Here is a 57,671-nt window from a genome sequence, read left to right on the forward strand (position 1 = left end):
TCGAGGATGTGGATTTCCTTGCCCTCGGCGGCGATCAGTTCGTTTTGCTGGAAGCGCGTGAACACCCTGGACACGGTTTCCACCGCCAGGCCCAGGTAATTGCCGATTTCGTTGCGCGACATGCTCAGGCGGAACTGATTGGCCGAGAAACCCCGCGCGCGAAAGCGTGCCGAGAGGTTGACCAGGAATGTAGCGATGCGCTCGTCGGCGGTTTTCTTCGACAGCAGCAACATCATTTGTTGATCGTCACGAATCTCGCGGCTCATCACTCGCATCAACTGACGGCGCAGTTGCGGCAGTTGCAGGGCCAGTTCGTCGAGGCGTTCGAAAGGGATTTCGCACACCGACGTGGTTTCCAGGGCTTGCGCCGAAACCGGATGCTTCTCAGTGTCCATGCCCGACAGCCCGACCAGTTCGCTTGGCAGGTGGAAACCGGTGAGCTGTTCTTCACCGCCATCGCTCAGGCTGAAGGTCTTGAGGGCGCCGGAGCGTACTGCATAAACGGAATCGAAAGTGTCGCCCTGGCGGAACAGGAACTCGCCTTTTTTCAGCGGGCGACCCCGTTTGACGATTTCGTCCAACGCTTCCATGTCTTCCAGATTCAGAGAAAGTGGCAAGCAGAGGGGGGCCAGGCTGCAATCCTTGCAATGGACCTGGCTTTGAGCGCGCAGTTTTACTGGCTCGGACATTTCTTCAATCCTTGTGGGAAAACACACATAAGCCGTAAGGGTAACTCACGGGAGGACATTCAGGCACGCGGCGATTTTGCCGCAGGGTCGTAAAGCCAGCATTTTGCTAACCGGCAAGTGAGCTGATGACTAGATCACTCGCGAAAACCGCTGGTGATTGTGCTGTTGCAAATAGGCATCGAACACCATGCACACCGAGCGCACCAGCAAGCGACCGGCGGGCAGTACGCTGATCCGCTCGTTGTCGAGGCTGATCAAACCGTCATCGGCCATGGTCTGTAGCTGAGGCCACAGTTCACCGAAGTAACCGCGAAAATCGATGTTGAAGGCCTGTTCGATGTCCGCGAACTCCAGGTTGAACGTGCAGATCAACTGTTGAATCACCGCCCGTCGCACGCGGTCATCGGCGTTGCACAGCAAACCACGGCTGGTGGCCAGTTGGGCGGAGGCCAGCGTGTTCTGATACTGATTCAGATCGCTGTTGTTCTGGCAGTAGAGGTCGCCGATCTGACTGATGGCCGACACCCCCAGCCCGATCAAATCGCAATGGCCGTGAGTGGTGTAGCCCTGAAAGTTACGTTGCAGGGTCGATTCTTCCTGGGCAATCGCCAGCTCATCGTCGGGCAAGGCGAAGTGGTCCATGCCGATGTAGCGGTAACCGGCAGTGGTCAGTTGTTCAATGGTGCGCTGGAGCATTTCCAGCTTCTGCGCCGGCGTCGGCAACTCGTTGCTGTTGATCCGCCGCTGCGGCATGAAGCGTTCCGGCAGGTGCGCGTAGTTGAACACTGAAAGCCGATCCGGTTGCAGTGCGATGACTTCGTCGACCGTGCGGGCGAAGTTGTCTGGAGTCTGCTTCGGCAAGCCGTAGATCAGGTCGATGTTGATCGAACGAAATTGCAGGGTCCGGGCGGCGTCGATCACGGCGCGGGTTTCTTCCAGGCTTTGCAGGCGATTGACCGCCCGTTGCACCGCCGGGTCGAGGTCTTGCAGGCCAATGCTGACCCGATTGAAGCCCAGTTCGCGGAGCAGGCCCATGGTCGACCAATCGGCTTCACGCGGGTCGATCTCGATGCCGTAGTCGCCGGAATCGTCGTCCAGCAGGTTGAAGTGCTTGCGCAGATGAGCCATCAACTGGCGCAGTTCGTCGTGGCTGAGAAAAGTCGGGGTGCCGCCGCCGAAGTGCAGTTGCTCGACTTTCTGAGCCGGGTCGAGGTGGCAGGCGATCAGCTGGATTTCCTGCTCAAGGCGCTGCAAATAGGGCAGGGCGCGGCCACGGTCCTTGGTGATGACTTTGTTGCAGGCGCAGTAGTAGCAAATGTTCGCGCAGAACGGCACGTGCACGTACAGCGACAACGGGCGCAGTGCCTTGCGGCTGTCGCGCAGGGCGTGAAACAGGTCGAAGGTGCCGACCTGTCCGTCGAATTGCACGGCGGTGGGGTAAGAGGTGTAGCGCGGCCCCGCCAGGTCGTAACGGCGGATAAGATCAGTGTCCCAACGAATGGCGTCGAGCATCATGCGGGCATTCCCCCGGATAGGCTGGCAGTGTCAGCGAGTCTATGGGGTGGGGCGGCGGGGCATCTTGATTTGCATCAACGGTCAGGATTTGTGTTGTTGATCAGGAACTCTTCGCGGGCAAGCCTTGCTCCTACAGGTAGGAGCGAGGCTTGCCCGCGAAGGGCGCACCACCGATCTAATGCCCCATGAGCCAATGCTGATGCGGCCCCGGCAAGGTCCAGATGCCGAACACCATCACCAGCAACCCACCCGTCATCCGCACACTGCGTTTGCGCAACAACGCCGTGACCCGCTCCGCCGCGAGCCCCGTGGCCAGCAGCACCGGCCAGGTGCCGAGCCCGAACGCGAGCATCAGCAGCCCACTGTCCAGCGCATTGCCCTGGCTCGCCGCCCACAGCAACGTGCTGTAAACCAACCCGCACGGCAGCCAGCCCCACAGTGCGCCCAGCAGCAACGCGCGGGGCAGGCTCGATACCGGCAGCAGTTTGTTGGCAACCGGCTGGATATGCCGCCACAGGCCTCGTCCGAGGCTTTCGATGCGGGTCAGGCCGCTCCACCAGCCGGCGAGGTAAAGCCCCATCGCGATGAGCAGCAATCCGGCAATCACGCGCATGAACATGGCCGCCGGACTGTTGGCGACCGCCCAGCCCGCCAGGCCGATCAGAAGACCGGCCGTCGCATAGCTGAGAATTCGCCCCAGGTTGTACGCCAGCAACAGTCGAAAACGTCGGCTGCGTTGCTCCTTGGGAATCGCCAGGGTCAACGCGCCCATCAGGCCGCCGCACATGCCCAGGCAATGGCCTCCGCCGAGCAGGCCGAGAATCACCGCAGACACCAACAGTGGCGCCAACTCAAGCATGAGGCGGCGCCTTGTCGTCCGGTTTGGCCGGATGGCCGCTGGCTTCGTCGACCGCGGCCTTGTGGTTCGGGTCCTGGTCGTCGAACAGAATGCTGTGGGCCGGGCCGTCGAGGTCGTCGTACTGACCGCTGTCGACCGCCCAGAAGAAGATAAAGATAGCGATGGCCACGATCAGCAGCGCGGCCGGGATCATCACGTAGAGAGCTGGCATCTGGACTCCATGCCCGCGCGGCTCAGGCCGGCAGCGGGCGGGTTTCTGGCGTGGTGTGGGCGGCAGGCGCGCTCGGCAGGCGAGTCAGGCGCAGGGCGTTCAGCACCACGGTCAACGAACTGATGGACATGCCGACCGCAGCCCACACCGGAGTGATCCAGCCGAGGGCGGCGAACGGCAACATGAGGCCATTGTACAGCCCGGCCCACAGCAGGTTCTCGATGATTACCCGGCGGGTGCGCCGCGCCAGGCTGAAGGCTTGCACCAGCGCATCGAGACGGTTGGACAGCAACACCGCATCGGCACTGGTTTTCGCCAGATCGGTGGCCGAACCCATCGCCACGCTGATGTCGGCAGCGGCCAGCACCGGCACGTCATTGACCCCGTCACCGAGCATCAACACCTTGCGGCCTTCCTTGTGCAGCTGTTGCAGGACCTGCAATTTGTCATCGGGGCGCAAACCGCCCCGGGCTTCGTCGATGCCCAGTTCGACGGCGACGCTGGCGACCATTGGCGAGGTATCGCCCGACAGCAGCAATGTGCGCCAGCCACGGGCCTTGCACGCTTCCACTAGCGCCGGCGCATCGGCACGCAAGCGGTCATCGAGGACAAACCACGCCAGTGGCCCTTGGCTGTCGCCGAGCAGCAGCCACTGACCCGCTTCGTCGGGCATCACCGGCACGGCGGCGCCACTGAGTTCGCAGACGAAACCCGGCTGGCCAATGCGCAGGCGCTGCGTGCCGACCAAACCTTCGAGGCCCAGCCCCGGCGTGCTGAGGACTTCTTCGGCCGCCAGCGGCGCCCGGCCAAATGCGCGGGCGATCGGGTGTTCGGAACGGTTTTCCAGCGCGGCGGCGAGACTCAGGCATTGATCGCTGTCGAGTGCGCCGAGCGGGCGGATCGAACGCAAGGCCAATCGACCTTCGGTCAACGTGCCGGTCTTGTCGAAAATCACCGTGTCGATCTGGTTCAGACCTTCCAGCACATGACCGCGGGTCAGCAGTAAACCGAGTTTGTGCAGCGTGCCGGTGGCGGCGGTGAGGGCGGTCGGCGTGGCCAGCGACAAGGCGCACGGGCACGTCGCAACCAGCATCGCCAGAACAATCCAGAAGGCTCGTGACGAATCCAGTTCCCACCACAACAGGCCAATCGCTGCGGCAGCGATCAATGACAGCAACAGGAACCATTGCGCGGCGCGGTCGGCGATTTCCGCCAGTCGCGGCTTCTCGGCCTGAGCGCGGTCCAGCAGACGGACGATGGCTGACAGCCGCGTGTCCTGACCCAGCGCCAAGACTTCCACGGTCAACGCGCCTTCGACGTTCAAGGTGCCGGCGGTGACCGCATCGCCCTGGGTGCGCGGTTGCGGCAGGTATTCGCCGGTCAGCAGCGATTCGTCGATGCTCGACTGGCCATCGAGGATCTTGCCGTCGGCCGGCAGGATAGCGCCCGGGTGCACCAGCACTTGATCGCCGACACGCAACTCGCTAAGCAGGATCCGCTCGCTCTGGCCGTCGGAGCTCAGGCGCAGGCACGAAGCAGGTAACAGGTTTACAAGCTGTGCGGTAGCGGCGGCGGTGCGTTCGCGGGCGCGACGTTCCAGATAACGCCCGGCCAGCAAGAACAGCGCGAACATCCCTACGGCATCGAAATACAGCTCGCCGACGCCGGTGATCGAGGTCCAGATCCCGGCGATGTAGGCACTGCCGATCGCCAGTGACACCGACACATCCATGGTCAGGTGGCGGGTGCGCAAATCACGCATCGCCCCTTTGAAAAACGGCGCACAGCTGTAGAACACGATCGGTGTGGTGAGGAACAGCGCGACCCAGCGCAGGATGGTGTGCAGCTCGGGGCTGAGGTCGATATTGAATTCCGGCCAGGTGGCCATGGTCGCCATCATCGCCTGGAACCACAGCAGTCCGGCGACACCGAGTTGGCGCAAGGCCAGGCGGTTTTCGCTGGCCAGTTGTTCGCTGGCGCGGTCGGCTTGATACGGGTGCGCGGCGTAGCCGATGTGGCGCAATTCGCTGAGCACTTGGCTCAACGGCAATTGCGCGTCGGCCCAGCGTACGTGAAGGCGATGGTTGGACAGGTTCAATCGCGCTTCGGCCACCACGGGCAAGGCGCGCAGGTGTTTTTCGATCAACCAGCCGCAGGCGGCGCAGCTGATGCCTTCCATCAACAGGGTGGTTTCGGCGAGTTCGCCGTCGTGACGCACGAAAGGCTTTTGCACGTCGGCGCGGTCGTAGAGCGCCAACTCATCCACCAACTGCACCGGCAAGGCTTCGGGGTTGGCCGACGACTCGCTGCGATGCTGGTAATAGCTTTCCAGCCCACCGGCCACAATCGCCTCAGCCACGGCCTGGCAACCCGGGCAGCAGAACTCGCGGGTTTCACCGAGGACCGCAGCGGTGAAGCGGCTGCCGGCCGGGACGGGCAGGGCGCAGTGGTAGCAGGGCAGTTGGGTGGTCATCTAAGTGGCCATGAAAACAATATTGTTAAAACCGGGGCAGGTTCTGTGGCGAGGGGATTTATCCCCGTTCGGCTGCGAAGCAGTCGTGAAACCTGTTAGCGGAAATATGACTGGAAGAATGCAGGGGGCCGCTTCGCAGCCCAACGGGGATAAATCCCCTCGCCACATTGCGAGTTTACTTCTTCAGGTCTTCCGCGCCTTGCAGCGGCTCGTCACCCAAGAGCAGATCCTTGTCATGGCTGACCAGCTCTTCTTCGAACATGCGCCAGATGTGGTCGTCCTGAGTGCCCAGCAATTCGACGAAACGACGGCCTTCAACCTTGTCACTCAACTGGCCAATATAGCGGCCCTGTTCGGTTTCGCTGCGGGCCAGGGTGATCTTGCGATCCTTCTCCGGCTGGGTCGGCGAGATCAGGTTCAGCTCAAGGGTTTTCGGTTGGCTGTTGCCGCTCAGGCGCAAATCGACTTCGCCGGTCACATCGTCCAGATGAACGCTGGCGCGCAGCAACAGGGTCTGGGCCAGCAGTTCGCGGTCGAGGGAGCGGTTGATGCCTTTGCCGGCCTCGTAGTAGTTGTCGTTGACCAGGTTGTCCGGGTTGTTCACCGCGATGGTCACCATGGACAAGGTCAGGGTCACGGAACAGGCCAGGATGGCGATGATGATCCATGGCCAAAGATGCTTGTACCAAGGGCTTGCGGCGTTTGCTGCGGGCATGATCACTTCTCTCAACGAATTTGTGGGCCGATGAATCGGCTCTTGGCTTCAACGTGGACGCTGTCGTCATCGGCATCCTTGAGGATGAATTTCACCTCGTTGGTGCTCGACGGCAGTTTTTCCGGTGCGATCGACAGTTCGACCGGCTGGCTGAAAATCTCCCCGGCGGCGACTTTGATCTCGCGCTTGCCTTGCAGCTTCAGGTCCGGCAAACCGGAGGCTTCCAGTACGTAGGTATGGTCGCGCTGGTCTTTGTTCATGATCTTCAGGCTGTAGACGTTTTCGATCCGGCCTTCGGCGTTCTCGCGGTACAGCACGCGGTCCTTGCTGACGTCGAAACCCACCAGCGAACGCATGAAGAACGCGCCCGCCAGCAAGCCCATCATGGCCAGCAGCACCAGGGCATAGCCGATCAGGCGCGGGCGCAGTTTATGGGTTTTTTGCCCGGACAGGTTGTGTTCGGTGGTGTAGCTGATCAACCCGCGGGGGTAGTCCATCTTGTCCATGATGCTGTCGCAGGCATCGATGCACGCCGCGCAGCCGATGCATTCAATCTGCAGACCGTCCCGAATGTCGATCCCGGTCGGGCAGACCTGGACGCACATGGTGCAGTCGATGCAGTCGCCCAGGCCCTGGGCCTTGTAGTCGATGCCTTTCTTGCGCGGGCCGCGACTTTCACCACGGCGCGGATCGTAGGAGACGATCAGGGTGTCCTTGTCGAACATCACGCTCTGGAAACGCGCATACGGGCACATGTAAATGCACACCTGCTCACGCAACCAGCCGGCGTTGCCGTAGGTGGCGAGGGTGAAGAAACCGACCCAGAAATACGACCAGCCATCGGCTTCGCCGGTGAAGAAGTCGATCGTCAGTTCGCGAATGGGCGAGAAGTAACCGACGAAGGTCATGCCGGTGACGAAGCCGATCAGCAGCCACATCGAGTGCTTGCTGAATTTGCGCAGGAATTTGTTGGCACTCATCGGCGCCTTGTCGAGTTTGATGCGCTGGTTGCGGTCGCCTTCGGTGACCTTTTCGCACCACATGAAAATCCACGTCCAGACGCTCTGCGGGCAGGTATAGCCGCACCAGACCCGACCGGCGTACACGGTAATGAAGAACAGGCCGAAGGCGCTGACGATCAGGATCCCGGAAAGCAGGATGAAATCTTGAGGCCAGAAGGTCGCCCCGAAGATGAAAAACTTGCGCTCCGGCAGGTTCCACCAGACGGCTTGATGGCCGCCCCAGTTCAGCCAGACCGTGCCGAAATACAGCAGAAACAACCCGGCACCGCCCATCATCCGCAGGTTGCGGAACAGGCCGGTGAAGGCTCGCGTGTAGATTTTTTCCCGAGAGGCGTAGAGGTCGACGCTGGTGTTCGCGTCTTTGGCTGGCGGTGTGACGTCGTGTACCGGAATCTGATTGCTCATCATTGCATCCCACGGCAGTGGAAAAATGCCTCGGTCAGTACATGCCGACCGCGGTCAAAAAGAGGTGTTGCAGTGGCGCAATGATACGCCTGTCGCTCTAGCTCAAGGGTGCGACCTTTGGTCACGTTGGTGGAAATCAACTGACAGTGTAATGACTTGAATCAATTGACTTGTGAATTATGGACGGTTTTGCAGGGCGCGCGGGTCAATCAGCACGGGTTGATCAATCGCACAGGGCTGGAAGGAGCGTCCGCCATGTTGCGAGTCATTGCCTCAGCCTGGGGGGGCGCAAATCAGCAATCACGTTCGTATCGAGCAGGAACATCAGGACAGATCCACGGTTCGATGAGGGTGATTCCACGCTCGATTTAGAGGTGTCACCAACAAGTAAGTAATGGTTGAATTTATGTTCGTTAGTTGGGAGTTCTCAAATGTTTGGTGGTTTTTGAAATATAGGTTGTTAATTGCGGGCTTTGCATGGATTTAAAACATGGCATAAATTGTTGGTAGGTTTGTAAGTTGCACACCTGTTAACTAATCTTGTTATGGAAATGGAATTCTATGTTTTTGACTAAATGCACCAGGCCACTTGCTGGCGTGTTGTTATGTATTGCCGCGTCGGCTGCCCATGCGAACCCCACCGACTTCTCGCCTCGCCATTTGATATTTACTTCGGATCCGCAATTCCCCTGGACCGAAAGTTCTGATTACGGTTGGGAGGAGTCGGATTCGGACCGAGACAAGCGTTCTCGTTGGTTGATTGAAACCCAGTATTCGGATGTCGCCAGTTTTCGGAACAACCACAGCCGGGACCCTGGCCATATTCCGGTCATGATCAATGGGGATATGACGGCTTTCGGCCACGGCAGCGAACGCTCCACGACCCAGTCGATTCTGGAGAAGTACCTGGGCGGTGTTTATGACTACGGTCTGGGTAATCACGACTACGAAAACAATATTAATGACTGCAGTTTTCCCGAGAACAATTGCGCCGCTGGTAGCATTGTGGAGTTGCGGGAAAAATATTGGGGGAAGGTCAATACATTTGATTTTGCAGCTCGGAGCGAGGGGGGTGCCAAAGTCTATTACGGAAGTCTTGCTTATTCAAAGTCTGTGGGTGATGTTCACCTGATACAACTCAATAACGAGCCTACTTACACGGTGAATTTTTCCTCGGGGTTTCCTTTGAATAAGGTTAACTTTGAAATCTCGGATGCGCTGGATTGGCTGGAGCGCGATCTGCAGCAGGCGCGCAATCAGGGTCAGATCATTTTAATTAATATGCACAAACCTGATCGCTGGAAGGGAAGCCCGGAACAGATTGAACGCTTCAAGGCCATGATTGCACGCTACGAGGTCACCGCGGTGTTCGCAGGGCATTTACATAATGAACCGGGGCGTTTTACCGGATGGAACAGGACGGATTACTTTGGTGACGTTCCGGTGTTCCTGAGTGGCGGCGCTTCCAATCAGACCTACCTGATCGCCAGTTTTGCGCTGGATCGCAAGACGCTGACGGTGTATCAGGTCAACGGTAACAACTGGCCAAGCCGCAAGGAGGTCGAAACCATCGCGGTTCAATAGTCCCCACATTCCGGCCCCAAACGAAAACGGCCCCGTCAAATGACGGGGCCGTTTTTTTGTTGCAGCAAGCGTGTGCCTTTACTGAGCGTCTTCCGCCGGCGCTTTCTCACCGTGAGAGAGGCTGTAGACGTAAGCGGCCAGCAGGTGAACCTTGTCGTTGCCTTGCAGCTGTTCTTGCGCAGGCATCTGGCCCTGACGGCCGTAACGGATGGTCTGCTGCAGTTGAGCGAAGCTCGAACCGTAGATGAACGCTGCCGGGTGAGTCAGGTCAGGTGCGCCCATCGCTGGGGTGCCTTTGCCTTCCGGACCGTGGCATACCGCGCAATTGGCGGCGAACAGCTTCTGACCGGCGACCGGATCAGCCTTGGTGCCTTCCGGCAGCTTGCGGCCATCGAGGTTGGTCAGCACGAACGAAGCAACGTCCGCAACGCCTTGCTCGCCGATCACGTCAGCCCACGCTGGCATGACCGCGTGACGGCCACCCATGATGGTGGTCTTGATGGTTTCCGCTTCACCACCCCAGCGCCAGTCGGCGTCGGTCAGGTTCGGGAAGCCATAAGCGCCTTTTGCGTCGGAGCCGTGGCAGACCGAGCAGTTGGAGGCGAACAGGCGGCCACCCATCTTCAGGGCTTGCGGGTCCTTGGCGACTTCTTCAATCGGCATGGAAGCGAACTTGGCGAAGATCGGACCGAACTTGGCGTCCGACTTGGCCATTTCCTTTTCCCACTCGTGAACGCCGGTCCAGCCGGTCTGGCCGTTGGCGAACGCGGTCTGCTTCTCGTTATCCAGGTAGTTGTAACCTGGCAGCAGGCCTTTCCAGTTGCCCAGGCCCGGGTACAGCACCAGGTAGCCCAAGGCGAAGATGATGGTGCCCACGAACAGCATGAACCACCATTTCGGCAGTGGGTTGTCGTACTCCTCGATCCCGTCGAAGGAGTGGCCAACCGTTTCCTCTGTCTGCTCGGCTCGCTGGCCCTTGCGGGTGGACAGCAGCAGCCAGGTCAGGGCGAAGATGGTGCCGAGACTGAGGACTGTGACGTACAGACTCCAGAACGTAGTCATTCTTTGTTACTCCTAGAAGCTTGCTCGACGTGCTTGATGGCTTCGGGATCGTCCGCGAAAGGCAGCAAGGTCGCGTCTTCAAACTCCGACTTGCGCTTTGGGCTGAATACCCACAACGCCAGACCGATGAAGGCCACCATCACAACAACGGTGCCCAGGCCACGAATCATCCCGATATCCATCTAAATCACCGTTTGCTTTTGATGATGGTGCCCAGGCCTTGCAGATAGGCCACCAGCGCGTCCATTTCGGTTTTGCCCTTCACAGCATCCTTGGCACCGGCGATGTCTTCGTCGGTGTAAGGGACGCCGAGCGTGCGCAAGACTTCCATTTTCTTGGCAGTGTCTTTGCCGTCGAGCTTGTTTTCCACGAGGAACGGGTAGGCCGGCATTTTCGACTCAGGCACCACGTTGCGCGGGTTGTACAAGTGCGCACGCTGCCAGTCATCGGAGTAACGACCGCCGACACGGGCCAAGTCCGGACCGGTACGCTTGGAACCCCACAGGAACGGGTGGTCCCAGACGCTTTCACCGGCAACGGAGTAGTGGCCGTAACGTTCGGTTTCAGCACGGAACGGGCGGATCATCTGCGAGTGGCAGCCGACACAACCGTTGGCGATGTAAACGTCGCGGCCTTCCAGTTCAAGGGCGGTGCGAGGCTTCATGCCTTCGACCGGCTTGTTGGTGACGTCCTGGAAAAACAGCGGAACGATCTGGGTCAGGCCGCCGATGCTGACGGCGATAACCATGAAGAAGGCCAGCAGGCCAATGTTCTTCTCGACTGCTTCATGCTTCATCAGTGAGCTCCAACTACAGCAATCTGAGCGGCGGCTTCGGCTTCAGCCGGGTTCGAGGCACGTACGGTCCGCCATACGTTGTAGGCCATGAACAGCATGCCGCTGGCAAAGAACGCACCGCCCAGGGCGCGAACGATGAAACCAGGGTGGCTGGCTTGCAGGGCTTCGACGAACGAGTAGGTGAGGGTGCCGTCGTCGTTGATTGCACGCCACATCAGGCCCTGGGTGATGCCGTTGACCCACATCGAAGCGATGTACAGAACGGTGCCAATGGTCGCGAGCCAGAAGTGCGCGTTGATCAGGCCGATGCTGTGCATCTGCGCGCGACCGAACAGTTTCGGGATCATGTGATAGATGGCGCCGATCGAGATCATCGCAACCCAGCCCAAGGCGCCGGCGTGTACGTGGCCGATGGTCCAGTCGGTGTAGTGCGACAGCGAGTTCACGGTCTTGATGGCCATCATCGGGCCTTCAAAGGTCGACATGCCGTAGAAGGCCAGCGACACAACCAGGAAGCGCAGGATCGGGTCGGTGCGCAGCTTATGCCAGGCGCCCGACAGGGTCATCATGCCGTTGATCATGCCGCCCCAGCTTGGAGCCAGCAGGATGATCGACATCGCCATGCCCAGGGACTGAGCCCAGTCCGGCAGCGCGGTGTAGTGCAGGTGGTGCGGACCGGCCCAGATGTACAGGGTGATCAGCGCCCAGAAGTGCACGATCGACAGGCGATAGGAGTAGATCGGACGCTCGGCCTGCTTCGGAACGAAGTAGTACATCATCCCCAGGAAGCCGGTGGTCAGGAAGAAACCCACCGCGTTGTGGCCGTACCACCACTGGATCATCGCATCAGTCGCACCGGCGTAGGCCGAGTAGGACTTGAAGAAGCTGACCGGCAGGGACGCGTGGTTGACGATGTGCAGCATCGCCGTCACGACGATGAAGGCACCGTAGAACCAGTTACCCACATAGATATGCTTGGTGTTGCGCTTGGTGATGGTGCCGAAAAACACCAGACCGTAGGACACCCAGACGATGGCCAGCAGAATAGCCAGGGGCCATTCCAGTTCCGCGTATTCCTTGGTGGTGGTGTAACCCAACGGCAAGGTAATGATCGCGCCGACAATGACCGCTTGCCAACCCCAGAAGGTGAAGGCTGCGAGGCTGTCGGAAATCAGTCGCGTTTGGCAGGTTCGCTGCACGACGTAATAAGAAGTGGCAAACAGAGCACAACCACCGAAGGCGAAAATCACCAGGTTGGTGTGCAACGGGCGTAAGCGTCCAAAAGTCGTCCACGGCAGACCGAAGTTCAATTCCGGCCATACAAGCTGTGAGGCGATGAAGACACCAAGCCCCATGCCAAGGATCCCCCAGACCACCGTCATGATGGCGAACTGGCGGACTACCTTATAGTTATAAGCAGTCGGACTGATTGCTGTGCTCATTCTAAGGTTCCACGGTTTGGGTGTTTTATTAGGAGTAAAAATCGGCCGCAAGTATGTAGAAAGCGGGGGGTCATTGCAACGCGCCATGACCTGGGTCAATGCTTTCAAAAGCTGATTCTGCGGCCTTTCCATGCGCCGCGTAAGGACAAAATCGGCCTCGGACAAAATGTCGCAGTGAACGAAAAAGGTGAGGGGGTCAGGTCAGTTGTTACGGGGTGTGTTCAAACACAACGATCGGGTGACCGATGGCAATTGGCACGACAGCCGGTATCTACCAGCCTTTGCGGCCTGTCATCGAGCAGATTCGTCGAACACATCGGGTTGAGTCGACCTGGAACCGGCTCATGCCAGTTCGCATCGGAGCAAGCTTAGACCCGAATCAGGTGAACCGAAAGGAGGACCAACGGAGGGGTGCGACACTTGGTCGCAAAGAGGCAGGGAACTGCCGCATCCGGGGAGAATGCGGCAGTAGAGCGGTCGAGATTTATTCGCGTTTGTCTTCGGCTTGCAGACGCTCGGTATTCAGACCGTGAGACAGGCTGTAAACGTAGGCGGCCAGCAATTGCACCTTGTCGTTGCCGAGCAGTTCGTTCTGCGCCGGCATATGGCCCTGGCGGCCATGGCGGATGGTCTGTTGCAGTTGCGCCAGGCTGGTACCGTAGATGAATCCGGCCGGTTGCGTCAGGTTCGGCGCGCCCATGGCTTCAGTGCCCTTGCCGGTTGCCCCATGACAGGCTACGCACGTGGTGCTGAACGCTTGCTGTCCAGCGTGCAGATCGGCAGTGTCGTCAGCGGGCAGTGGCAGGCCCGCCAGTTCGTGACGCACATACGCGGCCACGTTCTTCACGCCGGCCTCACCGAGGATTTCACCCCAGGCCGGCATGGCCGCCATGCGACCGCCCATGATTGTGGTCTTGATCATCTCGGCGTCGCCGCCCCAACGCCAGTTGCTGTCGGCCAGGTTCGGGAAGCCGAAAGCGCCCTTGGCATCCGAGCCGTGGCACACCGAACAGTTGGACGCAAACAGGCGACCACCCATTTTCAGCGCTTGCGGGTCATTGGCCACTTCTTGCACCGGCATGGCGGCGAATTTGGCGAAGATCGGCCCAAACTTGGCGTCTGCCTTGTTCATCTCCTTTTCCCATTCGTGGACGCCGGTCCAGCCGTCCTCGTAACCGGGCAGGATGCCTTTCCAGTTGCCCAGGCCCGGATAAAGAATCAGGTAGCCCACGGCGAATACCAGCGTGCCGGCGAACAGCATGAACCACCACTGCGGCAGCGGATTGTCGTACTCCTCGATGCCGTCGAAGCTGTGGCCCATGGTCTGGTCGACGCTGCCCTTGGTTTCGCCCTTGCGGGTGCCGATCAGCAGCCAGGTCAGGCCGATCAGGCTGCCGATGGTCAGTACGCAGATCCACGTACTCCAGAAGGTGGTCATGGCCGGGTACTCCTTGTTTCAGGTTCTTGGGTGCTATCGGGTTGTGGCTCATCGGCAAACGGCAACAGGCGCGCTTCGGCGAATTCCGGGTTGCGCTTGCTGTTGAACACCCATAGCGTCAGGCCGACGAAGGCCACGAACACGACGACCGTACCGAGACCGCGGATCATTCCACTGCTTATCACGGTCACTATTTCGAAGGGTATGGTCATGGCTCACCTCTTGCTCTTGATGGCAGTGCCGAGCACTTGCAGGTAAGAAACGAGTGCGTCCATTTCGGTCTTGCCCTTGAGGCTGGCGACCGCGCCGCTGATGTCGTCATCGCTGTACGGCACACCGAGGGTGCGCATCGTGCGGATCTTGGTTTCGGTGTGGCTGCTGTCGACCGCTTGCGTGACCAGCCATGGGTAGGCCGGCATCTTCGACTCGGGTACGACGTTGCGCGGGTTGTACAAGTGCGCACGGTGCCAGTCATCCGAGTAACGTGCGCCGACCCGGGCCAGGTCCGGCCCGGTGCGCTTGGAGCCCCAGAGGAACGGGTGATCCCAGACGCTTTCACCGGCCACCGAGTAGTGGCCGTAACGTTCGGTCTCGGCGCGAAACGGCCGGATCATCTGCGAGTGGCAACCGACGCAGCCTTCGCGGATGTAGATGTCGCGACCTTCCAGTTGCAGTGCGGTGTAGGGCTTCATGCCTTCCACCGGTTTATTGGTCACGTCCTGGAAGAACAGCGGGACGATCTGGGTCAGACCGCCGATGCTCACGGCCAGGACCATCAGCAGCATCAGCAGGCCGACGTTTTTCTCGATTGTTTCGTGTTTCATGGCGGACTCCTCAGGCGATCTGCGCGGCAGCGGCGACTTCGGCAGGCTGCGAGGCCCGCACGGTGCGCCAGGTGTTGTAAGCCATCAGGAACATGCCGCTGAGGAAGATCGCACCGCCCACCAGTCGCACGACGAAGCCTGGGTGGCTGGCCACCAGGGTTTCGACGAAGGAGTAGGTCAGCGTGCCGTCTTCGTTGACTGCGCGCCACATGAGGCCCTGGGCGATGCCGTTGACCCACATCGAGGCGATGTACAGCACGGTGCCGATGGTGGCGAGCCAGAAGTGCGCGTTGATCAGGCCGATGCTGTGCATCTGCGTGCGGCCGAAGATTTTCGGGATCATGTGGTACAGCGCGCCGATTGAAATCATCGCTACCCAACCGAGTGCCCCGGCGTGAACGTGGCCGATGGTCCAGTCGGTGTAGTGGGAGAGGGCGTTGACCGTCTTGATCGCCATCATCGGCCCTTCGAAGGTCGACATGCCGTAGAAGGCCAGCGAGACCACGAGGAATCGCAGGATCGGGTCGCTGCGCAACTTATGCCAGGCGCCCGACAGGGTCATCATCCCGTTGATCATGCCGCCCCAGCTTGGCGCCAGCAGGATCAGCGACATCACCATGCCCAGCGACTGCGCCCAGTCCGGCAGCGCGGTGTAGTGCAAGTGGTGCGGACCGGCCCAGATGTACAGGGTGATCAGGGCCCAGAAGTGCACGATCGACAAGCGATAGGAATACACCGGACGCTCGGCCTGTTTCGGCACGAAGTAATACATCATCCCGAGGAAACCGGCGGTGAGGAAAAAGCCTACGGCGTTGTGGCCGTACCACCACTGAACCATGGCATCGGTCGCACCGGCGTACACCGAGTACGACTTGGTGAAACTCACCGGCAATTCAACGTTGTTGACGATGTGCAGAATCGCCACGGTGATGATGAACGCACCGAAGAACCAGTTGCCGACGTAGATGTGCTTGGTCTTGCGTTTGGCCAATGTGCCGAAGAACACGATGGCGTAGGCGACCCAGACAATGGTGATCAGGATGTCGATCGGCCATTCCAGCTCGGCGTACTCCTTGGAACTGGTGTAGCCCAGGGGCAGGCTGATCGCCGCCAGCAGGATCACCAATTGCCAGCCCCAGAAGCAGAACGCGGCGATTTTCGGTGCAAACAGCTGGGTCTGGCAGGTGCGTTGCACCGAATAGAATGAACTGGCGAACAGGGCGCAACCGCCGAAGGCGAAGATCACCGCGTTGGTGTGCAGCGGGCGCAACCGGCCGAAACTGGTCCACGGCAAATCGAAGTTGAGTTCAGGCCAGACCAATTGGGCCGCGAGAAAAACCCCGAGCCCCATGCCGACGATGCCCCACACCACCGTCATAATGGCGAATTGGCGGACCACCTTGTAGTTGTAGGCGGTACTGATAGAAGTGTTCATGGTTCCCCATCCACGGTTCAGCCGAAGTGAGCACGCTTGCAACAAAAAGGCAGCGCGTCCTTCGCCTGGAGTTATAGGCAGACTAAAAGCGAGGTAAGCATGGACAAAGAGCACAAGGCCAGTATTGACGGGGATCAATGGGCGCAGTGTGTGCGGGATCATGGATGGTTGTGGAATGCCGCCTCAGGACCTGCATCGGTAACCCTGATCCTCGCCCACGGCGCCGGTGCGCCAATGGACAGCGGCTGGATGAACGACATGGCTGCACGCCTTGCTGCATCTGGGATCAACGTGCTGCGTTTCGAGTTTCCATACATGGCACAACGGCGTATTGACGGGGGTAAGCGTCCACCGAATCCGGCGCCGAAACTGTTGGAATGCTGGCGTGAGGTGTACGCCGAGGTGCGACGCCATGTCACTGGGCGTCTGGCCATTGGCGGCAAGTCCATGGGCGGGCGGATGGCCAGTCTTTTGGCGGATGAGCTGGAGGCGGATGCGCTGGTGTGCCTCGGTTATCCGTTTTATGCGGTGGGTAAACCGGAGAAACCTCGGGTCGAACATTTGTCTTCGTTGAAGACGCCGACATTGATCGTGCAGGGTGAGCGGGATGCGCTGGGCAATCGCGAGGCGGTCGAAGGTTATGAGTTGGCGCCGAGCATCCAGGTGTTCTGGCTGGTGGCGGGGGATCATGATTTGAAGCCGTTGAAGGCCTCGGGGTTTACGCATGAGCAGCATTTGGTTGCAGCGGCGCAGAAGGTAACTGGATTTCTTGCGTAATGTTGAAAGGTCCCCCGGCTACAAATCATCCAGATCTGGATAGTGAATCTTGCCAACTACCCAAGGTTCGACAATTTCACAATGCACCGTGCGCAGAAATGAACCCCATTCACTGCGGTTATGTGCATCCGGGCCAGTGATCGTCAGCAAAAGATACTCATCCCGGAAAGCGTCATGGGCATAGATCAGCCAGAAGTCATTGCCGGGGGTCGTCAACCAGAGCCGTTCGATAATACTGACGGTCGATTTTTGCCCAACGTGCTTGAGTTTCCTGAGTGCTGGCCAAATGGATGTGGTGCATATCAATCAGGTCGAGTCGTTCGTCTCGCCCGAAAATGGCTGGCAGTTCATCGCACACTTTGTAGTTGTAGAAGTGTGCGGCGAAGTTCTGCCAGTTGTTGATCTGTTCAAAAAGCGCAGAAATTTTGACGGCTGGCATCCAATGCTACTTTGTAATAGGTAGCTTGCCAGTGATCACAAATTTATCGAACGCTTTCTGCCCATCACGCGCGGCCTGCCGGACATCAAGAAAAGTCAGTTCATCGCGAACAAGCTTTTTGTCGGGTTTGCCGATCTTTCTGGTGGTGGCCATCGGAGGCTCCGAAGGAAATGTATTCATGCTGACCAGCTTAAGTGATTGAGTTTTTGCCAGCAAACAATAGAGTCCGGCCTTGAGGCGAACAAGTCGGCGGATTCCGGTGCGGCTGTAGGCAGTGGCGCATAGTTGTGTAGCCTGCGATGGTGGGCTTTTGGCATTTGAGCTTTTAAACCGATAATAAAAAACCCGGAAGCTCTCGCCATCCGGGTTTTCTGACTTCACCAAGCCAATCAGCGATTGAACCGCTCCACCAACGAATACTGTGTATTCGCCGTCTTCGTCAGCTCTTCACTTAACAACGCCGAGTGCTGCGCCTGTTCCGACGTCTGATCCGCCAGTTGCGAGATGTTGCTGATGTTGCGGCTGATCTCTTCAGCCACCGCACTTTGCTCTTCAGTCGCCGCAGCAATCTGGGTGGTCATGTCGGTGATGTTGGCTACCGCTTCGCTGATCCCCACCAGCGCCTGATCCGCTTCCAGTACCCGCGCCACGCCTTCTTCCGCCTGGCGATGCCCGGCTTCCATGGTTTGCACCGCGGTGCTGGCGGTTTGCTGCAGCTTGGCGATCAGGGCGTGAATCTGCCCGGTAGATTCGCTGGTGCGCTGCGCCAGTTGACGGACTTCGTCAGCCACCACCGCAAAACCACGGCCCATCTCGCCGGCACGGGCTGCTTCAATAGCCGCATTCAGCGCCAGCAGGTTGGTCTGGTCGGCGATGCCTTTGATCACGTCGACCACACCGCCGATTTCGTCGCTGTCCTTGGCCAGTTGGGTCACGGTCGCGCCGGTTTCACCGACCACCACCGACAGGCGCTGGATGGCTTCGCGGGTTTCCCCGGCGATGTCGCGGCCGCGACCGGTCAGGCGATTGGCTTCCTGAGTCGCGTCGGCGGTGCGCTGTACGTGGCTGGCGACTTCCTGCGTGGTGGCGGCCATCTGATTGACGGCGGTGGCCACTTGCTCGGTTTCGACGCGTTGACGTTCCAGGCCAGTGGAGCTGCTGTGAGCCAGGGTGTCGGACTGTTTTGCCTGGTCGCTCAAATGCTCGGCAGTGTCCTGCAAGCGGGTCAGGCAGGTTTTCAGACGCGCTTCCTGGCTGAGGATCGACATCTCCAACCGTGCCTGGGCGCCACGGCTGTCAGTGTACATCTGCGCAATCAGCGGGTCGGAGGTGGTCTGCTCGGCCAAGCGCAGCAAGCGCTTGAGACCACGCTGTTGCCAGCTCAAGCCCAACAGGCCCAACGGCACCGAAAGACCGGCGGCGAGGGCGAAGCCCCACTGGGAGTTGAGCGACGCACCGATCATGAAGCTCAGTTGGCTGACCAGAATGAACGGCAGCCAGTCCTGAAGCACCGGCAACCATTTGTCTGTCGAAGGAATAGCCGACTTGCCCTGGTTGATGCGTTGGTAGAGCGCTTCGGCACGGCGGATCTGCTCGGCGGTGGGTTTGACCCGCACGGACTCGTAGCCGACCACCTGACTGCCTTCGAACACCGGCGTGACATAGGCGTTAACCCAGTAGTGGTCACCGGTCTTGCAGCGATTCTTGACAATGCCCATCCATGGCAAGCCTTGTTTCAGTGTGCCCCACATGTGCGCGAACACCGCGGCCGGGACGTCGGGGTGACGGACCAGGTTATGCGGCGCACGGATCAGCTCCTCACGAGAAAACCCGCTGATTTCGACGAAGGCGTCGTTGCAGTAGGTGATCACGCCCTTGGCATCGGTGGTGGAAATCAACCGTTGCTGAGCCGGGAAGGTCCGTTCGCGTTGTGTGGTGGGCTGGTTGTTACGCATGGCTTTTTCAATCCGCAAGGCTTTGAGAGGATGTCGGCGCCGTCAGGAATTTATTGAAAATTATTTTTCAATAATCAGCGGCGCGTCGCAAAACGGCCATTGCCTCAGCCGGCGAGCATCGGGTAGGTGAACAGGGCGAAATGCAGCAGGTTCAAGCCGAAATGGGTGGCGATGGCCGCCCCCAAACCGCCAAAACGGTAGGCTAGACCATAGCCGACACCTGCCAGGCCCGCCAGCAGCACCCAATGCCAACCCGCCCCCACATGCGCCAGGCCGAACAACAGTGAGGCGAGCAGCAACGCCAGGTTTTCGCCGTAGGGCAGGTGTTTGAAGCACCGGCTGAGGCCGCCCTGGATGTAGCCGCGGAACAACGCTTCCTCCACCAGCGTCACCAGCAGCAGATTGTTCAGTACCCACAGCCCGGCTTGATCCGGCCACTTCGGCGCCCAACTGATCACCCCCAGCAAGAGCGCACCGCCCAATGCCAGCACGGCACTTAACGTGAGCGCCAATGCGGTGGCATAGAGGGAAAGACGCAGTGAACGCCGGCCGATAATCCATGGGCACACCAGCAACAGCCAGAAGCCGATCAGGGGTTTGTCCTGATTCAGGTACATGGAAAACGGCACGGCATCGACGGTGAAGCGTTGCGGGGCGATGCCGCGACCGTTGTAGAAGCCGGGCAGCCAGTGCATCGCCAGCGCCACGGCGAGGATGATGAACACGCCATGACCGAGGTAGCGTGCAACGGGAATCTTTTGCTGGCGGACAGCGAAACCGGCGACCAGCAGCAACGCGACGGAGATACCGGCCAGCCAGCCGATTTGGCCGTAGGTCAGGGCGAGGGTGTAGCCGAGGGAGAGAAGGGCCAGGTAAGTCCATGGCAGGGCGAGCATTTTAAGTCCTTGTGTCCGAAGTGTTGCGGGTTGGCTCGGTCCATGTGGGAGCGGGCTTGCTCGCGAAGAGGCCATGACATTCACCATCATCGTTGACAGCTAATCCGCTTTCGCGAGCAAGCCCGCTCCCACATTTAGATCAGTGTTGTCTGCACGTTGGGTGCAGGATTATAGAGGCGTAGGCGACTCAAACAAAAACACCGCCCGAAGGCGGTGTCTGTGTCAGCAGGCGGTTACGACGCAATCAGCTGCCGCAACACGTAATGCAAAATCCCCCCTGACTTGAAGTATTCCACTTCATTGAGCGTATCGATCCGGCACAACACCTCGATTTTCTCGCGGCTGCCGTCTTCGCGGGTAATGATCAGTGTCAGGTTCATCCGCGGCGTCAACTCGACGCCGGTCAAACCGAGGATATCCAGCGTTTCTTTGCCGGTGAGGTTGAGGCTCTTGCGGTTCTGATCCAGTTTGAACTGCAACGGCAGCACACCCATGCCCACCAGGTTGGAACGGTGAATCCGCTCGAAGCTTTCAGCGATGACCGCTTTTACACCCAGCAGGTTGGTGCCCTTGGCCGCCCAGTCTCGGCTTGAGCCGGTGCCGTATTCTTGCCCTGCGATCACCACTAGCGGCGTGCCCGACGCTTGATAACGCATGGCCGCGTCGTAGATCGGCATCCTTTCCCCGGTCGGGATGTAGATCGTGTTGCCGCCTTCTTCGCCGCCGAGCATCTCGTTGCGGATGCGGATATTGGCGAAGGTGCCGCGCATCATCACTTCGTGGTTGCCGCGACGGGAGCCGTAAGAGTTGAAGTCCCGCGGCTCCACGCCTTTCTCGCGCAGGTAATGCCCGGCCGGGCTGTCGGCCTTGATGTTGCCGGCGGGGGAGATGTGGTCGGTGGTCACCGAATCGCCGAGCAGCGCAAGGACCCTGGCACCCGCGACGTCCTTGACCACCGGCGGCGGGCCGCCGATGTCATCGAAGAACGGTGGATGCTGGATGTAAGTCGAATCGTCCTGCCACACATAGGTCGCCGCTTGCGGCACTTCAATCGCTTGCCACTGCTCGTCGCCGGCAAACACTTCGGCGTATTCCTTGTGGAACATGGCGGTGTTGACCTGACTCACGGCGTCGGCAATCTCTTGGGTGCTCGGCCAGATGTCCCGCAGGTAAACCGGATTGCCGTCCTTGTCGTTGCCCAATGGCTCGCTGCTAATGTCGGTGCGCACCGTACCGGCCAGCGCATAGGCCACGACCAGTGGCGGGGACGCCAGCCAGTTGGTTTTCACCAGTGGATGCACGCGACCTTCAAAGTTACGATTGCCCGACAGCACCGAGGCGACGGTCAGGTCGGCGGCCTGGATGGCTTTTTCGATCGGCTCCGGCAACGGGCCGGAATTGCCGATGCAGGTGGTGCAGCCGTAGCCGACCAAGTCAAAACCCAGTTCATCCAGGTATTGCGTCAGGCCGGCAGCCTTGTAGTAGTCGGTGACCACTTTCGAACCCGGGGCCAGCGAACTCTTGACCCACGGTTTGCGCTTGAGGCCTTTCTCCACCGCTTTTTTCGCCACAAGACCAGCGGCCATCATCACGCTCGGGTTGGAGGTGTTGGTGCAAGAGGTGATCGCGGCGATCACCACCGCGCCGTTTTTCAACCGATAGGTCTGACCGTCGTATTCATAATCGGCTTCGCCCGTCAGATCGGCATTGCCCACCGCCACGCCACCACCGCCTTCACTTTCAAGGCGACCGACTTCCTTGCTGGTGGGTTTGAATTGCAGGTCGATAAAGTCACTGAACGCTTGCGCGACATTCGGCAGCGAAACCCGGTCCTGTGGGCGTTTCGGCCCGGCCAGGCTGGCTTCGACGCTGGCCATGTCCAGCGCCAGGGTGTCGGTGAACACCGGTTCCTGGCCCGGCAGGCGCCATAGGCCCTGGGCTTTGCTGTAGGCCTCGACCAGTTTCACGGTTTCAAGCGGGCGACCGGACAGGCGCAGGTACTCCAGCGTGATGTCGTCCACCGGGAAGAAGCCGCAGGTGGCGCCGTATTCGGGGGCCATGTTGGCGATGGTCGCGCGGTCGGCCAGCGGCAGATCGGCGAGGCCATCGCCGTAGAACTCAACGAATTTGCCGACCACGCCTTTCTTGCGCAGCATCTGCGTGACGGTCAGCACCAGGTCGGTGGCGGTGATGCCTTCCTTGAGCTTGCCGGTGAGTTTGAAACCGATCACTTCCGGAATCAGCATCGACACCGGTTGGCCGAGCATCGCCGCTTCCGCTTCGATCCCGCCGACGCCCCAGCCAAGTACGCCGAGGCCGTTGATCATGGTGGTGTGGGAATCGGTGCCGACCAGGGTGTCGGGGAAGGCGTAGGTGCGGCCGTCCTCGTCCTTGGTCCAGACCGTGCGGCCGAGGTATTCCAGATTGACCTGGTGGCAAATGCCAGTGCCCGGCGGCACCACGCTGAAGTTGTCGAAGGCGCTCTGGCCCCAGCGCAGGAACGCGTAACGCTCACCGTTGCGCTGCATTTCGATGTCGACGTTCTGTTCGAAGGCGCTGGAGCTGCCGAACTTGTCGACCATCACCGAGTGGTCGATCACCAAATCCACGGGGGAGAGCGGATTGATGCGCTGCGGGTCGCCTCCGGCCTTGGCCATGGCGGCGCGCATGGCCGCCAGGTCGACCACAGCAGGCACGCCGGTGAAGTCTTGCATCAAGACGCGGGCAGGGCGGTACTGGATTTCGCGGTCGGAGCGCCGCTCCTTGAGCCAGGCGGCAATCGCCCGAAGGTCGGCGCCGGTGACAGTTTTTTCATCTTCCCAGCGCAGCAGGTTTTCCAGCAGCACTTTCAACGACATGGGCAGTTTGTCGAGATCACCGAGGCTTTTGGCGGCGTCGGGCAGGCTGAAATAATGGTAGGTCTTGTCGTCGACTTGTAGGGTTTTAAGGGTGTTCAGGCTATCGAGGGACGGCATTGCAATCACTCCTTTGAGTCCGCACGGCTACGGACTGAGGGGACGGACAGAGCATTAAAACTAGCCCTGTTTTACGTAGCTGGCTAATAACTGGACTCTATCGACAAGTCCGAGGTTCCGAACTCGGCTATCATGCGCCGGTTTTCGTGACAGGCTTTGCTTCAACGCAAGCCTGGGCATCGCGCAGTGGCTGAATTCTTCGCCAACTGCCCAGGAGTAAGAATGAACACCCTCTTTATGCATTGCCGGCCGGGCTTCGAAGGCGAAGTCTGTTCCGAGATTTCCGAACACGCCGCACGGCTGAATGTGGCGGGTTATGCCAAGGCCAAGACCGCCAGCGCCTGCGCGGAATTCATCTGCACCGAAGAAGACGGCGCCGAGCGCCTGATGCGCGGGCAGCGTTTCGCCGAGCTGATCTTCCCGCGCCAGTGGGCGCGCGGGATCTTCATCGATCTGCCGGAAACCGACCGCATCAGCGTGATCCTCGCGCACATGGCGGACTTCCCGCTGTGCGGCAGCCTGTGGCTGGAAATGGTCGACACCAACGATGGCAAGGAGCTGTCGAACTTCTGCAAAAAGTTCGAAGTCCACCTGCGCAAGGCGCTGATGGCGGCGGGCAAGCTGGTGGAAGACGCGCACAAACCGCGTCTGGTGCTGACCTTCAAAAGCGGCCGCGAAGTGTTCATGGGCCTGGCCGAATCCAACAACTCGGCGATGTGGCCGATGGGCATCCCGCGTCTGAAGTTCCCGCGTGAAGCGCCGAGCCGTTCGACCCTGAAACTGGAAGAGGCGTGGCACCACTTCATCCCCCGCGATCAGTGGGATGAGCGCCTGCACAGTGACATGACCGGCGTCGACCTCGGTGCCGCCCCCGGCGGCTGGACCTGGCAGCTGGTCAACCGTGGCATGCTGGTGACCGCGATCGACAACGGCCCGATGGCTGAAAGTTTGATGGACACCGGTCTGGTGCAACACTTGATGGCGGACGGTTTCACCTTCAAGCCCAAGCAACCGGTGGACTGGATGGTCTGCGACATCGTCGAGAAGCCAGCGCGCAACGCCGCGATGCTGGAAGAATGGATTGGCGAGGGGCATTGCCGCGAAGCGGTGGTCAACCTGAAACTGCCGATGAAGCAGCGTTACGCCGAGGTGAAACGCTTGCTGGAACGGATTGCCGAGGGGTTCAAGGAGCGCGGGATTCGGGTCGAGATCGGCTGCAAGCAGCTGTATCACGACCGTGAAGAGGTGACGTGCCATTTGCGCCGGCTTGACGTGAAGAAACCCAAGTCCCGCTGAAAGGCTTTTGTGGCGAGGGAGCTTGCTCCCGCTGGGCTGCGCAGCAGCCCTAAAATCAGGCGCCGAAATCTTCTGATAGACCGCATAGCCAGAATTTGGGCCGCTTCGCGACCCAGCGGGAGCAAGCTCCCTCGCCACAGTTACAGTCAGTACGATTTGTTAAGGCACCCGGCAATGCGCGACAATGCCGGCCAGTTTCAGGAGTGAATCATGAGTGAAATGCTTGATACGCCGGTTGACGGCACCCTCGACGCCACCGGCCTCAACTGCCCGGAACCGGTGATGATGCTGCACCAGCACATCCGTGACCTGGCACCCGGCGGCTTGCTCAAGGTGATCGCGACCGATCCGTCGACCCGTCGCGACATTCCCAAGTTCTGCGTGTTTCTCGACCATGAACTGGTCGCACAGCACGAAGAGGCAGGCACCTACCTCTACTGGATCCGCAAGAAACTCGCTTAACCCGCCGAATGACTGATGCGGATCCGCTTGCGTGCGCTGCGCGTCAGGCGGATCGACAGCATCAGCGCCGCGCAACTCAAGCCCACGATCAAACCCTGCCACAGCCCGCTCGGGCCGCTCGGCGTGCCGAACCAGTCGGTCAGGCCCAGGGCGTAGCCCACCGGCAAGCCAATCCCCCAGTAGGCGAACAGGGTCAGGATCATCGTCACCCGAGTGTCCTGATAACCACGCAGTGCGCCGGCAGCTGTGACCTGGATCGCATCGGAAAACTGGAACAGCGCCGAATACACAATCAACATCGCCGCCACACGAATCACCGTCGGATCGGCGGTGTAGATCGTTGCAATGTGTTCGCGCAGCAACAGCATCATGCTCGCCGAAATACACGCATAAGCCAGCGCCGTGCCCATGCCGACGCCGGCGGCAAAGCGCGCTTCACGCGGCTCCTGACGACCGAGCGCCTGGCCGACCCGCACGGTCACGGCCATGCCGAGGGAGTAGGGGATCATGAACACCAGCGAGCTGAAGTTCAGGGCGATTTGATGGCCTGCAACCACGGTGGCCCCCAGGCTGCCGATCAGCAGGGCGATCACCGCAAAGATGCTCGACTCGGCGAACACTGCGATGCCGATCGGCAGGCCGATGCCCAGCAGGCGTTTGATCACCGACCATTGCGGCCAGTCGAAACGGCTGAACAACTGACTCGACTGATAGGCCGGTGCCCAGCGCTCCCAGCCGGCCATGCCCAGCGCCATCACCCACATCACAATCGCCGTGGCCCAGCCGCAACCGACGCCGCCCATGGCCGGCACTCCGAAGTGGCCATAGATGAAGATGTAGTTAAGAGGAATGTTCAGCGCCAATCCGCACAAGCCGAGGACCATCGCCGGACGCGTCCGGCCCAGGCCGTCACTGAAGCAGCGCAACACATGGTAGAAGGCGACGGCGGGCAGACCGCTGGCGATGCCGTGCAGGTACTGCATGCACGGGCCGATCAGCTCGGGATCAACCTTCATCAAGTGCAGAATCGGCTCGGCGCTGAGCAGCATGCCGGTCGCCATCAAACCCACCACCAGGGCCAGCCATAACGCCTGACGTACAATCGGGCCGATCTCGCTATGGGTGCCCGCGCCGAAACGCTGGGCGACTTTCGGAGTAGTGGCGAGCAAAGTGCCGGTCATCAACAGGAACACCGGCACCCAGATCGAGTTGCCGAGCGCCACAGCCGCCAGATCACGCGGGCCGACCCGGCCCGCCATCACCGCATCGACGAAGCCCATGGCGGTGGTCGCCAGCTGCGCGACCATGATCGGCAACGCCAGGGCGAGCAGGTTTTTCAGCTCCAGGCGAACCCGGGCAGGGCGGGTGAGGGAAGTAGCGGCGGGGTGATCAGTCACGGAATTCAAGGGCGAAACGTCCAAAGATTTTGATGCACGAGGCGGCGCATTCTACGCCTTGACGCAGTGGTCAGGAAAAGTCCTGTGTTAGCTATTTGTAATCACCTTTCGAACGTTGCGACATTCCTTGTGGTGAGGGGATTTATCCCCGCTCGGCTGCGAAGCAGTCGCCAATCCATTGCACTCGGTGTTTCAGAAAGGACGGGGTTGAAGCCTTCAGGGCCGCTTCGCAGCCCAACGGGGATAAATCCCCTCGCCACAAGGGAGCAGTGTTCACAGCCAAGTGCTGTGCAATGCCCGCTGGCCCACTACAGTCATCTACGCCTACACTGCCAGCCCGCCAAAGGAGCCTGCCATGCTGATTGTTGCCGACGAAAATATTCCGCTGCTCGAGGCCTTCTTCGAAGGTTTCGGCGAAATCCGCCGGGTGCCGGGACGTTCCATCGACCGCGCCACCGTCGAGCAGGCCGATGTGCTGCTGGTGCGTTCCGTGACCAACGTCAATCGCGCGTTGCTCGAGGGCAGCAAGGTGCGCTTTGTCGGCACCTGCACCATCGGCACGGATCATCTGGATCTGGATTACTTCCAGCAGGCCGGCATTACCTGGTCCAGCGCACCCGGTTGCAACGCCCGGGGCGTGGTCGACTATGTGCTCGGCAGTCTGCTGACCCTGGCCGAAATCGAAGGCGCCGACCTGACTCGGCGCACTTACGGCGTGGTCGGTGCCGGTGAAGTCGGCGGGCGTCTGGTCAAGGTCCTGCAAGGTCTGGGCTGGAACGTGCTGGTGTGTGATCCGCCACGGCAAGCCGCTGAAGGGGGCGATTACGTCAGCCTCGAACAGATCATCGAGCAGTGCGATGTGATCAGCCTGCACACCCCTTTGAAGAAACACGGTTCACAGTCAACCTGGCACCTGTTCGATAAAAACCGTCTGAATCAACTCAAGCCCGGCACCTGGCTGATCAACGCCAGTCGTGGCCCGGTGGTGGACAACGCTGCCCTGCGCCAGGTCTTGTTGCAGCGCGAAGACCTGCAAGCGGTGCTCGACGTGTGGGAAGGCGAGCCTGAAGTCGATGTGGCGCTGGCCGACCTCTGCGTGCTGGCGACACCGCACATTGCCGGCTACAGCCTCGATGGCAAGCAACGAGGAACGGCGCAGATCTATCAGGCGTATTGCGAATTTATCGGGCAGCCGGCCCAGGTCAGCTTGAGCGATCTGCTGCCGGCGCCGTGGTTGTCGCACGTGACCCTGCACGCTGAGAGCGATCCAGCCTGGGCGCTGGCGATGCTGTGCCGCGGCGTGTACGACCCGCGCCGTGACGATGCGGATTTCCGTCGTAGCCTTGTAGGCAATGTGAGCGAGCAGCGTGCGGCGTTTGATGCATTGCGCAAGCATTACCCGCAGCGGCGCGAGATTGATGGGTTGACGGTGCGGATTGAAGGGAACTCGCCTGAGTTGCTGAAGATTGTGGCGGCGCTGGGCGCAACGGCTGTCTGAAGATCGAGTTGACCCCATCGCGGGCAAGCCACGCTCCCACAGGTTTTGGGTCGTCCACCTGTTTTGCGAACAACCCAAATCCTGTGGGAGCGTGGCTTGCCCGCGAATAGCCGCACCGCAAGTCCCGGATAAGCACCCATAAAAAACCCGGCCATCAGGGCCGGGTCAAGAAGACGGTGGCTATATCACTCTTGTTCGGCAGGCTTGACCAATCGCTTTTCCAGTTCGCGACAAGCGTCCTGGATCATGCCTTCAGTGATCGGTACTTCTCGCCCATCCTTATCAATAATTGAGCAACCCAGAGACTGGTCTGGCTGTGTGCGGATCACTTGAATCTTGTCATCGCTGCTGTTTTGCAAGGACATGGCCTGTCTCCTCATCAGGTTGTGTACCCACTTTAAAACCGCCAGGTGACCGGGCTGTGACAACTCCCTGCGATCTTTCCAGGGCGGCAATATCAGTCCACCAGAAATACCGCAGTGTTGCCACCCGGACTTTAGACCAATAGCGTCTAGCTGCTAGTCGTTGTGGTCATAATTAACCTGACTCATTGTGATTTACAGAGTTCCACCCCACTTAAGCGGTATAGGCTGGCCCCATCACTTGCGTACTGGATAACCCGATGCTCTCTGCCCGTCACCGCCGCGCGATCCGCCTGACCAGCCGTTTTCTTGCACCTTATCGCTGGCCGGCCTTCGGCGCCTTGCTCGCCCTGATCATCACAGCCGGCATCACCTTGTCGATGGGGCAGGGCATTCGTTTGCTGGTGGATCAGGGCTTCATGACCCAGTCGGCGCATCTGCTCAACCAGACGATTGGCTTGTTCATGGTGCTGGTGGTCGGGCTTGCGATTGGCACCTTTGCGCGCTTCTATCTGGTGTCGTGGATTGGTGAGCGCGTGGTCGCGGACATCCGCAAGCAAGTGTTCAACCACCTGGTTTATCTGCATCCCGGTTTCTATGAAGACAATCGCAGCTCCGAGATCCAGTCACGGCTGACCGCCGACACCACGTTGCTGCAATCGGTGATCGGCTCTTCGTTGTCGCTGTTTCTGCGTAATTTGCTGATGGTGATTGGTGGGATCGTCCTGCTGTTTATCACCAACCCCAAACTCACCAGCATCGTGGTCGTGGCGTTGCCGCTGGTGATCGCGCCGATCCTGATTTTCGGCCGTCGGGTACGCAGCCTGTCGCGCCTGAGTCAGGATCGGATCGCCGACATTGGCAGTTACGTCTCCGAAACCCTCGGCCAGATCAAAACCGTGCAGGCCTACAACCACCAGATCCAGGACGAGCAGCGCTTTGCCGTGACAGTGGAAGAGGCCTTCAACACCGCGCGCAAACGCATATTTCAACGGGCCTGGCTGATCACACTGGTGATCGTGCTGGTGCTGGGCGCCGTTGGCGTGATGTTGTGGGTCGGTGGCATGGACGTGATCGCCGGGCGGATCTCGGCAGGTGAACTGGCGGCCTTCGTCTTCTACAGCCTGATCGTCGGCAGTGCCTTCGGCACGTTGAGCGAAGTGATCGGCGAATTGCAGCGCGCGGCGGGCGCAGCCGAGCGGATTGCCGAATTGCTGCGCTCGGAAAACATTATCCAGCCGCCCACCACAGGCCTGGTGACATTGCCTGATCGGGTGAAGGGCAATCTGGTACTGCAGGACGTGCGCTTTTCCTACCCGTCACGTCCAGAAAGTTACGCCGTCGATGGCTTGAGTCTGACTATAAATGCGGGCGAAACCCTCGCCCTGGTCGGTCCGTCCGGAGCCGGCAAGTCCACCGTGTATGACCTGTTGCTGCGTTTTTACGATCCTGCCTCGGGCCAGATCCTGCTCGATGACGTGCCGCTGACCCAGCTCGATCCGCTCGACCTGCGCCGCTGCTTCGCCCTGGTCTCGCAAAATCCGGCGCTGTTCTTCGGCAGCATTGAAGAAAACATCCGCTACGGCAACCCGTCGGCGACCCTGGCCCAGGTTCAAGAAGCGGCAAAAATCGCCTACGCACACGACTTCATCGAGCAAATGCCCAACGGCTACCAGACCCACCTGGGTGACGGCGGCCTCGGGTTGTCCGGCGGCCAGCGCCAACGCCTGGCTATTGCACGGGCGCTGCTGGTGGACGCGCCGATCCTGTTGCTCGATGAAGCCACCAGCGCCCTCGATGCGCAGAGCGAACACCTGATCCAGCAAGCCCTGCCAAGTCTGATGAAAAACCGCACCACCCTGGTCATCGCCCACCGCTTGGCCACGGTGAAAAACGCCGACCGGATTGCGGTGATGGACCAGGGGAAACTGGTGGCGGTAGGGACGCATCAGGAGTTGATTGCGAGTAATGCGTTGTATGCACGGTTGGCGGCGTTGCAGTTTAGTGATGGGAAGGCTGAACTCGGACTTGAACTGTAGGAACTGTAGGAACTGTAGGAACTGTAGGAGCTGTCGAGTGAAACGAGGCTGCGATCTTTTGATCTTGTCTTAACAAAAATGCCCGCATCAATCGATGCGGGCATTTTTATTTCCAGTTCAAATCACTATCACTGATCGTCAAAGTACCGCTCATGCCAATCCACCAGCGGCTGTGGCGAGTTGAGTTTCTGGCCGTAGATCACCGAGTACGACAGCACGTTCTGTACATACTGGCGGGTTTCGTCGAACGGGATGCTTTCCACCCAGACGTCAAAGCTCAGGTGGTCGGCGCCGCGCAGCCACTGACGCACACGGCCGGGGCCGGCGTTGTAGGCTGCGGAGGCGAGGACGCGGTTGCCGTTGAACTGGCTGTGGACCTGGCTCAGGTACGCGGCGCCGAGCTGGATGTTCTTGTCCGGGTCGAGCACTTGCTGCGGTGAGGCCAGCGGGATGCTGAACTTGCGCGCGGTTTCCTTGGCGGTGCCGGGCATCAGTTGCATCAGGCCGCTGGCGCCGACGCCGGAGCGGGCGTCGGCCATGAAGGCGCTTTCCTGACGGGTGATGGCGAACACCCAGCTCGAGTGCAAGCCACGGACCTTGGCTTCACGCACCAGGGTTTCGCGGTGGGCCATCGGGAAGCGGATGTCCAGATCGTCCCAGTACTGCGCCTGACTGATGGTGCGGATCGCCGGGAAATACCATTTCAGGTCGTAGGCCAGTTTCGCCTGGGCGACCATTTCGTCACGGCTGAAGTGACGGCTGACGTGGTACCACTCGCGGCGACCGTCGACGATCTGTCCGCGGGCGTGGAACTCAAGGGCGCGACGAATGCCTGGCGTGTTGCGCACCTTGTTGATCAGCGCCTGGCTCAGGACCAGTGGTTTGTTGTTGAGCGAGTAGGGCGATTGTGAACGGTCAGCGGCAAGGAAACCGTAGAAGTCGCGCTCACGGGCCAGATTCTTGTACAGGTTTTGTGCTTCCGGGTTCTGCGGCTGCGCCAGTTCCAGGCTGCGGGCCTGCCAGTAGCGCCAGCGGTTGGTGGTCGCAAGGTCCTGTGGCAAGCGACGCGTCAACTGATAGGCATCGTCCCAACGGGCCAGACGCAACAGCAGGCGCATACGCCATTCGGACACGGTGTTGTCGCGCAGTTCCGGGTCATACCTGGTCATCATTTCCAGCGCGCGAGGATCGAAGCGTTTGGCGAGGGTCAGCCCGATTTCGCGGGCGATCGCCACTTTTTCGTCGCGGGAAAAGTGCATGCTGCTGGCATAGCCGTCGAGCAGGCTCATGGCCTTGTCGGGATCCTGGCGTGCCAGACGGCGCAGACCGAGGCTGACCACGTCGGACATCGGTTCGTCGGCCGGGGTGAAGCGCGATGGCTGGTTCAACAGTTCAGGCTTTTGCGCCACATCCACCAGCAAACGACCGCGAGGGGCGAGGGTGGACAGGCCGTTGACCAGGCTGTTGGCCAGCGGATAGTTGCGCGCCTGGGCCGCGAGCTTGACGCGCTCCCAGCGTTTTTGTTCGGTCAGTTGACCTTCGGCGGCCCATTGCCCGAACAGCGCATCGCAGGCAGCGGGTTGGGATTTGCCGGTCAGCCACAGTTTATTGGCGTTGGCATAGCCTTCGGTTTTCTGGTTATGACCGATCTGGTACTGCGCGTTCAGGCAGTCCAGTTCGGTGAAATTGAGCTTGGGGTCGTAGTACTTGACGAAGGTCGCCCAGTCGCCGCGCTCCGCCAGCCAGCGCAACCAGCGCAACTTCATCCAGTTGGCCTGGGGCAGGTCACCGTGTTCGGCGAGGAATTTTTCGATCTCGGCATTACTGGCGGATTTCAGCCGCGCGGTCAGCTCGTCGTAGGCCAGGTACGGCTCCAGTGGATAATCGCTGAGGGCCTGGCTGTAACGGAAATAAGGGCCGGTATCGCCCTTGGCCAAGGCGCGCTTGGCCTCATCGTAATATTGGCGCTGGGTGGACAAGTCCACCGCCTGGGCGGTTTGAACGGCAGCGGCAGAAAGAAGCAAACAAGATAAAAGACTGAAGAGGCGACTGCGCATGAGACGTCCGGGCATAGAAATCACGACAAGTGCAGGCATAACCTGCACTGAATTATCTGTAGCTTAGCCTTTTGCCAGCAACGGGCGAAAGCTTTGCCGGCCTCTCGGCATAAGTTCGCAACAATTGTCATGCAGAGTGCTTCGACATTGAAATTGCCGGCCTTCTGAAGCCTCAAGTCAGGTAGAATGCGCGCCCGGTTTTTGGAGAAGCTCATGACCCTGCTCAAATTCAGCGATGTGTCCCTTGCTTTCGGCGCTATGCCGTTGTTGGACAAGGTGTCCTGGCAGATCGCCCGTGGTGAGCGGGTGTGCATCATCGGCCGCAACGGCACTGGCAAGTCCAGCATGATGAAGCTCGTCAAGGGCGACCAGAAGCCCGATGAGGGCTCCGTTTGGCGTGCGCCCGGCCTCAAGATTGGCGAATTGCCGCAAGAATTGCCGGTAGCCGACGAGCGGACCGTGTTCGACGTGGTTGCCGAAGGCCTGGACGGCGTCGGCGAACTGCTCGCGCAGTATCACCACCTGAGCCAGAACATCGTCACCGATGCCGACCTGGACAAACTGATGCACGTCCAGCACGACCTCGAAGCCCGCGACGGCTGGCGTTTGCAGCAACTGGTGGACAGCACCTTGAGCCGTCTGCAGTTGCCGGCCGACAAGACCCTCGCCGAGCTGTCCGGTGGTTGGCGTCGTCGCGTCCTGCTGGCCCAGGCCCTGGTTTCTGAACCGGACCTGCTGCTGCTCGACGAACCGACCAACCACTTGGACATCGGTGCAATCGCCTGGCTCGAAGAAGCGCTGAAGGATTTCCAGGGTGCCGTGCTGTTCATCACGCACGACCGTTCATTCCTGCAGAACCTCGCGACCCGCATTCTGGAACTGGATCGCGGTGGCTTGATTGACTGGAACGGCGACTACGCCAGCTTCCTGGTGCACAAGGAAGCCTCCCTGGCGGCTGAAGAAACCGCCAATGCGTTGTTCGATAAAAAGCTGGCTCAGGAAGAAGTCTGGATCCGCCAGGGCATCAAGGCCCGTCGCACCCGTAACGAAGGCCGCGTTCGCGCATTGAAGGCTTTGCGCGTTGAGCGTAGTGAGCGTCGTGAGCGCACCGGCAAGGCCAACATTCAGCTGGACACCGCTGACAAGTCCGGCAAACAGGTGATGGTCCTCGAGAACGTGAGCTTTGCTCACCCGGGCGGCCCGTTCCTGATCAAGGATTTCTCGATGGTCCTGACGCGCGGCGACCGTATCGGTCTGCTGGGCGCCAACGGTACCGGCAAGACCACACTGCTGAAGCTGATGCTCAGCGGTCTGCAGCCAACCAGTGGCACAGTGGAAGAGGGGACGCGCATCGACGTGGCCTACTTCGACCAGTTGCGCCATCAGTTGGACCTGGAAAAGACCGTAATTGACAACGTTGCAGAAGGTCGCGACTTCATCGATATCGATGGTCAGAGCCGTCACGTGCTGAGCTACCTCGGCGACTTCCTGTTCAGCCCGCAGCGTGCCCGCACGCCGGTGAAGGCGCTGTCCGGTGGTGAGCGTGCCCGTCTGCTGCTGGCGAAACTGTTCAGCAAGCCGGCGAACCTGCTGGTCCTCGATGAACCGACCAACGACCTCGACGTCGAAACCCTCGAGTTGCTGGAAGAGGTCTTGCTGACCTTCAACGGCACCGTGCTGATGGTCAGCCACGACCGGGCATTCCTCGACAACGTGGTCACCAGCACCCTGGTCTTCGAAGGTGAAGGCAAGGTTCGTGAATACGTCGGTGGTTACCAGGACTGGCTGCGTCAGGGCGGTTCGCCGCGCCTGCTGGGCGTGACCGAGAGCAAATCCGGCAAGGCCGACCTGACCTCGGCGGTCGTGACGGCGGAAGCGGCACCGATTGCGGCAGCCGTTGAAGCGCCAGTGGCGAAGAAAAAGCTCAGCTACAAGTTGCAACGTGAGCTGGAAATGTTGCCAGCTCAGATCGAAGCCATGGAACAGCAGATCGCTGCCGTCGAGGCCCAAATGGCCGATGCGGGTTTCTATCAGCGTCCTGCGGCAGAGACCGCTGCGGTGATCGCTCAGCTTGAGCAGTTGCAGGCTGAGCTCGACGTGATGGTCGAGCGTTGGGCCGAGCTGGATGCCTGATTGATCCTGTAATAAAAAAGCCCGGCGTTCAGTGATGAGCGCCGGGCTTTTCGTATGGAATGCGATCTGTTCGTTGCTATAGATCTCATGTGGGAGCGGGCTTGCTCGCGAAGAGGAGCTTACATTCAACAATGATGTCGACTGAATGTCCGCCTTCGCGAGCAAGCCCGCTCCCACATGGTTGTGTGTTGTCAGCTTTTGATCAGGCGCACCGCCAGCACATCACACGGCGCACCGTGCAGCACGTCATTGGCCGTCGAACCCAGCAGCAATGCCAGGCCATGTCGGCCGTGGCTGCCCACCACGATCAGGTCGCAGGTCTGTTCCTTGGCCAGGTGGTGAATTTCCTGGCGGGGCTGGCCGTAGGTCAGGTGGCTGTATTCTTTGGAGAGTTCCGGATACTTGACGATCAGTCGGTCCAGGCGTTCCTTGGCCTGGTCGAACTGCTGCTGTTGCAGTTGTGACAGGTCCATGGGTACGTCACCACCAAAGGCCATGGCCATCGGTTCGACGATGTGGACCAGCGACAATTTCGCGCCATTGCTCACTGAGAGCTCGCGAGCACGGTGGATTACAGGGTCGCACTCTTCGGTTAGATCTACAGCGACCAGAATGTGGTTGTAGGGCATGAGGTGCTCCTCCTGAGGATTGCAATATTGGTAAGTATGGCTGGTTTCAAGCGCAATGGTTCCAAAGTGACTCAAAGCGCCCATCAAGAATCGGGAGTACAGATATGACGGTCTGGATAGTGGTGTCAATCCTGCTGGTGGTCCTGAGTCCGCTGGCATGGTTGCGACCGTCCCGTGGACAGAGCGGGCGCATGGCCCTGCGCATGGAGGCGCGGCGTATCGGCCTGGCCATGCAACTTGCGCCCCAGGAGTGGCCGCACTGGCTGAGCCAGGAGCCGCCAAGCCCTTGCGCCCAGTACCATCGGCCGCGTCGTGGCAATCAGCCGGCGTGCTGGAGTTACTGGCAAAAGTCGCCGGGCGTGTGGGTGAACCAGTGGCAGGAGGTCTGCGAAGATCGAGCGCTACTCAATCATTTCGAAAAATTGCCAGCCAATGTCTACAAGGTCGAGGCGGATAAACAGATGATCACCCTGTATTGGGGCGAGAAGGGCGAGGCGACGGTTTTGCAGGACATCGATGCGGTGCTGAAAGCGCTGGCATGATTCGCAGACATTTCGCGCTGCAATGGCGCGAAACCTCCGACAGACAGGCAATAAAAAGCCCGACATCATCATCGGGCTGGGGTTGGCCAGGCAGGCCGGTAATTCTTTGTGCCGCCGATCTTACGCTTGGCGTTCGCCAAAAGTGTTCAAATTTTTTCTCAATGTTCCGCCAGCGTAGCTTGTTAAACAAAGGCTGCAGCGAATTAGGGCGACTTTTCTAACTATTGATTCTATGAATGGCTTCACATGCAGGTGCGTGTTGAAGATCTTCGCAGTACGGAAGTGACCGCAAAGTCGCGTTTCAACCAGTATTTTGGGCGATTGACAATTGCCGGAAATTCCGTGAAGGTGGCGTACCCAAATCAAACGGGCGTATGAATTGAGCGTTTGTATTTCAGACCGCTCCTACAGAATCCCGACTATCGCGTTGGCGGGTGTGCCGGGTGGATTGGCGTTAGCATCGACGATAAACGTCCTGCCGAGCCAGTCGCCTGCGTCCGACGTGTACTGTTCAGCTTCCATATCGTGGAGATCAGTTGATGATTTACGAAGGTAAAGCCATCACGGTTAAGGCTCTTGAAAGTGGCATCGTCGAATTGAAATTCGACCTCAAGGGTGAGTCCGTCAACAAGTTCAACCGTCTAACCCTGAACGAACTGCGTCAGGCCGTAGACACCATCAAGGCAGATGCTTCGATCAAGGGTGTGATCGTCAGCAGTGGCAAGGACGTCTTCATCGTCGGCGCCGACATCACCGAATTTGTCGAGAACTTCAAGCTGCCTGATGCAGAGCTTGTAGCTGGCAACCTCGAAGCCAACAAGATTTTCAGCGATTTCGAAGACCTCAACGTCCCGACTGTCGCCGCGATCAACGGCATCGCGCTGGGTGGCGGTCTGGAAATGTGCCTGGCGGCGGACTTCCGCGTCATGTCCACCAAGGCCAAGATCGGTCTGCCGGAAGTCAAACTGGGCATCTACCCGGGCTTCGGCGGTACCGTGCGTCTGCCGCGCCTGATCGGTGCCGACAACGCCATCGAGTGGATTGCCGCCGGCAAGGAAAACCGTCCTGAAGACGCGCTGAAAGTCGGCGCCGTCGATGCAGTGGTTGCCCCTGAGAAATTGCAGGAAGCGGCCCTGGAGCTGATCAAGCGCGCCATCTCCGGTGAGTTTGACTACAAGGCCAAGCGTCAGCCGAAGCTGGAAAAGCTGAAACTGAACGCCATCGAGCAAATGATGGCCTTCGAAACCGCCAAAGGTTTCGTGGCAGGTCAAGCCGGCCCGAACTACCCGGCACCGGTCGAAGCGATCAAGACCATCCAGAAAGCAGCGAACTTCGGTCGTGACAAGGCGCTGGAAATCGAAGCCGCCGGTTTCGTCAAACTGGCCAAGACCTCTGCCGCGCAGAGCTTGATCGGTCTGTTCCTGAACGATCAGGAACTGAAGAAAAAGGCCAAGGCCTACGACGAAATCGCCAAGGACGTGAAGCAGGCCGCTGTATTGGGCGCTGGCATCATGGGTGGCGGTATCGCTTATCAGTCGGCCTCCAAAGGTACGCCGATCCTGATGAAGGACATCAATGAGCACGGTATCGAGCAAGGCCTGGCTGAAGCCGCCAAGCTGCTGGTCGGCCGCGTTGATAAAGGTCGCATGACCCCGGCGAAAATGGCCGAAGTGCTTAACGGCATTCGTCCGACCCTGTCCTATGGTGATTTCGGTCACGTGGATCTGGTTGTCGAAGCAGTCGTCGAGAACCCGAAGGTCAAGCAGAAGGTTCTGGCGGAAGTCGAAGACAAGGTCAAAGAGGACACCATCCTCGCGTCCAACACCTCGACCATTTCCATCACCTTGCTGGCCAAGGCCCTCAAGCGTCCGGAAAACTTCGTCGGCATGCACTTCTTCAACCCGGTGCACATGATGCCGCTGGTTGAAGTGATTCGTGGCGAGAAGTCCAGCGAGCTGGCTGTTGCCACCACCGTTGCCTACGCCAAGAAAATGGGCAAGAACCCGATCGTCGTCAATGACTGCCCGGGCTTCCTGGTCAACCGCGTCCTGTTCCCGTACTTCGGCGGTTTCGCCAAACTGGTCAGCGCCGGTGTGGACTTCGTCCGTATCGACAAGGTCATGGAAAAATTCGGCTGGCCAATGGGCCCGGCATACCTGATGGACGTGGTCGGCATCGACACCGGCCACCACGGCCGCGACGTGATGGCTGAAGGCTTCCCGGACCGCATGAAAGACGATCGCCGTTCGGCTATCGACGTGCTCTACGAAGCCAAGCGCCTGGGCCAGAAGAATGGCAAGGGTTTCTACGCCTATGAGACCGACAAGAAAGGCAAGCAGAAGAAAGTCGCCGATCCGTCGGTGCTGGAAGTGCTCAAGCCGATCGTTTACGAGCAGCGCGAAGTCACTGACGAAGACATCATCAACTGGATGATGATCCCGCTGTGCCTGGAAACCGTGCGTTGCCTGGAAGACGGCATTGTCGAAACCGCCGCCGAAGCCGACATGGGTCTGGTCTACGGTATTGGTTTCCCTCCATTCCGTGGCGGTGCGCTGCGCTACATCGATTCGATCGGTGTTGCCGAGTTCGTTGCCCTGGCTGACCAGTACGCTGATTTGGGCGCGCTGTACCACCCGACCGCAAAACTGCGTGAAATGGCCAAAACCGGCCAACGGTTCTTCGGTTAAGCGTCCCAACACTTGAGCGAGAGTGAAATTTTATGAGCTTGAATCCAAGAGACGTCGTGATTGTCGACTTCGGTCGTACTCCGATGGGCCGCTCCAAGGGCGGCATGCACCGCAACACCCGCGCCGAAGACATGTCGGCGCACCTGATCAGCAAATTGCTGGAGCGCAACGTCAAGGTCGACCCGAATGAAGTCGAAGACGTCATCTGGGGCTGCGTAAACCAGACCCTGGAGCAGGGCTGGAACATCGCCCGCATGGCGTCCCTGATGACGCAGATCCCGCACACTGCCGCCGGCCAGACCGTCAGCCGACTGTGTGGTTCGTCGATGAGCGCTCTGCACACTGCCGCACAAGCGATCATGACCGGCAACGGTGACGTGTTCGTCGTCGGCGGCGTCGAGCACATGGGCCACGTGAGCATGATGCACGGTGTCGATCCGAACCCGCACATGTCGCTGTACGCGGCAAAAGCCTCGGGCATGATGGGCCTGACCGCTGAAATGCTGGGCAAAATGCACGGCATCACTCGCGAACAGCAGGACGCTTTCGGCGTGCGCTCCCACCAGCTCGCCCACAAGGCGACCCTGGAAGGCAAGTTCAAAGACGAAATCATCCCGATGCAGGGCTACGACGAGAACGGTTTCCTGAAACTGTTCGACTACGACGAAACCATTCGTCCGGAAACCACCCTGGAAAGCCTGGCGGCTTTGAAGCCAGCGTTTAACCCGAAGGGCGGCACCGTGACGGCTGGTACTTCGTCGCAGATCACCGATGGTGCTTCGTGCATGATCGTGATGTCGGCACAGCGTGCTCAGGACCTGGGCATCCAGCCGCTGGCGGTTATCCGTTCGATGGCAGTGGCAGGTGTGGATCCGGCAATCATGGGCTATGGTCCAGTACCGGCCACTCAAAAAGCACTGAAGCGTGCGGGCCTTGGCATTAACGATATCGACTTCTTCGAGCTCAACGAAGCTTTCGCTGCACAGGCCCTGCCAGTGCTGAAAGATCTGAAAGTGCTCGACAAGATGAACGAGAAGGTTAACCTGCACGGCGGCGCGATCGCCCTGGGTCACCCGTTCGGTTGCTCCGGTGCGCGTATCTCCGGCACCCTGCTGAACGTGATGAAGCAGAATGGCGGCACCTTCGGGGTAGCCACCATGTGCATTGGTCTCGGCCAAGGCATCTCCACCGTCTTCGAACGCGTTTAAGCGTTTCGTTGATGGAAGCCGGGGCCAAGTGCCCCGGTTTTTGTTTTTCTGAATTTATTTTTTGTTTTTATTTTTAAAAGATTTGAGTGAGGGCCAAACCATGCCGATACAACCTGGGCTCTACCAGCATTACAAAGGTCCGCAGTACCGCGTATTCAGCATCGCGCGGCATTCGGAAACCGAAGAAGAAGTGGTCTTCTACCAAGCCCTGTATGGCGATTACGGCTTTTGGGTGCGTCCCTTGAGCATGTTCCTGGAGTCGGTCGAGGTTGACGGCGAACAGGTGCCACGCTTTGCTTTGGTGCAAGCCGAACCGAGCCTTTTTTCGACGCCATAAGCTGAGTGCGCGCAGGACCCTGCGCTTGACCTCACCTTGTAGCCACTATATATAGCGGTGCCGCGTCAGGCGCCAACCGCCTTTCACTTCTAGAATTCAGGAATTTTCTGATCCATGGGCAAATCGCTGGTCATTGTGGAATCCCCGGCTAAGGCCAAGACCATCAACAAGTATCTGGGTAACCAATACGTGGTGAAGTCGAGTATCGGCCATATCCGAGACCTGCCCACCAGCGGTTCGGCTAGCGCCAGCAAAGAGCCAGCCGCCAAGCGCGGCAAGGCCGCCGCGGGTGAAGGTCCGGTGCTCACGCCGAAAGAGAAGGCGCGCAAGCAGCTGGTCTCGCGCATGGGTGTCGATCCCGATCATGGCTGGAAAGCCAAGTACGAGATCCTCCCGGGCAAGGAAAAGGTCATCGAAGAGCTGCGCCGGCTCGCCAAAGATGCTGACACCATCTATCTCGCAACCGACTTGGATCGCGAGGGGGAAGCCATTGCCTGGCACCTGCGCGAAGCCATCGGTGGAGATGACAGCCGCTACAAGCGCGTGGTGTTCAACGAAATCACCAAGAAAGCGATCCAGGAAGCCTTCTCCAAACCGGGCGAGCTGGACATTGACCGTGTCAACGCCCAACAGGCGCGTCGTTTCCTCGACCGCGTGGTGGGTTACATGGTTTCGCCGCTGCTTTGGGCCAAGGTCGCCCGTGGCCTGTCCGCCGGTCGTGTGCAGTCGGTTGCGGTAAAACTGGTCGTTGAGCGTGAGCGTGAAATTCGCGCGTTCAACCCGGAAGAATACTGGGAAGTCCACGCTGATCTCGGTACCACCAAGGGCGCAACCGTGCGCTTTGACGTGGCTCGGGAAAAAGGCGAGGCCTTCAAGCCGCTCAACGAAGCCCAGGCCATGGCCGCGCTGGAGAAGCTCAAGGCTTCCAGCTACAGCATCGTCAAGCGCGAAGACAAACCGACCAGCAGCAAGCCGTCGGCACCGTTCATCACCTCCACCCTGCAACAGGCCGCGAGTAACCGCCTGGGCTTCGGTGTGAAGAAAACCATGATGATGGCCCAGCGTTTGTACGAAGCCGGCTACATCACGTATATGCGTACCGACTCCACCAACCTCTCGGCCGATGCCGTGACGATGGCGCGCACTTATATTGAAGGCGAGTTCGGCAAGAAGTACCTGCCGGAAAACCCGAACGTCTACAGCAGCAAGGAAGGCGCACAAGAGGCTCACGAAGCAATTCGTCCGTCTGACGCCAACACCGAGCCAAGCAAGCTGTCGGGCATGGAGCGTGATGCAGAGCGGCTCTACGAGCTGATCTGGCGCCAGTTCCTCGCTTGCCAGATGCTGCCGGCCCAATACCTGTCGACCACGGTCACCGTCGGTGCCGGCGATTTCGAGCTGCGCGCCAAGGGCCGCATCCTGAAATTCGACGGCTACACCCGCGTCATGCCACAAATCGCCAAGCCTGGTGATGACGACGTGCTGCCGGACATGGCCCAGGGCGACGCGATGAAGCTGATCAAGCTTGATCCGACCCAGCACTTCACCAAGCCACCGGCGCGTTATTCGGAAGCGAGCCTGGTAAAAGAAATGGAAAAACGTGGCATCGGTCGTCCTTCGACCTACGCGGCGATCATTTCGACCATCCAGGACCGCGGCTACGTCGCGCTGCACAACCGTCGTTTCTACTCGGAAAAGATGGGCGACATCGTCACCGAACGTCTGGCCGAGAGCTTCTCCAATCTCATGGACTACGGCTTCACCGCCGGCATGGAAGAGAACCTCGATGACGTGGCCCAGGGCGAACGCGACTGGAAAAACGTGCTCGACGAGTTCTACGGCGACTTCAAGAAAAAACTCGAAGTAGCCGAAAGTGCCGAAGGTGGCATGCGCGCCAACCAACCGGTCATGACTGACATTCCGTGCGTGTTGTGCGGCCGTCCGATGCAGATTCGTACCGCATCGACTGGCGTGTTCCTCGGTTGCTCGGGTTACAGTCTGCCGCCGAAAGAACGCTGCAAGGCCACCGTCAACCTGGTGCCGGGCGATGAAATCGCTGCGGACGACGAGGGTGAATCGGAATCCCTGGTGCTGCGTGGCAAGCACCGCTGCCCGATCTGCAGCACGGCAATGGACGCTTACCTGCTGGATGAGAAGCGCAAGCTGCACATCTGCGGTAACAACCCGGATTGCTCAGGCTACGAAATCGAAGAGGGCACCTATCGCATCAAAGGCTACGAAGGTCCGAGCCTGGAATGCGACAAGTGTGGCAGCGAGATGCAGCTCAAGACCGGCCGTTTCGGCAAGTTCTTCGGTTGCACCAACGCGACGTGCAAGAACACCCGCAAACTGCTGAAAAGCGGTGACGCGGCGCCGCCGAAGATGGACCCGGTGAAGATGCCTGAGCTGAAATGCGAAAAGGTCAACGACACCTACATCCTGCGCGACGGTGCTTCCGGTCTGTTCCTGGCGGCCAGCCAGTTTCCGAAAAACCGCGAGACGCGTGCTCCGCTGGTCATGGAAATTGTGCCGCACAAGGATGAGATCGATCCGAAGTACCACTTCCTCTGTGAAGCGCCGAAAAAAGATCCGGACGGCCTGCCTGCTGTGATCCGTTACAGCCGCAAGACCAAAGAGCAGTACGTGCAGACAGAAGTCGACGGCAAGCCGACCGGCTGGAAGGCGTACTACGACGGCGGCAAATGGACGGTTGAAGACAAGCGTCCGGCAGCCAAAGCGTAAAAACAGGCTGTACACAAAAGGCCGCATGACAACCCACGGGTTTTCATGCGGCCTTTTTGTTTTGTGCTTGCGGTCAGCTCGGCTGATCCACGACACTGTCTGATCTGCGTGAAGCAATTTTTTCGTTGTGGAGGCTGCCGTCATGGCCCACGAACTTTATACCCGTACTAATCAAAAGATTTATTTCGCCGGCCTGTCGCTCGAAGCGCTTGCCAGAGCCGAAGAGGGGCGGACGATGAATTCCCTGGCGCTGATTCAGGCCGGGCGTGAGTCGGCGTTGTTTCACTTGTACGGCGCGTTGCTGGGGCTGTGCCATGAAATTGCCGGTTTCTATCGCTTGCCGCAGGCCAATGCGCCTCGGGTGGAGATGCTGCTGACTCGGGAAGTGCTGGAAGCCATCGCCATTCCCGAGATGGCTGAGATGGTCGAGCTGGCCCAGAATCCGGAAACCTGGCTGGCCAAGCTGCTGGCGGCTCACGCGGCGATGTTCCAGCCGCCTCGTGCTCCACACAAGCCCAAGGGTGACGTCACTCAGCCGCTCATCCTGGCCGTTAACCTGGATGAAGAAGAGGCGCCAGAGGAGTTGAGTCGCGAAGAGCTGGAGAGCTGGCGCCAGAACCTGAAAGGGTTGGCGATCCGTTTTCGCGAAGGCTTGAACGAGTGCTGATCGACTGAGTGCCGGCGGTGCGATTAAAAGCGCTGCTGGTCAAGTTACCGAGCGAAGCCTGGCCGATGCCTATATAATCCCCGCCTTTCGTGGAGAACAGACCTTTATGCCAACGTCCTTTCTAGAAATTGTCGAGTTACCAGACGGCCGAATCGAGCTGCGCAGGGCTGAGGACGAGGGTTCTCTGGTCACTTTGGATTTCTCCGAGGATGCCAAGGCTTTCCTGCAGGGCCAGCACGTCGAAGTCGCCAAGGCGATGTTGAGCGTCGGTGTTCAGATGGCAGGGCGTCTGGTTGAAGGCGAATTCAATACGGATGAGAGTTCGCGGGTTCTCCACTGATCCCATTCGTCGCTTTCTGCTGATACGGCTTCGGACCGGCTTCTCTAATCCTTTGAGAAGCCCCGCGCAATTGATTGCGCGCTTTGTTTACAGGTTAACCCAATCGAATATTCAGGCTCTGCGCATCCCCGGTACGGGCCGCGCTGATCAACTGTTGCCGTGAATTTGTGCTCAAGGGGTTGAGCCAGCTGACAACGGTGTGGCTGCGGCCCAGGCGCAAGGCTTCGCAGGTCAGCTGCTGGGCGCTCTGAGTGCCGCGAGGTTGCAGCAGCAGGATGCGTTCGCGGTTGAGACCGGCGTCCCGCAGCCACGCCTGGGTCAGGCTGGCGGGCGGGGCGATCAGTGTCAGCCATCGCGCGTCCTGATCCTGGCTCAGTTCCCGAAGGATCGGCGCCAAAAGGTTCAGGCAGTTCCCGGCCGCACCACGCAGTGAAAGCTCGCTGAAAACTTCGGGTTCGGCGCTCCAGGGCGTCTCGACCACGTCTTTCAGGATTGGCGCCAACGGTTGCACCATGAATGCCTCGAACAACGGCAGTTGGGCTTGCTGTGATGTGTGTGGGAACTGCATAAAGCCTCCTTTAGCGGCGAATGACGCCGACACTCAAGCCTTCGATCACCAGTTCCTGATCTTTCAGGTTGACTTCGATTGGGGCAAATTCAGGGTTTTCGGCAATCAACCAGACCTTGCTGCCGTCGCGCTTGAAGCGCTTGACGGTCACTTCGTCACCGATCCGTGCCACGACGATCTGGCCATTGCGGGCTTCCCGGGTGGTGTGGACGGCCAACAGGTCGCCGTCAAAAATACCGACGTCCTTCATGCTCATGCCATGAACGCGCAGCAGATAATCAGCGCGCGGATGGAAGAAGGCAGGGTTGATGTTGCAGGACTCTTCGATGTGCTGCTGGGCCAGAATCGGCGCACCGGCAGCGACTCGGCCAATGATCGGCAGGGTAGAATCATCGGCCTTGGCTTCGAAGCCCGGAATGCGAATGCCTCGGGAAGCGCCCGGGGTCATCTCGATCGCACCTTTGCGGGCAAGCGCCTTGAGGTGTTCTTCCGCCGCGTTGGGCGATTTGAAACCCAGTTCCTGAGCGATTTCCGCACGGGTTGGCGGGTAGCCGTTGTCTTCTAGGCAGCGTTTGATGAAGGCCAGAATCTCTGCTTGGCGTGGCGTCAGCTTTAGCATATTGATCGCTCTGTCTTTTTATACAGTGACTGGGATTATATACAGTGAAACGGTCTTGGCAATGCCCCTTTTTTGGCCGGCCGCTGGACGGTCAATCAGCCTGCTGATTAAAGCCTCGCCGTTGTATGGTTAAATAGCTGACCGACCATTCCCAAAACGAACCGGCAGGCTTGACAATGCACAGGCTGAAACGTATGTTTCAAACAAGTGTTTGTCAGGCGGAGTAGCCATGGCCCAGTCGGAAACCGTTGAACGCATTCTCGATGCTGCCGAGCAGTTGTTCGCGGAAAAAGGTTTCGCCGAAACCTCGTTGCGTCTGATCACCAGCAAGGCTGGTGTCAATCTGGCGGCGGTCAACTATCATTTCGGTTCGAAGAAGGCGCTGATCCAGGCGGTCTTCTCGCGCTTTCTCGGGCCGTTTTGCCTGAGTCTTGATAAAGAGCTGGAGCGGCGTCAGTCCAAGCCTGACAACAAGCCGACACTCGAAGAGTTGCTCGAGATCCTCGTTGAGCAAGCCCTCGTCGTGCAGCCTCGCAGCGGCAACGACCTGTCTATCTTCATGCGCTTGCTGGGACTGGCGTTCAGTCAGAGCCAGGGTCACCTGCGTCGTTATCTGGAAGACATGTACGGCAAGGTGTTCCGCCGCTACATGATGCTGGTAAACGAAGCTGCGCCGCGCATTCCACCGATCGAGCTGTTCTGGCGCGTGCACTTCATGCTCGGCGCCGCGGCGTTCAGCATGTCGGGGATCAAGGCGTTGCGAGCGATTGCCGAGACCGATTTCGGCGTCAACACATCCATTGAGCAAGTGATGCGCCTGATGGTGCCGTTCCTGGCTGCAGGCATGCGCGCCGAAACCGGCGTCACCGATGCGGCCATGGCCACTGCGCAACTGCGTCCGCGCAGCAAGTCGACCCCGGCTGCCGCCAAGGTTTAACCGAGCACGGGTGGGCGCGGCGGCTGACATCCGCTAAGCTAGCCGCCCATGCCGACTCTCGTTCTGAACCCGCTCCCCATTGATATCGCCGACCTGCCGGGCACAGCCCAAGGCGGCGAACGCGTGCGAGCCGGGTTTTTCGTTCTCAAGGAATCTCTATGACTGCTGGCCTGCAAGGCTCGTTGATGGTGGACGTCGCCGGTACCTGGCTGACGGCCGAAGATCGCCAATTGTTGCGTCAGCCCGAAGTGGGCGGCCTGATCATTTTCGCCCGCAACATCGAAAGCCCGCGCCAGGTGCGCGAGCTCAGCGCTGCAATCCGCGCCATTCGTCCCGACCTGCTGCTGGCGGTGGATCAGGAAGGTGGTCGCGTTCAGCGTCTGCGCCAAGGCTTCGTCCGGCTGCCGGCCATGCGCGCCATTGCCGACAACCCGAACGCCGAGTATCTGGCCGAGCAGTGCGGCTGGATCATGGCCACCGAAGTGCTGGCCGTTGGGCTCGACCTGAGCTTCGCCCCGGTGCTGGACCTGGATTACCAGCGCAGCGCCGTCGTCGGCACTCGCTCGTTCGAGGGTGATCCGGAGCGCGCAGCCTTGCTCGCGGGTGCCTTCATCCGCGGCATGAACAGTGCCGGCATGGCCGCCACCGGCAAGCATTTCCCCGGTCACGGCTGGGCCGAGGCGGATTCCCACGTCGCGATCCCGAACGACGAGCGCAGCCTCGACGAAATTCGCGCCAAAGACCTGGTGCCGTTCGCCAAGTTGAGCAAGCAATTGGCCGCCATCATGCCGGCCCACGTTATTTATCCACAAGTCGATTCCCAGCCCGCAGGCTTCTCACGCCGCTGGTTGCAGGACATCCTGCGCGGCGAGCTGCAATTCGATGGCGTGATCTTCAGCGACGACCTGTCCATGGCCGGTGCCCACGTGGTTGGCGATGCCGCCAGCCGTATCGAAGCCGCGCTGACTGCCGGTTGCGACATGGGCCTGGTGTGCAATGACCGCGCTGCGGCGGAGCTGGCGTTGAGTGCCGCCCAGCGCTTGAAAGTCACGCCGTCCGAGCGCATCGCGCGGATGCGTGGCCAGTCGTACGCCAACACTGAATACCGTCAGAACCCGCGCTGGCTGACTGCCATCGGCGCGCTCAAAGAAGCTCAACTTATTGAATAAGGACTTTTCGTTATGACGGTTTACGCGATTATCGGTGGCACCGGCCTGACTCAACTCGAAGGCCTGAACATTCGTCAGTCACTGGCGGTGGATACGCCCTATGGCGCGCCTTCGGCCGACGTGCAGATCGGTGAATACGCCGGCAAGGAAGTGTTGTTCCTCGCGCGTCACGGTCACCCGCACCGTTTTCCGCCGCATCAAGTGAACTACCGCGCCAACCTCTGGGCGCTGAAACAGGCCGGCGCCGAAGCGATACTCGCGGTCAACGCCGTGGGCGGGATTCATGCCTCCATGGGTACCGGGCATTTCTGCGTGCCGCATCAACTGATCGACTACACCAGCGGTCGCGAACACACCTATTTCGCCGATAACCTGGAACACGTCACCCACATTGACTTCAGCTATCCCTACAGCGAGACGTTGCGTCAGCAATTGATTGCGGCGCTGGCGGCTGAAGGCGTCGATTACAGCAGCCAAGGCGTCTACGCCTGCACCCAGGGCCCACGTCTGGAAACCGTCGCTGAAATCGCGAAGCTGGAGCGTGACGGTTGCGACATCGTCGGCATGACAGGCATGCCGGAAGCGGCGTTGGCCCGTGAGCTGGAACTGGAGTATGCGTGTCTGGCACTGGTGGTGAATCCGGCGGCGGGCAAGTCCGCGGCGGTGATCACCATGGCCGAGATCGAGCAGGCGTTGCATGACGGGATGGGCAAGGTTAAGTCGACGTTGGCGCGGGTGTTAAAAGGCTAGGTTGTACGCCACCATCATTAATTCATTACCAAAAGCATTGAGTGTATGTCGACAATCATCGAGCAACTTCAACAGCTGCCGTGGGCGGAGGCATTCAGTCATCGCGCTCTGGATAAGGCGCGCAGATACGCCCCTGAGCATCGGGTAGAAATCCTTGAACTTGATGATGTGTTGGTTCGGGCGACCTGCAGGGGCTCTCAAGGTAACGTCTACGAACAGCACATCGAACTGGTCGAAGATGCCAATGGTGATTTTGAGCTGGACTGCACCTGTTCATGCCCCGTAGTGAATGATTGCAAACATTGCGCAACCGTTATCTATCACCTGCAAGAGCTTCCTGTCGCGGTGGCTGACAGTGCGGCTTCCGCTCACCTGAATCGTGAGCTGGAGCGCTGGCTTGATGGTATTCCATCTGCAAGCAACTCCCTCGATGAACCGTCGCAGGTAACAAGTACGCGCCTGTTTTACAAACTCAGGGCAACGCCTACCGCCGGAAAATGGACACTGGAGATTTTCAAGGCGCGTCAGCTCAAGGACGGCCGTTTGCAAGACATCAAGTCGATGTACTCGATGTCGGACACGCTGATACGCCAACCCGGTTACCTGACCGGGCTCGACCTGCGAATCGCCAGGTTGTTAGTCGCCATTCACTCCCACCACGCCTATTACTCTGGCTACCCCTTGGAAGGCAGTAGCGGCGCCGAGCTCATCGAAATGCTGTTGCGAACCTCGCGCCTTTTCCTTGATCTCGAACAGCCACAACCCCTGACGCCCGGGATGAGAAGAACGGGTCAGTTTGCCTGGGCTGAACAAGTCAATGGCAGTTTTCGCCCGCAATGGGGCAGTGACGCAGCCCCAGTGGAAACGATCCTGGCCCTGGAGCCCTTGTACTATCTGGATCGCGAGCGGCTACAAGTAGGGCCGCTGTTCAGCGAGATGGATGAAAAACTGGCTTGTCACCTGTCGTTGGTCCCGGATATTCCGGCGCGTCAGGCAATGCAGTTCAGTCATCGGATGAGGGCAGCGACGCAAGTTGCACCGCCGCCGCATGCCCTGACGGAGCGGGTCATTGACGGCGTTTTTCCTCAGGCTCACCTGACACTCGCCAGCGGCAAGCGTTATGTCCGCTGGCAGCATGAACCAGAGCATCGCGCTGCATTGGCGTTCACCTACAACGGCCATCCGACGTCGGACAGAAACCCGGAAGTATTGATCCTTTCCGGGACTGAAACCCAGCGTATACAGCGCAATCCCTCCGCCGAGAAAGCCCTGCGTCAGGCCCTGCAAAAACACGGTTTTAAGAAGGCCACGCGCAAAAGTAGCCTGGATCGTCCCGGCGAAATGTTCACCTTGGCGGATGACGCAGCCTGGGTTACTTTTGCGCAGGACGGGGTCCCGGCGCTGAGGGAGAAAAACTGGCTGATCGATATCAGCGATAACTTCCACTTCAACTTGCAGCCTGTGGAAGAGTGGTATGCGCAAGTCGAGGAAGAATCGGGGCACCAGTGGTTCGATTTGCAACTGGGTATCGTGGTCAACGGCGAACGCCACAGCCTGTTACCAATCTTGCTGCATTTGCTGCGCAGCCAGCCGCAACTGCTGGATCCCGCAATCCTGGCGCAACGTAACGATGACGAACTGTTGCTGATTGGACTGGGTGATGGGCGTTTCGATGCCAAACCCCATGGCAAAGTCGCACTGCCCTATGGTCGGGTCAAACCGCTGATGGCCACCTTGGGCGAGTTGTACCTGGGGGCGCATCAAGGTGATTCATTGCGTTTGAGTTTGCCGGATGCCGCGCGCCTCAACGCACTGGAAGGCATTCCGCTGATTTGGCAGGGCGGCGAGCGGCTGCGCAGTTTTGCAAAACGATTGCGTGAGTCGACCCATGCTCACGTCTCGGCGCCCGAGGGGTTGAAGGCAACATTGCGACCGTATCAGCTGGAAGGGCTGAACTGGATGCAAACCCTTCGCGAACTGGAAGTTGGCGGCATCCTCGGTGACGACATGGGCTTGGGGAAAACCCTGCAAACCCTGGCTCATCTGCTGACGGAGAAGCAGGCCGGGCGGCTTGATCGTCCGGCACTTGCCGTGATGCCCACCAGCCTGATCCCCAACTGGCTCGACGAGTCACTGCGCTTTACGCCGCAGCTGAAGGTACTGGCGTTACATGGCCCCGCACGGCAAAAAGACTTTGCCGGCCTTGCCGAATACGACTTGGTGTTGACCACCTACGCGCTGCTGCCGCGGGATCTGCAGATTTTGCAGCCTCAGTTATGGAGTGTGCTGATTCTCGATGAGGCACAGAACATCAAGAACCCGGTCAGCAAAGCGGCTCAGGCCGCCCGAGCCTTGCAGGCCCGCCAGCGTTTGTGTCTGTCCGGCACGCCGCTGGAAAACCACCTCGGCGAGTTGTGGTCGCAATTTCACTTTTTGCTGCCCGGCTGGCTTGGCGACAGCAAAACCTTCAACCGCGACTACCGCACGCCGATCGAGAAGCACGGTAATAGCGAACGGATGCAACACCTGACCGCCCGGATAAAGCCCTTTCTGCTGCGTCGCAAGAAAGATCAGGTGGCGACAGAATTACCGCCGAAAACCGAGATTGTGCATTGGGTTGATCTCAGCGATGGACAGCGGGACGTGTACGAAACCGTGCGCGTGGCGATGGACAAGAAGGTGCGTGACGAAATTGCCCGCAGTGGTGTCGGGCGCAGCCAAATCATCATCCTCGATGCATTGCTCAAGCTGCGTCAGGTGTGCTGCGATCTGCGGTTGATCAAAACGCCGCTCACCGCCAAGGCCCTTCGGTCTGGTAGTGGGAAACTGGTCAGCTTGATGGAGATGCTGGAAGAGTTGCTCAGCGAAGGCCGAAAGGTTTTGCTGTTTTCACAGTTCACTTCGATGCTCGCCTTGATTGAGGAGGAGTTGCAGCAACGTGGTCTGGGCTACTCGTTGTTGACGGGTGAGACAACGGATCGGCGCACACCGGTCAAGGATTTTCAGAGCGGTAAAGTGCCGCTGTTTCTGATCAGTTTGAAGGCCGGCGGCACAGGTCTGAACCTGACTGCTGCGGATACGGTCATCCATTTCGATCCCTGGTGGAATCCGGCGGTGGAAAACCAGGCGACTGACCGGGCCTACAGGATTGGGCAAAACAAACCGGTGTTCGTCTACAAGCTGATAGCTCGTGGCACCGTAGAAGAAAAAATACAGGCACTGCAGCTGGAGAAGGCGGCATTGGCTGGGGCGGTGCTTGAAGGCGGGACGACTGGCGGGTGGAAGCTTGAGCAGAGTGATATCGAGGCGCTGTTTGCACCGCTGCCAAATCTCAAGTCCTGATTTCCGATCTTAAATGAAACCGAGTTGACGCTATCGCGGGCAAGCCACGCTCCCACAGAATGATCGCTGAACCTGTGGGAGCGGGCTTGCCCGCGAAGGCGATCTACCAGGCGCCGCAGATTTCAGCGCTTCTCCAGCTTATCCGGTAACGGCGCAAACAACGCTTCAATATCATCGCTCTGCAACTTCCAGTCCCCGGTCTTGCGCCCATCCAGCACACCCGCCGCCAGGTCGGATTTTTCCTTTTGCAGGTGCTGAATCTTCTCTTCCACCGTGCCGCGAGCAATCATCTTGTAGACGAACACCGGCTTCTCCTGGCCGATGCGATACGCCCGGTCGGTCGCCTGATTTTCCGTCGCCGGGTTCCACCACGGATCGTAGTGGATCACCGTATCCGCCTCCGTCAGGTTCAAACCGACACCGCCTGCCTTCAAGCTGATGAGGAAGATCTGACGCTTGCCGCTCTGGAAGTCCTTCACCGGCGCCCGTCGGTCCCGGGTCTGACCCGTGAGCAACGCGTATTCAACACCGCGCTTCTTCAGTTCAACTTCGATCAGCGCCAGCATCGAGGTGAACTGTGAAAACAGCAAAATCCGCCGACCTTCCTCAAACAACTCATCCAGCATTTCCATCAGGCTATCGAGCTTGCCCGAGGTGCTGCCGCGCGTCGGCAGTGCGGCATCGTTGACCAAGCGTAAATCGCAGCACACCTGGCGCAGCTTCAGCAGCGCTTCAAGAATGATGATCTGGCTGCGCGCCACGCCTTTGCGGGTGATCTCGTCGCGGACTTTCTTGTCCATCGCCAGGCGCATGGTTTCATACACATCGCGTTGGGCTTCGTTGAGTTCGACCCAATGGATGATTTCGGTCTTGGGTGGCAACTCCGTCGCGACCTGTTCCTTGGTTCTGCGCAACAGGAACGGTTTGATCCGACCATTGAGGTGCTGAAGTCTGACTTCACTGGCGCGCTTTTCAATCGGCACGCGGTAATCGCGGTTGAAGCTTTTGACGTCGCCGAGCCAGCCGGGCAACAGGAAGTGAAACAGCGACCACAGTTCGCCCAAGTGGTTTTCCAGCGGCGTACCACTCAGGCACAGACGCTGACGCGCATTCAACTCGCGGGCCGCCTGGGCAGCCTTGCTGTTGGGGTTCTTGATGTATTGCGCTTCATCCAGCACCAGCACGTGCAGAGGCTGAGCGGCCAGACGTTCGACGTCCTTGGGCAGCAGCGCATAGGTGGTGAGGATCAGGTCGTAATCGGCCAGATGGTCGAAATGCTTTTTGCGACTGGCGCCGTACAGCGCCAGCACGTTGAGTTGCGGCGTAAAGTGCGCCGCTTCGTCGAGCCAGTTCGGGATCAGGCTGGTGGGCATCACCACCATGCACGGCCGGTCGAGGCGCCCGGCGATTTTCTCGCTGAGAATATGCGCCAGGGTCTGTAGGGTTTTACCCAGACCCATGTCGTCCGCGAGAATGCCGCCGACTTCCAGTTGCCGCAACGATTGCATCCAGCTCAGGCCTTCCAGCTGATACGGGCGCAAGATTGCGTTCAAACCTTCGGGGGCCGTCGCGGTGTAATCCTTGATGTCCCGCAGGCGCTGGGCAAACGTGCGGATCTGCTCGCCACCTTCCCAAAGCAGCGGCATGCCTTCCAACGGGTTCAGGCGTGTCGCGTCGGCCTTGCTCAGGCGCAGCGTGGTTTCGCCGGGCTCTTGCAGGTAGAACTCGCCAAGGGTCGCCAGCACCGGTTTCAACCGGCCGAAGGGCAGGGCGACCTGCAAGGGGCCGTACTCGGAATTCGGGCGGTTGGGGATGTTCACCAGAATCAGTTCGTCGTCACGCCGCCGGGCGAGGCGTTCCGGATTGAGGATTTCGGTGTGGGAGCGCATCAGGTTCAGCAGGATCGGCAGCAAGCTCAGGCGCTCGCCGTTGACGATGATCCCCAGCTCCAGATCAAACCAGTCGCGCTCCGGCGCCTGTTCGACGGTGGCATACCAGTCGTCCACCGCGGTCAGGTCGAAGCCGAAATCTTCGTCGATCTGCAGCTCCCAGCCTTGAGTGCGCAGCTTTGGCAGTTCGTTGAGGGTGAAGGTCAGCCAGGCGCTGTCGTTGACCATCTCATAGAGTTCGCCGGCACTTTCCGGCAAGGCTTTGCTTTGGCGGGTAGCGACTTTGAAACCGAGGATTCGCAGCTGTTCCCTGTAGGTCTGTTCGACTTCCGGGTGGCGTTTTATCCGCAGCGTCTGGGTTTCCTGACGAATCAGGACGTCGGCGTTCTTCTGCCCGGAAACGTATTCATCGAGATAACTGAAAGACAGCGCCGCACGGTGCTGGATGTAGCGCTGCATCTTGCCGTTGCGCGGTTCGAAGGCGCTGAATTCGATGCTCGCCAGCCACAGGCGCGGCACCGGTTGCACGTTATCCACAAGCACTTGGGGCGGCGCCTTCGGACTGCGGTTTTCCAGCACGGCCTGAAGTTTTTCCAGCAGTTCGGCGTCTTGTGCGGCGGCGGGGTAGGCCAGGGTTTCTTGCACCTTCAGCAGCACGGCCGCGCAATGTTTGCAGTTGGCGTGAACCGGGCACGTGCACGTGGCGTCGACCATCAGCAAGGTCGCTTTGGCTGACTCGCGCAGGCGGATGGTCTGACGGTAAACGTTACCGCCAGAGCCCTCGCAAGCGGCGATGATCGTGGCGTCGCCGGCCTCGACGATCCTGACGCGGTTTTCCAGTGCGTAGCGACGGCCACGCTCCAGGCTCTGTTCCTTGAATCGGCTGACCCAGGAAGGTGCCAGGGGTTTGCTCAGGGTCGCTGACATAAGGACTCAATCAGTCCGGAATTTCATCGGGGACTGGCCGAGGTGCCGGGGCGGTCAGCGAAGTGATCTTGATCAGCAGGCCAAGGTGGCCGTTGTCGAGGAAATTCAGCTGGCCGTTCTTGGTGTGGCTTTCCTGCTTCAGGCGTTCGCTGGCGGTGACCATGCCGTTGGCGTCGATCTGGTTGACCCAGAAGTCGGCGTCGACGTCGGTGAACCGCCCCAGTTTCAAGCTCAACGTGCCCTCGATCGGGAATTGGCCAAATTGTTCGGTGCCTTCGCTGATCGCGACTTTAGTGGCTTCTTCACCGAGCGGTTGCTGCCACGCCTTGTGCAGCAACACCGAGTACTCATTGCTGGCGGTGAGCTTTTCCACTTCGGGATTCAGGCTCGGTGTGCGAAAGCTGTCGGGGCTGATGCGCTGGGCGCCGGCCGCCCAGTCTTCCGGGGCGGCTTTGCTGACAATGGCAGGCACGGCGTTTTGCCGAACCAGGATCATTTCAACCTGGTACAGGTCATCGGCAAATGCCATTGGGGCGACCAGGGTGGTCAGCAAAGTCAGTAAACGAAACAGGCGCATGCGGCGTCCTTCAAGCAGTTTTCGGAATGAGGCACTCAAGCAGCGCCTCTACAGTATTAAAGCGCTCTTGCGGGCTTTCCATCGGGACCATGAATTTAAACATCGTGGCACCTTCGAATTTGTAGCGTTTGGGCTGGCCCTGGATCAGTTTGATCAGGGTCAGCGGGTCGACAGGCGTCTGCGCCGCGAACTCGATCCGGCCGCCTTGCGGGCCACCGTCGACTTTCTTGATGCCCAGCAGTTCGGCTTGCAACTTCAACGCCGTGATGCGCATCAGGTTCTTGGTCGGCTCCGGCAGCAGGCCGAAACGGTCGATCATCTCCACTTGCAGGTCCTTGAGGCCTTCCTCATCGGTGGCCGAGGCAATGCGTTTGTAGAGAATCAGACGGGCGTGCACGTCCGGCAAGTAGTCTTCCGGAATCAGCGCCGGGACGCGCAAATTGACTTCCGGACCACCGCCCAGCGGCTGATCGAGGTTCGGTTGTTCGCCCTTGCGGATCGACTTCACCGCGCGCTCGAGCATTTCCATATACAGGGTGAAGCCGACGGCCTGGATCTGCCCGCTCTGACCGTCGCCCAGCAATTCGCCGGCGCCACGGATTTCCAGGTCGTTGGTGGCGAGCACGAAGCCCGCGCCGAGGTCCTGGGTGTTCGCGATCGCTTCCAGACGCTTTTCCGCGTCCGGGGTGATCTGCTGACGCGGCGGCGTCAGCAAATAAGCATAAGCCTGGTGGTGACTGCGACCGACGCGGCCGCGCAATTGGTGCAACTGCGCCAGGCCGAATTTGTCGGCACGCTCGATGATGATGGTGTTGGCGCTCGGCACGTCGATGCCGGTTTCGATGATGGTCGAGGCGATCAGCACGTTGAAACGCTTGTGGTAGAAGTCGCTCATCACCTGTTCGAGTTCGCGTTCGCGCATCTGCCCGTGGCCGATGCCGATCCGCGCTTCCGGCACCAGTTCGGCGAGGTCGGCGGCGCATTTCTCGATGGTCTTCACGTCGTTGTGCAGGTAGTAGACCTGACCGCCACGCAGCAACTCACGAAGCAGGGCCTCTTTGACCGTGCTTTTGTTCTGCTCCATGACGAAGGTCCGCACCGACAGGCGACGGGCCGGCGGCGTGGCGATGATCGACAGGTCGCGCATGCCCGACACCGCCATGTTCAGCGTGCGCGGAATCGGCGTGGCGGTGAGCGTGAGGATGTCGACTTCACTGCGCAGGGCCTTGAGTTGTTCCTTCTGACGAACACCAAAACGGTGCTCTTCGTCGATGATCACCAGCCCGAGGTTTTTGATCTTCACATCATCTTGCAGCAGCTTGTGTGTGCCGATGACGATGTCGATCTTGCCTTCGGCCAGATCCGCAACCGCGGCGTTCACTTCCTTGGTCGACTTGAAGCGGCTCATCACTTCCACGCTCACCGGCCAGTCGGCGAAGCGGTCGCGGAAGCTGTTGTAATGCTGTTGGGCGAGCAGGGTGGTCGGCACCAGAATCGCCACCTGACGACCACCGTGCACCGCGATGAACGCCGCGCGCATCGCCACTTCGGTCTTGCCGAATCCGACATCGCCGCAGACCAGGCGATCCATCGGCTTCGGGGCGAGCATGTCGGCACGGACCGCATCGATGGTGGTCTGCTGGTCCGGGGTTTCTTCGAACGGGAAGCCGGCGCTGAACGTCGCGTAATCGGCTTTCGGGTCTTCGAAGGCATAACCTTCGCGAGCGGCGCGACGGGCATAGATGTCGAGCAATTCGGCGGCGACGTCGCGCACCTGTTCGGCGGCTTTGCGTTTGGCTTTCTGCCAGGTTTCCGAGCCGAGGCGGTGCAGCGGGGCCAAGGCGTCATCGCTACCGGTGTAACGCGCAATCAGGTGCAGGTTAGCCACCGGCACGTAAAGCTTGGCGCCTTCGGCATATTGCAGCGTGAGGAACTCGGCGGCTTGATCGTCGATTTCCAGGGTCGCAAGCCCGAGGTAGCGACCGACGCCGTGATCGATATGCACGACCGGCGCGCCTTCGCGCAGCTCGGTAAGGTTTTTGATCACTGCGTCATTGTTGGCGTCGGCGCGTTTTTCGCGGCGACGACGCTGCATCACGCGCTGACCGAACAACGGGCTTTCGGCCACCAGCGCCAGGGCCGGATTGTCGAGCACCAAGCCCTCGTCGAGCGGTGCGATGGTGATCGCCAGGCGCTCCTTGCTCGCGACAAAGTCCGGCCAGCTGTCGACGGTTTTCGGCCGCAGCTTCAGGCGTTCGAGCAATTCCAGCAGCACTTCACGGCGGCCCGCAGACTCGGCGGTGAACAATACGCGGCCGGGGAACTCGTCGAGGAAGCCGGCCAGCGCCGCCAATGGCTGGGTAGCCTTGGCTTCGATGGCCAGGTTCGGCAGTTCGCGCGCCGGGAAGCGCTCGCGGCCGACGCCGGTTTCCACGTCCTGTTGACTGGCCACCACACGCGGCCAGTTCTTCAAGCGGGCAAAGCAGTCTTCCACCGGCAGGAACAGCTCGGCCGGTGGCAATAAAGGACGGGAAGGATCGACGCGGCGCTCTTCATAGCGGTTGCGCACATCGTTCCAGAAGTTTTCCGCCGCTTGCTCGATGCCCGGCAGGGAAAACACTTGGGTGTCCTGGGGCAGGTAATCGAACAGCGTCGAGGTTTCGTCGAAGAACAGCGGCAGGTAGTACTCGATACCGGCCGGCGTGATCCCGCTGCTCAAATCCTGGAAGATCGGGCAGCGACGGAAGTCGACATCGAAACGCTCACGGAAGCGCGCCTTGAAACGGGTGACCGCGTCTTTCTGCAGTGGGAATTCCCGCGCGGGCAACAGGCGAACGGTGTCGACTTTATCGATGGAGCGCTGGTTTTCCGGATCGAAGGTACGCAGCGTCTCAATTTCGTCGTCGAACAGGTCGATACGGAAGGGCAGTTTGCTGCCCATCGGGAACAGGTCGATCAGCGAGCCGCGGACGGTGAATTCGCCGT

General features: G+C 59.7%; 48 protein-coding genes (2 of these 48 running past the window's edge). 18 read left to right on the forward strand and 30 right to left on the reverse strand.

Annotated elements, in window-relative coordinates:
- The 7 genes from fnr to ccoG all read right to left on the reverse strand — a co-directional run.
- A protein-coding gene (gene fnr / locus ACA060_RS09390) for a fumarate/nitrate reduction transcriptional regulator Fnr (protein ID WP_497316792.1) crosses the window boundary here: on the reverse strand, positions 1-689 show its 5' portion. 46 nt of this gene lie to the left of the window's left edge; 689 of the gene's 735 nt are visible here — the first part of the coding sequence; it begins with the start codon at positions 687-689; its stop codon lies off the left edge, out of view.
- Between the two features lie 129 nt (positions 690-818).
- Entirely contained in the window at positions 819-2,201 is a 1,383-nt protein-coding gene (gene hemN, locus ACA060_RS09395; protein ID WP_497318204.1) for an oxygen-independent coproporphyrinogen III oxidase, read from the reverse strand.
- Between the two features lie 178 nt (positions 2,202-2,379).
- On the reverse strand, positions 2,380-3,063 hold the full coding sequence (locus ACA060_RS09400; RefSeq protein ID WP_497316794.1) for a sulfite exporter TauE/SafE family protein: 684 nt from the start codon (positions 3,061-3,063) through the stop codon (positions 2,380-2,382).
- Positions 3,056-3,274, reverse strand: a complete 219-nt coding sequence (ccoS, locus tag ACA060_RS09405) for a cbb3-type cytochrome oxidase assembly protein CcoS (protein ID WP_109628926.1) — start codon at positions 3,272-3,274, stop codon at positions 3,056-3,058. Before ccoS ends, ACA060_RS09400 begins: the two co-directional genes overlap by 8 nt.
- A gap of 22 nt (positions 3,275-3,296) precedes the next feature.
- Positions 3,297-5,747: a heavy metal translocating P-type ATPase gene (locus ACA060_RS09410; protein WP_497316797.1), complete on the reverse strand. Its 2,451-nt coding sequence runs from the start codon at positions 5,745-5,747 to the stop codon at positions 3,297-3,299.
- A 175-nt stretch (positions 5,748-5,922) separates the two neighbouring features.
- A complete protein-coding gene (locus ACA060_RS09415; protein WP_109628930.1) occupies positions 5,923-6,462 on the reverse strand; it encodes a FixH family protein in 540 nt (179 codons plus the stop codon).
- 11 nt (positions 6,463-6,473) lie between these two features.
- On the reverse strand, positions 6,474-7,889 hold the full coding sequence (gene ccoG, locus ACA060_RS09420; RefSeq protein ID WP_497316799.1) for a cytochrome c oxidase accessory protein CcoG: 1,416 nt from the start codon (positions 7,887-7,889) through the stop codon (positions 6,474-6,476).
- Positions 7,890-8,450: 561 nt separating this feature from the next.
- Here ccoG and ACA060_RS09425 point away from each other — a divergent pair.
- On the forward strand, positions 8,451-9,473 hold the full coding sequence (locus ACA060_RS09425; RefSeq protein WP_497316801.1) for a metallophosphoesterase family protein: 1,023 nt from the start codon (positions 8,451-8,453) through the stop codon (positions 9,471-9,473).
- A 78-nt stretch (positions 9,474-9,551) separates the two neighbouring features.
- Here the strand turns inward: ACA060_RS09425 and ccoP (ACA060_RS09430) are convergent, their stop codons facing one another.
- The 8 genes from ccoP (ACA060_RS09430) to ccoN (ACA060_RS09465) form a co-directional block, all read right to left on the reverse strand.
- The gene (ccoP, locus tag ACA060_RS09430) at positions 9,552-10,535 is read right to left on the reverse strand and encodes a cytochrome-c oxidase, cbb3-type subunit III (protein WP_109628936.1); all 984 of its coding nucleotides are present in this window, start codon (positions 10,533-10,535) and stop codon (positions 9,552-9,554) included.
- On the reverse strand, positions 10,532-10,717 hold the full coding sequence (locus tag ACA060_RS09435; protein WP_003175465.1) for a CcoQ/FixQ family Cbb3-type cytochrome c oxidase assembly chaperone: 186 nt from the start codon (positions 10,715-10,717) through the stop codon (positions 10,532-10,534). Before ACA060_RS09435 ends, ccoP (ACA060_RS09430) begins: the two co-directional genes overlap by 4 nt.
- A gap of 5 nt (positions 10,718-10,722) precedes the next feature.
- Complete coding sequence (gene ccoO, locus ACA060_RS09440) at positions 10,723-11,331, reverse strand: cytochrome-c oxidase, cbb3-type subunit II (protein ID WP_009042961.1); 609 nt, start codon at positions 11,329-11,331, stop codon at positions 10,723-10,725.
- Positions 11,331-12,773, reverse strand: coding sequence for a cytochrome-c oxidase, cbb3-type subunit I (ccoN, locus tag ACA060_RS09445; protein WP_109628938.1), 1,443 nt, complete (start codon positions 12,771-12,773; stop codon positions 11,331-11,333). The genes ccoO (ACA060_RS09440) and ccoN (ACA060_RS09445) overlap by 1 nt, the downstream gene beginning before the upstream one ends.
- Before the next feature lie 484 nt (positions 12,774-13,257).
- Entirely contained in the window at positions 13,258-14,211 is a 954-nt protein-coding gene (gene ccoP, locus ACA060_RS09450) for a cytochrome-c oxidase, cbb3-type subunit III (RefSeq protein WP_497316804.1), read from the reverse strand.
- Positions 14,208-14,423: a cbb3-type cytochrome oxidase subunit 3 gene (locus ACA060_RS09455; RefSeq protein WP_256597487.1), complete on the reverse strand. Its 216-nt coding sequence runs from the start codon at positions 14,421-14,423 to the stop codon at positions 14,208-14,210. Before ACA060_RS09455 ends, ccoP (ACA060_RS09450) begins: the two co-directional genes overlap by 4 nt.
- 3 nt (positions 14,424-14,426) lie before the next feature.
- Positions 14,427-15,035 carry a cytochrome-c oxidase, cbb3-type subunit II gene (ccoO, locus tag ACA060_RS09460; RefSeq protein WP_109628942.1) on the reverse strand — a complete coding sequence of 203 codons (609 nt, stop codon included), beginning with the start codon at positions 15,033-15,035 and terminating at the stop codon, positions 14,427-14,429.
- 10 nt (positions 15,036-15,045) lie between these two features.
- Positions 15,046-16,470 carry a cytochrome-c oxidase, cbb3-type subunit I gene (ccoN, locus tag ACA060_RS09465; protein ID WP_497316807.1) on the reverse strand — a complete coding sequence of 475 codons (1,425 nt, stop codon included), beginning with the start codon at positions 16,468-16,470 and terminating at the stop codon, positions 15,046-15,048.
- Between the two features lie 99 nt (positions 16,471-16,569).
- Here ccoN (ACA060_RS09465) and ACA060_RS09470 point away from each other — a divergent pair, with 99 nt between their 5' ends.
- Positions 16,570-17,247 carry an alpha/beta family hydrolase gene (locus tag ACA060_RS09470; protein ID WP_497316809.1) on the forward strand — a complete coding sequence of 226 codons (678 nt, stop codon included), beginning with the start codon at positions 16,570-16,572 and terminating at the stop codon, positions 17,245-17,247.
- A gap of 18 nt (positions 17,248-17,265) precedes the next feature.
- Here the strand turns inward: ACA060_RS09470 and ACA060_RS09475 are convergent, their stop codons facing one another.
- The 6 genes from ACA060_RS09475 to acnA all read right to left on the reverse strand — a co-directional run bounded on the left by ACA060_RS09475 (position 17,266) and on the right by acnA (position 23,512).
- Positions 17,266-17,553, reverse strand: coding sequence for a type II toxin-antitoxin system YafO family toxin (locus tag ACA060_RS09475; RefSeq protein WP_497316811.1), 288 nt, complete (start codon positions 17,551-17,553; stop codon positions 17,266-17,268).
- Positions 17,444-17,686 carry a hypothetical protein gene (locus ACA060_RS09480; protein ID WP_497318380.1) on the reverse strand — a complete coding sequence of 81 codons (243 nt, stop codon included), beginning with the start codon at positions 17,684-17,686 and terminating at the stop codon, positions 17,444-17,446. The genes ACA060_RS09475 and ACA060_RS09480 overlap by 110 nt, the downstream gene beginning before the upstream one ends.
- Positions 17,687-17,692: 6 nt before the next feature.
- Positions 17,693-18,067, reverse strand: a complete 375-nt coding sequence (locus ACA060_RS09485; RefSeq protein WP_162556144.1) for a hypothetical protein — start codon at positions 18,065-18,067, stop codon at positions 17,693-17,695.
- A gap of 8 nt (positions 18,068-18,075) precedes the next feature.
- Positions 18,076-19,641 (reverse strand): methyl-accepting chemotaxis protein, encoded by a 1,566-nt coding sequence (locus ACA060_RS09490; protein ID WP_497316813.1) that lies wholly within the window; start codon positions 19,639-19,641, stop codon positions 18,076-18,078.
- 104 nt (positions 19,642-19,745) lie between these two features.
- Entirely contained in the window at positions 19,746-20,537 is a 792-nt protein-coding gene (locus ACA060_RS09495) for a CPBP family glutamic-type intramembrane protease (protein WP_497316815.1), read from the reverse strand.
- Between the two features lie 233 nt (positions 20,538-20,770).
- On the reverse strand, positions 20,771-23,512 hold the full coding sequence (acnA, locus tag ACA060_RS09500; protein WP_497316817.1) for an aconitate hydratase AcnA: 2,742 nt from the start codon (positions 23,510-23,512) through the stop codon (positions 20,771-20,773).
- A gap of 222 nt (positions 23,513-23,734) precedes the next feature.
- Between acnA and rlmM the strand changes: the two genes are divergently transcribed.
- Entirely contained in the window at positions 23,735-24,808 is a 1,074-nt protein-coding gene (gene rlmM / locus ACA060_RS09505) for a 23S rRNA (cytidine(2498)-2'-O)-methyltransferase RlmM (protein WP_497316819.1), read from the forward strand.
- Positions 24,809-25,018: 210 nt separating this feature from the next.
- Complete coding sequence (gene tusA, locus ACA060_RS09510) at positions 25,019-25,270, forward strand: sulfurtransferase TusA (protein WP_054054315.1); 252 nt, start codon at positions 25,019-25,021, stop codon at positions 25,268-25,270.
- Here tusA and ACA060_RS09515 read toward each other — a convergent pair.
- Positions 25,267-26,676, reverse strand: coding sequence for an MATE family efflux transporter (locus tag ACA060_RS09515; RefSeq protein WP_109628959.1), 1,410 nt, complete (start codon positions 26,674-26,676; stop codon positions 25,267-25,269). The genes tusA and ACA060_RS09515 overlap by 4 nt on opposite strands.
- Positions 26,677-27,022: 346 nt before the next feature.
- Here ACA060_RS09515 and pdxB point away from each other — a divergent pair, with 346 nt between their 5' ends.
- Positions 27,023-28,165 (forward strand): 4-phosphoerythronate dehydrogenase PdxB, encoded by a 1,143-nt coding sequence (pdxB, locus tag ACA060_RS09520; protein WP_497316821.1) that lies wholly within the window; start codon positions 27,023-27,025, stop codon positions 28,163-28,165.
- A gap of 185 nt (positions 28,166-28,350) precedes the next feature.
- On the opposite strand, the gene ACA060_RS09525 is transcribed toward pdxB, so the two are convergent.
- Entirely contained in the window at positions 28,351-28,530 is a 180-nt protein-coding gene (locus tag ACA060_RS09525; protein WP_497316823.1) for a PA1571 family protein, read from the reverse strand.
- 257 nt (positions 28,531-28,787) lie between these two features.
- Between ACA060_RS09525 and ACA060_RS09530 the strand changes: the two genes are divergently transcribed.
- The gene (locus ACA060_RS09530; protein ID WP_497316825.1) at positions 28,788-30,566 is read left to right on the forward strand and encodes an ABC transporter transmembrane domain-containing protein; all 1,779 of its coding nucleotides are present in this window, start codon (positions 28,788-28,790) and stop codon (positions 30,564-30,566) included.
- Positions 30,567-30,694: 128 nt separating this feature from the next.
- On the opposite strand, the gene ACA060_RS09535 is transcribed toward ACA060_RS09530, so the two are convergent.
- Positions 30,695-32,623: a transglycosylase SLT domain-containing protein gene (locus tag ACA060_RS09535; protein WP_497316827.1), complete on the reverse strand. Its 1,929-nt coding sequence runs from the start codon at positions 32,621-32,623 to the stop codon at positions 30,695-30,697.
- Between the two features lie 213 nt (positions 32,624-32,836).
- On the opposite strand from ACA060_RS09535, the gene ACA060_RS09540 reads away from it, so the two are divergent.
- The gene (locus ACA060_RS09540; RefSeq protein ID WP_497316829.1) at positions 32,837-34,756 is read left to right on the forward strand and encodes an ATP-binding cassette domain-containing protein; all 1,920 of its coding nucleotides are present in this window, start codon (positions 32,837-32,839) and stop codon (positions 34,754-34,756) included.
- Between the two features lie 191 nt (positions 34,757-34,947).
- On the opposite strand, the gene ACA060_RS09545 is transcribed toward ACA060_RS09540, so the two are convergent.
- Positions 34,948-35,385 carry a universal stress protein gene (locus tag ACA060_RS09545; protein ID WP_008151425.1) on the reverse strand — a complete coding sequence of 146 codons (438 nt, stop codon included), beginning with the start codon at positions 35,383-35,385 and terminating at the stop codon, positions 34,948-34,950.
- A gap of 104 nt (positions 35,386-35,489) precedes the next feature.
- Between ACA060_RS09545 and ACA060_RS09550 the strand changes: the two genes are divergently transcribed.
- From ACA060_RS09550 to ACA060_RS09580, 7 genes are all read left to right on the forward strand, one after another.
- The gene (locus tag ACA060_RS09550) at positions 35,490-35,927 is read left to right on the forward strand and encodes a hypothetical protein (RefSeq protein WP_223511686.1); all 438 of its coding nucleotides are present in this window, start codon (positions 35,490-35,492) and stop codon (positions 35,925-35,927) included.
- Positions 35,928-36,466: 539 nt separating this feature from the next.
- A complete protein-coding gene (gene fadB, locus ACA060_RS09555) occupies positions 36,467-38,614 on the forward strand; it encodes a fatty acid oxidation complex subunit alpha FadB (RefSeq protein WP_497316831.1) in 2,148 nt (715 codons plus the stop codon).
- Between the two features lie 32 nt (positions 38,615-38,646).
- Positions 38,647-39,822 carry an acetyl-CoA C-acyltransferase FadA gene (gene fadA, locus ACA060_RS09560; protein ID WP_010456360.1) on the forward strand — a complete coding sequence of 392 codons (1,176 nt, stop codon included), beginning with the start codon at positions 38,647-38,649 and terminating at the stop codon, positions 39,820-39,822.
- Positions 39,823-39,922: 100 nt separating this feature from the next.
- Positions 39,923-40,159, forward strand: coding sequence for a DUF1653 domain-containing protein (locus tag ACA060_RS09565; protein WP_285435762.1), 237 nt, complete (start codon positions 39,923-39,925; stop codon positions 40,157-40,159).
- Between the two features lie 114 nt (positions 40,160-40,273).
- Complete coding sequence (gene topA, locus ACA060_RS09570; protein WP_497316833.1) at positions 40,274-42,901, forward strand: type I DNA topoisomerase; 2,628 nt, start codon at positions 40,274-40,276, stop codon at positions 42,899-42,901.
- Between the two features lie 142 nt (positions 42,902-43,043).
- On the forward strand, positions 43,044-43,568 hold the full coding sequence (locus ACA060_RS09575) for a DUF6586 family protein (protein ID WP_109628978.1): 525 nt from the start codon (positions 43,044-43,046) through the stop codon (positions 43,566-43,568).
- A gap of 106 nt (positions 43,569-43,674) precedes the next feature.
- The gene (locus ACA060_RS09580; protein WP_010456352.1) at positions 43,675-43,908 is read left to right on the forward strand and encodes a hypothetical protein; all 234 of its coding nucleotides are present in this window, start codon (positions 43,675-43,677) and stop codon (positions 43,906-43,908) included.
- Between the two features lie 94 nt (positions 43,909-44,002).
- On the opposite strand, the gene sulA is transcribed toward ACA060_RS09580, so the two are convergent.
- Together sulA and lexA are read right to left on the reverse strand one after the other, a co-directional pair.
- Positions 44,003-44,476 carry an SOS-induced cell division inhibitor SulA gene (gene sulA, locus ACA060_RS09585; protein ID WP_109628980.1) on the reverse strand — a complete coding sequence of 158 codons (474 nt, stop codon included), beginning with the start codon at positions 44,474-44,476 and terminating at the stop codon, positions 44,003-44,005.
- 10 nt (positions 44,477-44,486) lie between these two features.
- Positions 44,487-45,095 (reverse strand): transcriptional repressor LexA, encoded by a 609-nt coding sequence (gene lexA / locus ACA060_RS09590; RefSeq protein WP_046026989.1) that lies wholly within the window; start codon positions 45,093-45,095, stop codon positions 44,487-44,489.
- Positions 45,096-45,324: 229 nt separating this feature from the next.
- Here lexA and ACA060_RS09595 point away from each other — a divergent pair, with 229 nt between their 5' ends.
- The 4 genes from ACA060_RS09595 (at position 45,325) to ACA060_RS09610 (ending at position 51,293) form a co-directional block, all read left to right on the forward strand.
- Positions 45,325-46,032, forward strand: a complete 708-nt coding sequence (locus tag ACA060_RS09595; RefSeq protein ID WP_109628982.1) for a TetR/AcrR family transcriptional regulator — start codon at positions 45,325-45,327, stop codon at positions 46,030-46,032.
- Positions 46,033-46,202: 170 nt separating this feature from the next.
- Positions 46,203-47,201, forward strand: coding sequence for a beta-N-acetylhexosaminidase (gene nagZ, locus ACA060_RS09600; protein WP_178082344.1), 999 nt, complete (start codon positions 46,203-46,205; stop codon positions 47,199-47,201).
- 12 nt (positions 47,202-47,213) lie between these two features.
- Entirely contained in the window at positions 47,214-47,951 is a 738-nt protein-coding gene (locus tag ACA060_RS09605; RefSeq protein WP_497316836.1) for an S-methyl-5'-thioinosine phosphorylase, read from the forward strand.
- Between the two features lie 45 nt (positions 47,952-47,996).
- On the forward strand, positions 47,997-51,293 hold the full coding sequence (locus tag ACA060_RS09610) for a DEAD/DEAH box helicase (RefSeq protein ID WP_497316838.1): 3,297 nt from the start codon (positions 47,997-47,999) through the stop codon (positions 51,291-51,293).
- A 122-nt stretch (positions 51,294-51,415) separates the two neighbouring features.
- On the opposite strand, the gene ACA060_RS09615 is transcribed toward ACA060_RS09610, so the two are convergent.
- The 3 genes in view from ACA060_RS09615 to mfd are tightly spaced (at most 10 nt apart) and all read right to left on the reverse strand, a layout consistent with a single transcriptional unit that may run on beyond the window.
- Positions 51,416-54,109: an SNF2-related protein gene (locus ACA060_RS09615; protein WP_497316840.1), complete on the reverse strand. Its 2,694-nt coding sequence runs from the start codon at positions 54,107-54,109 to the stop codon at positions 51,416-51,418.
- A 10-nt stretch (positions 54,110-54,119) separates the two neighbouring features.
- Positions 54,120-54,686 carry a CsiV family protein gene (locus ACA060_RS09620; protein ID WP_109628990.1) on the reverse strand — a complete coding sequence of 189 codons (567 nt, stop codon included), beginning with the start codon at positions 54,684-54,686 and terminating at the stop codon, positions 54,120-54,122.
- Positions 54,687-54,696: 10 nt separating this feature from the next.
- Positions 54,697-57,671, reverse strand: partial view of a transcription-repair coupling factor gene (gene mfd, locus ACA060_RS09625; protein WP_497316842.1) — the 3' portion only. It continues 475 nt past the right edge of the window; the window shows 2,975 of its 3,450 coding nt (coding positions 476-3,450); the start codon falls outside the window, past its right edge — the gene reads right to left on this strand; the stop codon is at positions 54,697-54,699.

This window comes from Pseudomonas sp. LBUM1671, from assembly GCF_059695685.1.

What these genes read in the sequence shown, in the direction of transcription:
- hemN (WP_497318204.1), bottom strand. Translation starts at nt 2,201, where the DNA reads ATGCTCGACGCCATTCGTTGGGACACTGATCTTATCCGCCGTTACGAC.
- ACA060_RS09400 (WP_497316794.1), bottom strand. Translation starts at nt 3,063, where the DNA reads ATGCTTGAGTTGGCGCCACTGTTGGTGTCTGCGGTGATTCTCGGCCTG.
- ccoS (WP_109628926.1), bottom strand. Translation starts at nt 3,274, where the DNA reads ATGCCAGCTCTCTACGTGATGATCCCGGCCGCGCTGCTGATCGTGGCC.
- ACA060_RS09410 (WP_497316797.1), bottom strand. Translation starts at nt 5,747, where the DNA reads ATGACCACCCAACTGCCCTGCTACCACTGCGCCCTGCCCGTCCCGGCC.
- ACA060_RS09415 (WP_109628930.1), bottom strand. Translation starts at nt 6,462, where the DNA reads ATGCCCGCAGCAAACGCCGCAAGCCCTTGGTACAAGCATCTTTGGCCA.
- ccoG (WP_497316799.1), bottom strand. Translation starts at nt 7,889, where the DNA reads ATGAGCAATCAGATTCCGGTACACGACGTCACACCGCCAGCCAAAGAC.
- ACA060_RS09425 (WP_497316801.1), top strand. Translation starts at nt 8,451, where the DNA reads ATGTTTTTGACTAAATGCACCAGGCCACTTGCTGGCGTGTTGTTATGT.
- ccoP (WP_109628936.1), bottom strand. Translation starts at nt 10,535, where the DNA reads ATGACTACGTTCTGGAGTCTGTACGTCACAGTCCTCAGTCTCGGCACC.
- ACA060_RS09435 (WP_003175465.1), bottom strand. Translation starts at nt 10,717, where the DNA reads ATGGATATCGGGATGATTCGTGGCCTGGGCACCGTTGTTGTGATGGTG.
- ccoO (WP_009042961.1), bottom strand. Translation starts at nt 11,331, where the DNA reads ATGAAGCATGAAGCAGTCGAGAAGAACATTGGCCTGCTGGCCTTCTTC.
- ccoN (WP_109628938.1), bottom strand. Translation starts at nt 12,773, where the DNA reads ATGAGCACAGCAATCAGTCCGACTGCTTATAACTATAAGGTAGTCCGC.
- ccoP (WP_497316804.1), bottom strand. Translation starts at nt 14,211, where the DNA reads ATGACCACCTTCTGGAGTACGTGGATCTGCGTACTGACCATCGGCAGC.
- ACA060_RS09455 (WP_256597487.1), bottom strand. Translation starts at nt 14,423, where the DNA reads ATGACCATACCCTTCGAAATAGTGACCGTGATAAGCAGTGGAATGATC.
- ccoO (WP_109628942.1), bottom strand. Translation starts at nt 15,035, where the DNA reads ATGAAACACGAAACAATCGAGAAAAACGTCGGCCTGCTGATGCTGCTG.
- ccoN (WP_497316807.1), bottom strand. Translation starts at nt 16,470, where the DNA reads ATGAACACTTCTATCAGTACCGCCTACAACTACAAGGTGGTCCGCCAA.
- ACA060_RS09470 (WP_497316809.1), top strand. Translation starts at nt 16,570, where the DNA reads ATGGACAAAGAGCACAAGGCCAGTATTGACGGGGATCAATGGGCGCAG.
- ACA060_RS09480 (WP_497318380.1), bottom strand. Translation starts at nt 17,686, where the DNA reads ATGCCAGCCGTCAAAATTTCTGCGCTTTTTGAACAGATCAACAACTGG.
- ACA060_RS09490 (WP_497316813.1), bottom strand. Translation starts at nt 19,641, where the DNA reads ATGCGTAACAACCAGCCCACCACACAACGCGAACGGACCTTCCCGGCT.
- ACA060_RS09495 (WP_497316815.1), bottom strand. Translation starts at nt 20,537, where the DNA reads ATGCTCGCCCTGCCATGGACTTACCTGGCCCTTCTCTCCCTCGGCTAC.
- acnA (WP_497316817.1), bottom strand. Translation starts at nt 23,512, where the DNA reads ATGCCGTCCCTCGATAGCCTGAACACCCTTAAAACCCTACAAGTCGAC.
- rlmM (WP_497316819.1), top strand. Translation starts at nt 23,735, where the DNA reads ATGAACACCCTCTTTATGCATTGCCGGCCGGGCTTCGAAGGCGAAGTC.
- tusA (WP_054054315.1), top strand. Translation starts at nt 25,019, where the DNA reads ATGAGTGAAATGCTTGATACGCCGGTTGACGGCACCCTCGACGCCACC.
- pdxB (WP_497316821.1), top strand. Translation starts at nt 27,023, where the DNA reads ATGCTGATTGTTGCCGACGAAAATATTCCGCTGCTCGAGGCCTTCTTC.
- ACA060_RS09525 (WP_497316823.1), bottom strand. Translation starts at nt 28,530, where the DNA reads ATGTCCTTGCAAAACAGCAGCGATGACAAGATTCAAGTGATCCGCACA.
- ACA060_RS09530 (WP_497316825.1), top strand. Translation starts at nt 28,788, where the DNA reads ATGCTCTCTGCCCGTCACCGCCGCGCGATCCGCCTGACCAGCCGTTTT.
- ACA060_RS09535 (WP_497316827.1), bottom strand. Translation starts at nt 32,623, where the DNA reads ATGCGCAGTCGCCTCTTCAGTCTTTTATCTTGTTTGCTTCTTTCTGCC.
- ACA060_RS09540 (WP_497316829.1), top strand. Translation starts at nt 32,837, where the DNA reads ATGACCCTGCTCAAATTCAGCGATGTGTCCCTTGCTTTCGGCGCTATG.
- ACA060_RS09545 (WP_008151425.1), bottom strand. Translation starts at nt 35,385, where the DNA reads ATGCCCTACAACCACATTCTGGTCGCTGTAGATCTAACCGAAGAGTGC.
- ACA060_RS09550 (WP_223511686.1), top strand. Translation starts at nt 35,490, where the DNA reads ATGACGGTCTGGATAGTGGTGTCAATCCTGCTGGTGGTCCTGAGTCCG.
- fadB (WP_497316831.1), top strand. Translation starts at nt 36,467, where the DNA reads ATGATTTACGAAGGTAAAGCCATCACGGTTAAGGCTCTTGAAAGTGGC.
- fadA (WP_010456360.1), top strand. Translation starts at nt 38,647, where the DNA reads ATGAGCTTGAATCCAAGAGACGTCGTGATTGTCGACTTCGGTCGTACT.
- ACA060_RS09565 (WP_285435762.1), top strand. Translation starts at nt 39,923, where the DNA reads ATGCCGATACAACCTGGGCTCTACCAGCATTACAAAGGTCCGCAGTAC.
- topA (WP_497316833.1), top strand. Translation starts at nt 40,274, where the DNA reads ATGGGCAAATCGCTGGTCATTGTGGAATCCCCGGCTAAGGCCAAGACC.
- ACA060_RS09575 (WP_109628978.1), top strand. Translation starts at nt 43,044, where the DNA reads ATGGCCCACGAACTTTATACCCGTACTAATCAAAAGATTTATTTCGCC.
- ACA060_RS09580 (WP_010456352.1), top strand. Translation starts at nt 43,675, where the DNA reads ATGCCAACGTCCTTTCTAGAAATTGTCGAGTTACCAGACGGCCGAATC.
- sulA (WP_109628980.1), bottom strand. Translation starts at nt 44,476, where the DNA reads ATGCAGTTCCCACACACATCACAGCAAGCCCAACTGCCGTTGTTCGAG.
- lexA (WP_046026989.1), bottom strand. Translation starts at nt 45,095, where the DNA reads ATGCTAAAGCTGACGCCACGCCAAGCAGAGATTCTGGCCTTCATCAAA.
- ACA060_RS09595 (WP_109628982.1), top strand. Translation starts at nt 45,325, where the DNA reads ATGGCCCAGTCGGAAACCGTTGAACGCATTCTCGATGCTGCCGAGCAG.
- ACA060_RS09605 (WP_497316836.1), top strand. Translation starts at nt 47,214, where the DNA reads ATGACGGTTTACGCGATTATCGGTGGCACCGGCCTGACTCAACTCGAA.
- ACA060_RS09610 (WP_497316838.1), top strand. Translation starts at nt 47,997, where the DNA reads ATGTCGACAATCATCGAGCAACTTCAACAGCTGCCGTGGGCGGAGGCA.
- ACA060_RS09615 (WP_497316840.1), bottom strand. Translation starts at nt 54,109, where the DNA reads ATGTCAGCGACCCTGAGCAAACCCCTGGCACCTTCCTGGGTCAGCCGA.
- ACA060_RS09620 (WP_109628990.1), bottom strand. Translation starts at nt 54,686, where the DNA reads ATGCGCCTGTTTCGTTTACTGACTTTGCTGACCACCCTGGTCGCCCCA.